Origin of the sequence: Arenimonas sp. (genome assembly GCF_044353605.1) — a bacterium.
Classification (GTDB): domain Bacteria; phylum Pseudomonadota; class Gammaproteobacteria; order Xanthomonadales; family Xanthomonadaceae; genus Arenimonas.
Genome location: NZ_JBILBO010000013.1, coordinates 1 through 44,188, shown reverse-complemented (window position 1 = coordinate 44,188; position 44,188 = coordinate 1). Strand labels below are relative to the sequence as shown.

The following is a 44,188-nucleotide window of genomic DNA, read 5'->3' as shown; positions in this document are numbered from 1 at the left end:
GTGCTGTCCGAATTCCGCGAGTATGGTGCTTCCCGACGTCTGCAGGAAGCGCAGAACGAGCTGTTGTCGACCATGGCCTGTCATGGTTCCGTGCGCGCCAACCGGCGTTTGAGCGTTCCGGAAATGAATGCCCTGCTGCGCGCCATGGAAGCCACCGAGCGCTCCGGCCAATGCAACCATGGCCGCCCGACCTGGGTGCAGTTGAGCCGATCCGAATTAGACCGTTTATTCCTGAGGGGACGATGATGCGTACATACACCATGGTGCTGACCGCGCTGTTGCTGGCCGGTTGCCAGCAGGGGCCGAGTCCGGAGCAATTAGCCAAGGAAAAAGCCGAAAAAATGAAACATTACAGCGAAATCATGAAGTGGCGCACGGAGCGCATTGGGCGTTTGACCAAGCCCGACGGATGGCTGTCACTGGTCGGGATGCATTGGCTACCGAAATCGGGCGTAACCCGGGTCGGTTCGGGCGAAGCCAATGGAACGCGGCTTACTGTCGGTCCGGACAAACTCGGCCTGATCACCATCGATGAAGGGAAACAGGTCTGGTTGCAGCCAGAAAACGGCGTCTCGCTAAGCATTGATGGTCAGCCGGCCGCGGGCCGGACCAAACTTTTGCCGGATTCTCAGGGTACGGCAACCGTGGTTGGATTCAACGACGGCAAGGCCAGTTTCATCGTCATCGAGCGGGGCGGCAAGCTCGCACTGCGCGTGCGCGATTCCGAGGCCGCAACCCGGACCAGATTCACCGGAATCGATTATTTCCCCGTGGATAAGACCTTCCGTTACACGGCAACCTTCACGCCGCATGATGCCGGACGGACCATCGACATCGTCAACATTCTTGGCATGGTCGAGCCGATGATGAATCCAGGCACGGTGACGTTCAGTGCCGGCGAACAGAAGTTCACCCTGGAAGCCATCGATGAGGGTGATCACCGCCTGTTCCTGGTCTTTGCGGACCGTACATCGGGCAAGGAAAGTTATGCCGCCGCCCGCTTCCTGTATGCCGAGTATCCGGGGCCCGATGGCAAAACGGTGGTTGACTTCAATAAGGCCTACAATCCCCCCTGTGCCTTTACGGCATTCTCGACCTGTCCGATGCCGCCACCGGAGAATCGGATGGATATAGCAGTTGTCGCGGGTGAGAAAAAGCCGCGAAAAATCACCCCATGAAAAAAATAACGCCTTGGCTCGCGCTGGCGTGTTTTGTTGCCGGTTGCGCATCGGGAACAGCGAGCACACCAGCGATCTGGAAGGTCAGCGATGCCGATAACAGTGTCTATCTGCTTGGATCTTTTCATGCCTTGAAGGCTGAAGATTATCCGCTATCTAAAAGCGTGATGAATGCCTATGCCGATGCCGAACGAATGGCCTTTGAGGTGGCGCCGCATGAACTGCAATCTCCCGACCTGGCGGCACGAATGCAGCAGGCGGCGCTGTTGCCGGGCGGACAGAATCTACAGGCGCTTCTGCCCGAAGCATCATGGCACCGACTGTCGGTCTGGAGCCAAGCCAACCCGTCATTTCCCATCGCCAGTCTGAACCGACTTGAACCTTGGTTTGTGGCGATTCTTGTGGTCAATACCCAGGCAAAGGCGCAAGGATTCGAGTCCGAACTTGGTGTGGACCGGCACTTCATGGCGGCGGCAAAACCAGTGGCTAAACCGGCCATTGGACTGGAAAAAGCCAGCCAGCAAATCGACCTGTTCGATGGCATGCCGCTTCAGGCGCAACAGCAGTTATTGCAGGAGGCCCTGGATGCTAATGCAGCGGACAATGCACGCGACCTGGAAAAGCTCCGTCGTTTGTGGAAATCCGGTGATGTCAACGGCCTACAACGCGAGACCGTCGCACGTATGCGTCGCGAGTATCCTGATCTTTACCAAAGCATAAACGTGGACCGTAACCATGCGTGGTTACCGCAGGTTCAAGCAATGCTAGATGATGAAGCAAGTGACGAAACTATGGTTGTGGTCGGCGCGCTGCATTTGCTGGGTGACGACGGTCTCGTCCAGCTTTTACGGAAAAAGGGCTATCGTGTCGAACGCCTGAAGTAAGTCAGCGTGCAACGATGTCGATACAATCGACCGGACATGGAGGAATGCACAGATTGCAACCGGTGCACCAGTCGGCCAGCACGGTATGCATGCGTTTCGAGGCTCCGATGATGGCATCGACCGGGCAGGCTTGGATGCACTTGGTGCAGCCGATGCATTCAGCCTCGCGGATGATCACCACGCTATCCGGTAAAGACGCGCCATGCTTTGGATTAAGTGGTTTGGCCTCCACCCCGAGCAGCAAAGCCAAGGCGCGGATACCGGCGTCGCCGCCAGGTGGGCACTGATTGATGTCGGCGCGACCCTCGGCAATGGCTTCGGCATACGGACGACAGCCGGCAAAATCGCATTGCCCGCACTGGGTCTGCGGAAGCAGATTATTGATGTCGTCGGCCGTCGGCCTGTTCGCCATGCTTATTTGACCGGATGTCCGGGTTGCGCGCCAGTGTCGGCATCGAGCAGGTACAGTCCATCATCACCGCCGGCCGAGAGGATCATGCCTTCGGATACCCCGAAGCGCATTTTGCGCGGCGCCAGATTGGCGATGAACACCACCTTGCGACCGATCAGTTTTTCCGGTTCGGCGTAGCTACCCCGAATTCCGGAAAAAATCTGACGTTGCCCGAGATCGCCGGCGTCCAACAGAAAGCGCAGCAGTTTGTCGGAGCCGTCAACGAAACTGCATTCCAGGACTTTACCGATGCGCAGGTCGAGTTTGGCGAAATCGTCGATGCCGATGGTGCCGGGTGTGGGTTCAGCGGCAGCTGGCTTTTTGGGTTCGGCAGCTTTAGCCGATTTGGCATCGGCTGCAGGTGCGGCGGTGGCGGTGTCTTTGGAGGCGTCAATCATGGTTTGGATGTTCTTCGGGTCGATGCGGGTGAACAAGGGACTATAGGCGGCAATGCGATGGCTCAGCAGCGGGGCCCTGAAGTCGGCCCAGGTGCTTATCGGGGCATTGAGGAAGGATTCCGCCTGTGCGGCAACCTGCGGCAGAATCGGTTTGAGTGCCACGGCCAGTACGCGGAACAGATTCAGTGCCTGCGTGCATACGCCATGCAATGCCGCGCTCTGGTCCAGATCCTTGGCAAGCACCCATGGTTTCTGTTCGTCGATATAACGGTTGGCGATATCGGACAAAGCCATGGTCTGGCGCAGGGCTTGGGCCGTTTCACCCGCCAGATAGCTCTCCCGGATGGCAATGAATTCGGTTTCGAACTGCGAATAGGTGGCGGTGTCGGGCAGGCTGTCCGCCAGCATGCCGTCAAAACGGGTGTTGATGAAACCGGCGCAGCGGCTGGCGATGTTGACGAACTTGCCGACGATGTCAGCATTGACCTTGGCCACGAAATCCTCAAGGTTGAGATCGAGATCGGCCACGCCGGAGCCGGATTTTCCGGCGAAGTAATAGCGCAACGCTTCCGGCTGCAATCCAGCTTCAAGATAGCTGCGTGCCATGACGAAAGTGCCGCGTGATTTCGACATCTTGGCGCCGTTGACGGTCAGGTAGCCGTTCACGTGTAATTTGGTCGGTGCGCGGAAGCCGGCGCCATGCAGCACCGCCGGCCAGAACAGGCCGTGGAAGTTGACGATGTCCTTTCCAAGAAAGTGGTGAAGTTCGGTTTGGTTTTCCGCGTTGCGCGTGGCATCCAGAAAGGCATCGAAGTCGAGGCCTTCACGCTCGCATAAGGCCTGAAAGCTCGACAGATAACCGATCGGTGCGTCCAGCCAGACATAGAAGTATTTTCCGGGCGCATCGGGAATCGGGAAGCCGAAGTAGGGCGCATCCCGCGAAATGTCCCAGTCACGCAGTCCACCGTCGGCATCCAGCCACTCGCGCAATTTGGTTTTGATTCCCTCGTGTGCAACGTCGCCCTGCAGCCAGTCGTTCAGGAACTGCGTGTAATCACCGAGTTTGAAGAAGTAGTGTTCGGATTCCTTCAAGACCGGCTTGGCGCCCGAGACCACCGAAACCGGATTGATCAACTCGGTCGGTGCGTAGGTGGCGCCGCAGTTCTCGCAGTTGTCGCCGTACTGGTCGGCCGTTTTGCAGTTCGGGCAGCTGCCCTTGATGTAGCGATCCGGCAGGAACATCTGTTTTTCCGGATCGAACATCTGGTTAATGGTACGCACCGCGATACTGTCGCGCGCCTTCAGTGCGGCATAAACGCGCTCGGTAAAGGCCCGGTTGTGTGGCGCGTTGGTCGAGTCGTAGTGGTCGAAGGCGACGCCGAAGGCCTTGAAGTCGGCCTCATGGCCGGCCTGGATGCCGGCGATGAACTGCTCCGGGCTCAGTCCGGCCTTTTCCGCGGCAAGCATGATCGGGGTACCGTGGGTGTCGTCAGCGCAGACGAAATGGGCGGTGCCGCCGGCCAAGCGGCGGGCGCGGACCCAGATGTCGGCCTGGATGTAGCCGACCAGATGCCCCAGATGCAGGGGGCCGTTGGCATAGGGAAGGGCAGTGGTAACGAGCGCGGGCGTGATAGACATAATTGAATTATAAGGCTTTGGCGTATCGCTGTGGCTTTCCAGTACAATATCGTTTTGCCCCGAAGCACCCCTGCATGTCCCTCACAGAAGCCGCCATCCGCGCCGAATTGGCTCATATTTCCGATCCCGACACCGGCCTGGACCTGATTGCGGGCAACCATGTGCAGGCCATCGGTGTGGACGGCAACAACGCAGCCATCGCCCTGCAGTGGCGTTACCCGGCGCGTTCCGCGCACCCGGCCATGATTGTCGCCATCGAATCCCGTTTGAAAACCATGCTCGGCGCCACCGCCGTAGCGGTCAGCATCGACACCCGCATTCCGGCACATAAGGTCCAAAACGATCTGTCGCCACTGCCGGGTGTGAAGAACATCATTGCTGTGGCTTCGGGCAAGGGCGGTGTCGGCAAGTCCACCACTGCCGTCAATCTGGCTCTGGCACTGGTCGCCGAAGGTGCGACCGTCGGCATACTGGATGCCGATATCCACGGCCCCTCGATTCCGATGATGCTCGGTATCACCGGCAAACCCGACAGTCTCGACGGCAAAACCGTCGAACCGAAAATCGCGCATGGCCTGCAGGCGATGTCGATCGGCCTGTTTCTGGGTGAAGACACCCCGACCATTTGGCGCGGCCCGATGACCACCCAGTACCTGCAGCAGTTATTGACCACCACCCGCTGGCAGAATCTGGACTATTTGATCATCGATCTGCCGCCGGGCACCGGCGATATCCAGCTGACTTTGGCGCAACGGGTGCCGGTTTCAGCGGCAATCATTGTCACCACGCCGCAAGATATCGCTTTAATAGATGCCAAGAAAGCATTGAAAATGTTCGAAAAAGTGGAAGTTCCCGTTCTTGGAATCATCGAAAACATGGCGACTCATATCTGCAGCAACTGCGGTCATGCCGAGGCTATCTTCGGCGAGGGCGGCGGGGCACGCATGGCCGAACAATACGGTGTGGAACTGCTCGGGCAGCTGCCCTTGGCGCGCCACATCCGTGAACAAATGGATTCCGGTCGGCCGACAGTCGCCGCCGATCCCGATTCGCCGGCGACCGCGGCTTACCGTGGCATCGCTCGCAAGGCCGCAGCCCGGCTTTCCCAGCAGGCCCGCAACAAAAACATTGGCATTCCCAACATCGTCATCCAAAATACCTGAACCCTTTCCGAGACCCGATATGAGCATCAAATCCGACCGCTGGATCCGCCGCATGGCCGAACAACAGGGCATGATTGAACCGTTCGAACCCGGCCAGGTCAAAACCGCCGCCGATGGCCATCGCATCGTGTCCTACGGCACCTCCAGCTACGGCTACGACGTGCGCTGCGCCCGCGAGTTCAAGATCTTCACCAACATCAACTCGACCATCGTCGATCCCAAGGCTTTCGATCCGACCAGCTTCGTCGACATCGAAGCCGATGTCTGCATCATTCCGCCGAACTCCTTCGCGCTCGCGCGTACGGTCGAGTTCTTCCGCATCCCGCGTGACACGCTGGTGGTGTGCCTCGGCAAAAGCACCTACGCGCGCTGCGGCATCATCGTGAATGTGACGCCGCTGGAACCGGAGTGGGAAGGCCATGTCACGCTCGAGTTCAGCAACACCACACCGCTGCCGGCGAAAATCTATGCCGGCGAGGGCGTCGCGCAGATGCTGTTCTTCCAATCCGACGAAGTCTGTGAGACCTCTTACAAAGACCGCGGCGGCAAATACCAGGGCCAGACCGGCGTTACGCTACCGAAGACCTGAGTTCTACCGAGCGTCAGAATGACGCGCCCGGTTACTGTGGGAACGCAATCTGAAATTGGCTATTCAAGCATGAATTACTTTGGCCCCTTTTCGTAAGTATTCCTCGATTATCAATTTATTTCAGCTTTCTTAATTTGCTCAGATATTCCATCGTAAGTAAGCATGCAGGCATTAATGATTTCAGGTCGGTTGTAATTTTTTTTGCATATCTTTTCTCTAGATTCGCGATGCTCGGTTCGGCAAGCATCCTCCATTGGTGTGCTACCAACATATACACCGTCAGCGTATCGTCCAAACTCTAGAGAGCATAACGTACTTCTATTTTTGACTGGTTCGATAGCTAAGGTGGTTGAAGCGCCTATCGCCAAGAGAAATCCGAATGAAGTTATCTTTCGCATATTTATTCTGTTCCTTCATCTGAGAGTTTATGTATCAAAAGTTTGGCTTGATAATTCAATTTAGACTTAGGCTGAAATCAGCGTCAATCAGAAAAATTCTTCAATAAAGCTGTATTCAGTAGGTCCAAAACATCCGCCGCCTCGGCGTCGTCATACGGCTGACGCTGACCCGAATTCCAGACCGGCGCTGGCCAAGCGGCATCGCCGTCATGGCGCAGGATCACATGGATGTGCAGCTGCGGCACCACATTGCCCAGAGCCGCGATGTTCAGCTTCTGACCGTGCGGAAACGCCTGCTGCAGTGCGCGGGCTGCGGCATTGATTTCGGCCTGCAACTGCAGTTGGTCCGGGGTGCTCAGATCGGGCCATTCGCGCACATTCGGCACCCGCGGCACCAGTATCAGCCAGGGAAAGCGCGAATCGTCCATCAGCCCGATCCGGCACAGCGGGGCGTCCAGCAGAAAGTGGGTGTCGGCCTCAAGGCGGCCGTCGAGTCGGAATTCAGGCTGATTCATCAATGGCTTGGTCGGGAAACGGTATAATCCAAGCCCCAGTATCCGGTGCCGGTTCCCGCATGTCAAAGTCCAACCCGAAAGTCGGTTTCGTCAGTCTCGGCTGCCCCAAGGCCTTGGTCGATTCCGAGCGCATTCTGACCCAACTGCGGGTGGAAGGCTACGACATCGTGCCGACCTACGACAAGGCCGACGTGGTGGTAGTCAACACCTGCGGCTTCATCGACTCGGCGGTCGAGGAATCGCTGGATGCCATCGGCGAGGCCATGGCCGAGAACGGCAAGGTCATCGTGACCGGCTGTCTGGGCAAGCGCCCGGAGCAGATCCGTGAGCAGTTTCCGGATGTGCTGTCGATTTCCGGTCCGCAGGATTACAGCACGGTGATGAGCGCGGTGCATGCCGCTTTGCCGCCCAAGCACGATCCGTTCATCGATCTGGTGCCGGACTACGGCATCAAGCTGACCCCGAAGCACTACGCCTATCTCAAGATTTCCGAAGGCTGCAACCACCGTTGCAGCTTCTGCATCATTCCGTCCATGCGCGGCGATCTGGTCTCGCGTCCGGTGGACGAGGTGTTGCGCGAAGCCGAGAAGCTGGTGCGTGGCGGCGTGCAGGAGCTGCTGGTCATTTCACAGGACACCAGCGCCTACGGCGTGGATCTGCGCTATGCCGAACGATCCTGGCGTGAAAAAACCTACCAGACCCGCATGAAGGACCTGTGTGCAGGCCTCTCGGAGCTTGGCGTGTGGTCGCGCCTGCATTACGTTTACCCGTACCCGCATGTGGACGACATCATTCCGCTGATGGCCGAAGGCAAGCTCTTGCCGTATCTGGACATCCCGTTCCAGCATGCCAGTCCGCGCATTCTGAAACTGATGAAACGTCCGGGCGCGGTCGATAAGAATCTCGAGCGCATCCAGAAATGGCGCGATATCTGCCCGGACCTGACCATCCGTAGCACCTTCATCGTCGGCTTTCCCGGCGAGACCGAGGACGATTTCGAGCAGTTGCTGAGTTTCATCGATCAGGCCGAGCTCGACCGGATCGGCGCCTTCGCCTATTCGCCGGTGGACGGCGCAGCCGCCAATGCCTTGCCGGATGCCGTTCCGGAAGAAATCAAGCAGGAGCGTCTGGCGCGTTTCATGGAGCTGCAGGCGGATATCAGTGCCGAGAAGCTGCAGCGCAAGGTCGGCAGCGTGCAGCAGGTGCTGGTCGATTCCCTGGATGGCGAGCTGGCCATCGCACGCTCGAAAGCCGATGCCCCCGAAATCGACGGTCTGGTGCAGATTCAGGACGGCGAGCGCATGGGTTTGAAACCCGGTCAATTCGTGGATGTCACCATCATGGGCGCCGACGAGCACGATCTGTTCGCGCTGGTCGATCCGGAAAACGCCGACTTCTAAGCCTCGTAGTCGATTGAAACCACGAGGTAGCGGGTCAGGCCCGTCGGCAGTTCGACCTCGAATTCCATATCCACGGCCTTGTTCAACGCCGCCCGTGCCAGTGGCGAGTCGATGCTGATCCAGTTCGATCGCGCATCGGTTTCATCCGGCCCGACGATCCGGTAACGGCGCACATCCCCGTCCTCGTTTTCCAATTCGAAATGGGCGCTGAAAAAAATGCGGTCACGCGGGGTTTTGTCCTGTTCGGGGACTTTCAGCACCTCGATGCGTTTGCTCAGATAGCGGACACGCCGGTCGATTTCACCCAGTTGTTTCTTGCGGTAGATGTATTCTGCGTTTTCAGAGCGATCCCCTTCGGCGGCGGCAGCAGACAATGCCCTGACCACTTCCGGGCGCCGGACCTGCCAGAGGTCCTGAAGCTCCGCGCGCAGGCGTTCACGGCCGTCTTGAGTGATCAGGGCGGTGCTGGCTTCGGAGGGTGGACGCCATCGGCTCATGGGGTATTCACGAAAAATTTATGGAGTCTGGGTCAGCTATGACAGATAATGCAGTTTGGATAGCATAAAGCATGTGCCAAGGAGATTTCATGCGGATCAGCCGATTGTTAGTCACCATCCTGTTTGCCGGGTTTTTTTCCGGCAGTGCGGATGCCGCCAAGCCGACCCGGGAGTCCCTGCTTTATACGCAGATCGATCAAACCCTGAAAACCTATCAGCAGGCCCGGGATCTTTACGAAACCGGTGATGACAGCCAGTTGGTGGTGATGAACAAGGCCATCGAAGACCTCGAGGATCAGGCCAATCAGTGCTTCAAGCTGAAGACCTGCTCGAAAACCAAGGTCATCAGTGCCTATGAGCAGCTGATTAAGCAATCGGATATGCCTTCTTCCGCAGCTTCTGGCGCTACCGCCTTGGCACCTCAGAACATACCGGCCTTGGGTACGACGATCAAACTGCTGGGATCTCGTAATCTCGAGCTGCTAACCAAATACAACGAGCCGATGCAGGCAGCCATCGCCAACTGGTTGACGGTAAATCGCGGGTTCTTCATGGACTCCTGGGAAAACTACCATTACATGCGCTATCTGATGGCGCCGGAGTACGAAAAGGCCGGCCTACCAGAAGCCTTGCTATTCGGCATGATGACCAAGGAGTCCGGCGGCAAGGTGCATTCGGTGTCCAGGGCCGGCGCAGCTGGCCCCCTGCAATTCATGCCGGCCACGGGCCGCAGGTTCAAGCTGGATTCGGGTCCGGGCTATGACATGCGTTACGATCCTCAGTTCGCGACGCGCGCCAATGCCCAGTATATGAATGAGCGTTTCGAAGAGCTCAACCGCAGTTTGGAAATGGCTATTGCCGGTTACAACGGCGGTGAAGGCCGGGCCCGGCGCATCTATGGCGAACGCGGCGGTGATTTCTGGCAGGAGAACGTGTATACCGAATGGCCGGCAGAAACCCGCGATTACGTGCCGGCTGTATTGGCAGCGGCTTGGTTGTTTCTGCACGGCCATGAATACGGTCTGACCTATCCGAAACTGGATTACTCACCTGGCAGTCTGACCCTGCAGCGTGCTACAACCATCAACGAACTCACCATCTGTCTGGGTAATCCGCATAATCAGTCCGGCTGGTTCCGTGTCCTGCGCAACCTCAATCCGCATTACGAGCCCGGCCAGTATATTGCGCAGGGCATCGTCCTGCGTGCCCCTAAGAAACTTGTTGCCAGTTATCAGGCCAACTGCGTTGGCGGGCCGCGTAGCGAGCAAGCAAAAATGCTGACCCAGGCCCGCAAGACCCCGGTTTTCTACCGGCCAGCGCCGGTCATCGTCGCCGAAACAACGGCCAACGACGATATGGATTCCGCGTCGGCGGTTTCGCAAAAGCACAACGGTAAATACATCGTCAAGCCGGGCGAAACTCTGATGATGATTACTCGAACATTCGACTGCGATCTCAGTCGCTTAATCAAGGTCAATGATCTTTCCCCACCGAACTACGTTATCCACCCTGGTCAGGAAATCATTCTGATAGGCTGCAAGAAATAAACAAAAAGCCGGCTTTGGCCGGCTTTTTGTTAATCCTGGATTTTGATTACAAAGCGTCCCATCCCGCTTTCGGTGCGAAGCGCGCACCGTACTTGTTCTCTAGTGATTTCAGTGTGGCCAAGGCCGGTTCCCTGCCGATGGCCTTGATGTGTTCGATCGGGCCACCGCGGAACGGAGCAAAACCGGTACCGAAAATGACACCGGCATCCAACAGCTCGGCATCGCTGACCACGCCTTGATGCAGGCAGGACACGGCTTCATTGAGTAGAGCGAATACCAGGCGGTCCTGCAGGTCGTCGGGTGCTTTGTAATCCTTAGCCAAGTCCGGTTTCACCGTTTTGCCATCGACCCACTTGTAAAGGCCTTCACCGTCTTTCTTGCCGCGTTTTCCTGGCGTCACCTGCAGCGTGTCCGGCAATGTCTGGCCGTGGAATTCGGCCATGATCTTGCCGACACTGGCGGCAACATCCAGGCCGACTGTGTCAACCAATTCGATGGGTCCCATCGGCATGCCGAAGTCCAGCGCGGCTTTGTCGATGGCGCGCCCCGGAATGCCTTCCGAGAATGCCAAGATGGCTTCCTGCATGTAGGGCGCCAGAATGCGGTTGACCAAAAAGCCAGGGGTTCCGGCGACCGGTACCGGTAGTTTGTCGATGCTGCGGCAGAACGCAGCCAAACGGCGTTCGGTTTCGGCGGCCATGCCAGCATGACGGACGATTTCCACCAGCGGCATCATCGCTACCGGATTGAAGTAGTGCAGACCGGCGAAACGTGCCGGGTGGCTTAACTTTGCGCCGAGCGTATCCAGCGCGATCGAGCTGGTGTTGGATACCAGAAGGGCGTTCGGCTTCATTTTCGGTTCCAGCGCCGCATACAGTGCCTGTTTCGCTTCCAGATTCTCGAAGATGGCTTCGATAACCAGGTCGGCCTTTCCTACGCCATCTCCAGCCACATCGGCCTGCAAACGCGCACGAGTCGCTGCACGCTTGGTTTCATCCTTCACCTTTTTCGCGAACAGGGTGTCGGCACGGTCGAGCGCGGGTTGGATGTACTGCATTTCGCGGTCTTGCAAGCTCACATCGAAGCCGCGCAGGGCGCACCAGGCGGCGATATCACCGCCCATCACACCGGCGCCAATCACATGCACATGGGCAATGCCATGCTCCTTCCCGCCAAGCGATTTCAGGCGCTCCATCAGGAAGAAGATACGGGTCAGGTTGCGCGCGGTCGGCCCCTGTGCCAGTTTGGCGACCGAATAACCTTCCTGTTTCAGCGCCGCGCGCACCGGCATGCCGCCGGATCGCCGCCAGGTGTCAATCAGGCTATAAGGTGCGGGGTAATGGGCCTTGCGGGCTTTGCGCGCCACTTGTTTGGTCAGTACGCCGGGCAGAATCTGCCGAGCCAGCCAGCTGTTGCTGAGCCACGCTGTCGCTTTCTGTTTGAACGGGCGATTGACGCCGTGTTCGATGAATTCGACGGCCTTGTTGACCATCAGGTCCGGCGCGGTCACTGCGTCGACCAGACCGATGGCGCGTGCCGCTTTGCCCGAAAGTGCGCGACCGGTCAGCATCATGTCGAAGGCCGCCGGGGCGCCAACCAAGCGGGGTAGGCGAACACTGCCACCCCAGCCCGGATAGATGCCGAGTTTCACTTCCGGCAAGCCGATGCGGGTACTGGCATCATTCGACGCCACGCGTGCGCTGCAGGCCAGGCTCAGCTCGGTCCCTCCGCCCATGCAGTGGCCGTGAATCAAGGCGACCGTGGGGCAGGGCAGTTCGGCGATGCGCTGGAAGATGTTCTGACCGTTGCTGATGGCATCGAGCACCGTCCCTTTGGCATCGAATTCGGCGAATTCGGCGATATCGGCACCAGCGATGAAACCGGCTTTTTTGGTGGAACGGATGATCAAGCCTTTCGGCGGCGCGAAGGCCATGCGCTCCAACAGGCCATCGAGCTCATTCAGCACGGCCTGACATAAGGTATTGACGCTGGTGTCTTTGCGTTCAAGACTGAGAATCAGGATGCCGTCGTTGCGTGCTTCAAGCTGCCAATGCTGCGGGGAAAGACCACTGAACTGATTCATACATTCGTTTGATTGAAATTGAAGTAAGCTTATCATCACCGTTTTGCGCATATTGGTCAATTATCGGGAACTTTTGCGGCCCGAAAGCGACAAACCCCGTAGCCATTGGCTGCAACGATACGGAGATCCCGGCCCGATGGGCGAACACGAAATCGATACCGAGCTGGTTCAGCGGGCCCAGAAAGGCGACAAGAGCGCCTTCGACCTGTTGGTCAGGAAATACCAGCACCGTATCGCGGCGGTGGTCAGCCGTTTCGTGCGCAATCCGGCGGAGTGCCAGGATGTGGTTCAGGACAGCTTCATCAAAGCCTACCGGTCACTGCCGGGTTTCCGCGGTGAAAGCCAGTTCTATACATGGATGTACCGGATTGCAGTCAATACCGCCAAGAACCATCTGGCCAGCCAGAAACGGCGCCCCGGTGCCGATGTGGAACTGGAGGATGCCGAGTTCATCGAGGGCGGCATCTATGTGCAGAACAACGATACTCCGGAGCATGAACTTTTGCGCGAAGAGCTTGCCCAAGTAGTCAGCAAGGCCTTGGCTCAGTTGCCGGAAGAAATCCGGCAGGCCATCACCCTGCGAGAGATGGAAGGTCTTTCCTATGAGGAAATCGCCGAAGTCATGAATTCACCGGTGGGAACCGTACGTTCCCGCATTTTTCGCGCGCGTGAGGCCATTGATGCCCGCCTGCGCCCCCTTTACGAGTCCCAAAGAGTCCGCCCATGAAACCGATCAGTGAAACCGATTTAGAACAACTCAGCGCCTATATCGACGGCGAACTGTCGGACAGCGAGCGCCGTTTCTTCCAAAAGCGTCTCGCCAATGATGCCGATCTGCGCGCTGCCTGCGAACGGGCCTGGATTGCTTCCTCGGTGCTGAAATCACAGCCGCTACAGCTCATGCCGGCAGGAAGTGCCGATGCAATCTGTGCGCAATGCCAGCCTGAAACATCTGGTGTGAAAACGCCTTGGCGTCTTGTGGCTTCATTCGCGGCACTGACGCTTGTCGCCGGCCTTGCTTACCAGCTTTTGCCGAGTCCCGATGCTCCGGCGGCCGCTGATCGTTCGGTAGCGCAACAAACCCCCGTCTCTCCGCCAGTTCAATCCATCGCTGAAACCACTCCGGCTGCGGTGCAGAAAGCGCCCGCAAAACAGGCCACCACGGTTGCTGTCAAGTCAGCCGCTCCGTCGCAACAGCTTGCTGCCGTCGATGACCCGACCCGATTCGAACTGAACGAAGCGACGCGTTCCAAATCCTGGCCGAAACGTGACCAGGCCATGGATGACTATCTGGTCCGTCATAATCAGATGACCGGAAGCAACACCGGTAACGATCTCATTTCCTATGCCCAAATGCTGTCGGCTCCGGAAGCCAATGCCGGCGAGGATGGTCAATGAGACCTCTGCAACTTCTGCTGGTCCTTCTGATTCTCGCGCCGTCCGGTGTGCGTGCCGAGGACAGCGGCTGGCTGGATTCCGGAAAAAAATGGGTCCAGCAGCTCTGGCGTGATGATTCCGAGGCTTGGCTCGGTCGCATCAACGGCGCGGTCGCCAACCATAATTACAAAGGTGTGCTGGTCCTTGTTCAGGGGGCTGAATTAAACACGTTGGCGGTTGAGCACCGCATGGACAATGGCGTGGAAAGTCTGCGCATGCGGACACTGTCGGGCTCGCCACGGGAATTGGTCAAAAAGGGCGGAAGAATCCAAAGCAACAGTCTTGGCGGTTCCGTTCAGTCATTTCCGGCGGCCGCCACCGGACAGATCACCTTCAGCCATTTTGCCAACGTCTCCGGTAATAAATCGTATAAAACACGCCTGGCCGAGAAAGCGCGTGTTGCCGGCCGGTCAACCCAGGTCATTGATATTGCTGCCGAGGACGCCTGGAGATACAGCTACCGTCTCTGGCTGGATACGGAAACCGGGTTGCCACTCAAGGTGGTTACGCTCGACGAGCGTGGCTATGCCATGGAACAGTTCGTTTTCACCCAGATCGAAATCACGCCCGCCTCCGGAAAATCCAAAGCAGCCAAGACACCGCAGGCCCGTGAAATGAAATCCCCGTTCAAAGAGGTCAAAGGCTTTCGTGTCATCGCAAGTGAAAGCCGTGCCGGCTCCACCCATTATCTGTTCAGCGATGGTTTGGCCAGTATTTCACTGTATGTGGAGCCATCCAAACAGAAGGAAAAAGCACAGATGCGGCGGGATGGTGTCAACGGGCTGATGCTTGGCGATGGCAGTACCCGCTATGTCGCCATGGGTAAAGTTCCGGTCGCCACCCTTGAAAAAATCCTGGCGCAGACCCAACGTTGAATCCGTTCCATCTTTCATCATCGAGGTAGCCATGAAAGCAATCACCCCCGTACCCCGTTTCCTGCTGGGTTTCTTCAGTTGTGCCGTGTTGGTGGCCTGTTGGCAACAGGCGCAGCAGCCGGTTCAGGCGCAAAGCCCTTCAGCAGCAAACACCGCCCCTCTGGCCGCGCTTCCGGATTTCAGCGCATTGGTCGAACGCACCACACCGGCCGTAGTCAGCATTGAAGCCAGCAGCGACCGCAGTGGTGACAAAGGTCAGCAATCGGCCAGCCCGGGCTCCGAAGAAGAACAGATGCAGGAATTTTTCCGTCGCTTTTTCGGGCAACCGATGCCGGGTCAGCCCGGCCCCCAGGGGCCGCGTGGCGGAACATCTTTCGGCTCGGGTTTTATCATTTCGTCTGATGGATATGTGCTGACCAATCATCATGTCATCGAAGGCATGAATAAGCTGGTGGTGCATCTGGCTGACCGCCGGCAGCTGCCTGCTAAATTGGTTGGGTCTGATCCATCGACCGATGTCGCCGTCCTCAAAATTGAGGCGAAAGGACTGCCTACGCTCGCTATTGGCGATTCTGATGCGGTCAAGCCCGGCCAGTGGGTGGTTGCCATCGGCTCGCCCTTCGGGTTCGATTATTCGGTGACTGCCGGCATCGTCAGCGCACTCGGCCGCCCCAGTGTCGATGGCAGCCAGCGTTATGTGCCCTTCATCCAGACCGACGTCGCCATCAATCGAGGCAATTCCGGCGGTCCTTTGCTCAATACGCGCGGCCAGGTGGTTGGCATCAACTCACAGATTTTCAGCAATTCAGGCGGTTACATGGGCGTCAGTTTTGCGATTCCGATTCGTACGGCGATGAATGCCGTTGAGCAGATCAAAGCCACCGGAAGCGTTCGCCGCGGACAGCTTGGCGTCCAGGTCCGTGATGTCCAGTCGGAAGAGTTGGCCGATCTCGGTTTGAAAGCGGCGGAAGGCGCCTTTGTGGCCAGCGTGCAGAATGGCAGCGCTGCGGCTAAAGCCGGCATCCAGCCTGGCGATGTCATCACCGCCTTTGATGGCGCGGCAATCATCAAATCTTCCGACCTGCCGCCGAGGGTCGGTGCCCTGCAACCGGGGGTAAAGTCGAAGGTGACCATCCTGCGCAATGGCCGCCAACAGGATATTCTGGTCGTGCTTTCGGTACTTGATGAATCCGCAGGGAACTCCCGGAACCCTATGGCTCCGAGTACAGCGCCTTCGAATCCGTCAAAACTCGGGTTTAGTGTCGAGGAGGTCAGCCCGGCAACACGAAGCCGTCTCGGCTTGCCCGCTGGCGGCGTCCAGATTGCCCGGGTCACACAGCCGATGCTGGCTCAGCTCGGCATCGCCAAAGGCGATGTCGTGCTTGAGGTCGGCCGGACGCCGGTCGCTACCGTAGCAGCCTTTGAAAAGGCGGTTTCGGCCTATAAATCCGGCGATCGTGTCCGGGTGCTCGTCCGCAATGCCGAAAGTACCGCTATCCACATGATCGGAATACCGTAAGAAATTGATTCTGGGGCGGAAAACCGCCTCAGAAGCGGTGGCTTATGCGATAATATTGGGCTAAGTTTTCCAAAAGCGACCCCATGCAGCATATCCGTAATTTCTCCATCATCGCGCACGTAGATCACGGCAAATCGACCTTGGCCGACCGCATCATTCAACTCTGCGGCGGTCTTGAGGCGCGCGAAATGGAAGCCCAGGTGCTTGACTCGAACCCCATCGAGCGTGAACGGGGTATCACCATCAAGGCGCAGTCGGTGTCCTTGCCGTACACCGCCGATGATGGCGTGACCTATCAGCTCAATTTCATTGATACCCCCGGCCACGTCGATTTCAGCTACGAGGTGTCGCGCTCGCTGGCGGCCTGCGAAGGCGCACTGCTGGTGGTGGATGCCGCTCAGGGCGTGGAAGCGCAATCGGTGGCGAACTGCTATACCGCCGTCGAACAGGGATTGGAAGTCGTACCGGTACTCAACAAGATCGACCTGCCAACTGCCGATGTCGACCGGGTCAAGGCCGAAATCGAAGCGGTCATCGGCATCGATGCCGAGGAGGCGGTCGCCATTTCGGCCAAGACCGGGCTGAATGTACGTGCTGTGCTCGAAGCCATCGTCGCCCGCATTCCGCCACCGAAATCGGTCGACACCGGCCATCTTCAGGCGCTGATCATCGATTCCTGGTTCGATAACTACCTCGGCGTGGTCTCTTTGGTGCGGGTGGTGCAGGGCGAAATCAAACCGGGCGATAAAATCCTGGTGATGTCGACCGGCCGCACCCATCAGGCCGATGCCGTGGGCGTGTTCACGCCCAAACGCAAGGTTCTGGGCAAGCTCTCGGCCGGCGAAGTCGGCTGGGTCAACGCCGCGATCAAGGATGTGCACGGCGCGCCGGTCGGCGATACCCTGACCTTGGCCGCCAATCCATCCACGCAGCCGCTTCCGGGCTTCCAGACCATGCAGTCGCGCGTGTTCGCCGGTCTGTTTCCGGTCGATGCCGAAGATTACCCGGCGCTGCGTGAAGCCCTGGATAAACTTAAGCTCAACGATGCCGCGATGAATTTCGAGCCGGAAAGCTCGGAAGCCATGGGTTTCGGGTTCCGCTGCGGATTTCTGGGCATGCTGCACATGGAGATCGTGCAGGAACGCCTGGAGCGCGAATACAACCTCAACCTCATTTCGACCGCGCCGACCGTGGTCTATGAAGTGCTGCAGACCGACGGCAAGGTGCTTTCCCTGGACAATCCAGCCAAACTGCCGGCGGTCAACAAGATCCAGGAAATCCGCGAGCCGATCATCCTCGCGCACATCCTCACGCCGCCCGATTACGTTGGCAACGTAATCACCCTGTGCGAGGAAAAGCGCGGCGCCCAGCAGGGTATCAACTACATGGGCAGCCAGGTGCAGATCACCTATGAGTTGCCGATGGCCGAAGTGGTGATGGATTTCTTCGACCGTCTGAAATCGGTGTCGCGCGGCTATGCCTCGCTCGATTACCATTTTCTGCGCTTCGAGCCGGGCCCGTTCGTGCGCGTCGACGTGCTGATCAACGGTGACCGCGTCGATGCCATGTCGATGATCCTGCACCGGGCGCATGCCGACCGCCGCGGCCGCGACCTGTGCGAAAAGATGCGCGAACTGATCCCGCGCCAGATGTTCGACGTCGCCATCCAGGCGGCGGTGGGTTCGCAGGTCATCGCGCGCTCGACGGTCAAGGCCATGCGCAAGAACGTGTTGGCCAAATGCTACGGCGGCGACGCCACCCGCAAAAAAAAGCTGATTGAAAAGCAGAAGGAAGGCAAGAAGCGGATGAAGCAGTTCGGCAGAGTCGAAATTCCGCAAGAAGCGTTCATGGCCGTACTGTCGGTCGACAACAAATAAGGATAGCCCGTGAAAATCGATTTCGCTCTGATACTCAGCGTACTGGCCCTGTTCACCGGCCTGATCTGGCTTGCCGACCGATTCGTTTTCGAAAAGCGCCGACTGGCCGCCGATGCCGATGCCACCGATCCGGTTCTGGTCGAATATGCCAAATCCCTGTTCCCGGTGATTTTTCTGGTATTGGCGCTGCGCTCCTTCATTGCCGAGCCATTCCGCATCCCGTCCGGTTCGATGATGCCCAATCTGTTGATTGGCGATTTCATTCTGGTCAATAAATTCAACTACGGCATCCGACTTCCGGTCATCAACAGGAAAATCGTAGACGTCGGCGCTCCCGAGCGCGGTGATGTGTTCGTTTTCCGCTATCCGGGTTCGAAGGAGCTGGGCAAGGATGATCCCGCGGCCGGTACCGATTACATCAAACGTGTCATCGGCCTGCCGGGTGACACTATCAGTGTCGAAGAAAACCGGGTTTCGGTGAACGGCATTCCGTTCGACTATGCCGAGTCCGGCGTGTATGTCGGCAAGGGCGTATCCAGCGAGATGACCGGCTCCCGCATCTATAGCGAGAGCATGCCCGGAAAGTCCCATGCCATGCTGGAAATGGATGGCATCCCGCTCGGTTACCGCAACAACGGCACCTGGGTCGTTCCCCAGGGGCACTATTTCGCGATGGGTGACAACCGCGACCGCAGTGCCGACAGCCGTGAATGGGGTTTCGTGCCGGAACAGAACGTAGTTGGAAAGGCGATGGTAATATGGTTAAACTGCTCTGGCTGGTTCTGCACCGACAGTTTCGAACCGTCACGTATCGGCACCAAAATTGACTAAGGGGATCATCATGAAACGCAATCAGAAAGGCATTACCCTGCTCAGCTTCCTGTTCGTTCTGGCGCTGGTCGGATTCTTCGGATTCCTGTTCATGCGTCTTTTCCCGGTCTATTCCGAATATTACAGTGCCGTCAATGACATCAAGGCGGTAACCCAGGCTTCCGGTGCCGACAAGCAGGCGCTGCCTCAACTCAAAGACAGCCTTTACCGCCGCTTCCAGATCAGTTACGTCGACAGTGTCAATCTGGATAAACACATCAAGCTACGTACTGAGAAGGAAGGCAAGAAGGTGCTGGATCTGAATTACGAGGTCCGCAAACCGCTGATGTACAACCTCGACTTCGTCGCCAAGTTCGAGCGCAGCTTTCCCGTGACCGGCCGGGCCGAGGCGGAGTGATGCTTTGCTGACAGGGTTCCGCGATCCGGAACTGCTGCGTCAGGCGCTGCGCCACCGCAGTGCCGGCAAGCCGAACAACGAGCGCCTCGAATTTCTCGGTGATGCCATACTTGGCCTGCTGGTGTCCGATGCCTTGTACCGGAAATTTCCCAAGGCCAGCGAAGGCGAGTTGACCCAGGCCCGCTCGCATCTGGTCCGTGAACCGACCTTGGCCGAAATTGCACGCGAACGGGATCTGGGTGCACAACTCGAGCTCGGCCCGGGCGAACTGAAATCAGGCGGGCATCGCCGCGATTCCATTCTTGCCGATGCCGTCGAGGCGGTTATCGCTGCTGTTTATCTGGATGCCGGTTTTGTTGCCGCGCAATCACTGGTGGACGACTGGTTCGGCACCCGCCTGCAGTTATCACTCGAGAAATCACCGGGAAAAGACCCGAAGACCAAGCTGCAGGAATGGCTCCAGTCCAAGCAGCATGCCTTGCCGGTGTATCGGCTGCTTCAAGCCGGAGGCACTGATCATGCCCGCAATTTCGATGTTGAATGCGTCCTCGAGAATCTCGCCATCATCACGGCCGGAAGCGGATCTTCGGTGAGGTCGGCTGAAGCCGATGCCGCCCGCAAAGCGCTCATACTTTTAGGCCTGAACAAATGACCGATCCACAAATCCCTGTCTACCGCGCCGGTTTCGTCGCCGTCATCGGCCGCCCGAATGTCGGTAAATCGACTCTGGTCAATGCACTGGTCGGCAGCAAGATCAGCATCGTGTCGTCGCGGCCCCAGACGACGCGCCATCGCATGTTGGGCATCGCCAGTTACCCGGAAGGTCAGCTCGTGCTGGTCGATACGCCGGGCATCCACGCCAAACAATCGCGAGCCATGAACCGGCACATGAACCGTGCAGCGCGTGGTGCGGTCAGCGATGTCCACGCCTCTATTCTGGTCATCGAGGCCGGGCGCTGGCACAGCGATGATGCGCTGGCCTATCAGGCACTGAAGGATTCGGATGTGCCGGTGTTGCTGGTCATCAATAAAATCGACAAGCTCAAGGACAAGGACGCGCTTCTGCCGTTCATCAAGGAAGTGACCGAAGGCCGCGAATTCACTTCGGTCCACCTGATTTCTGCGCTCAAAAGCAAAGGGACCGCGGATTTGGTCAGAAGTCTGCTGCAGCTGATGCCGGAATCCGAGCCGCTCTATGGCGAGGACGAAATCACCGACAAAAGCCAGCGCTTTCTGGCAGGCGAATTGGTACGTGAGCAATTGATGCAGCGTCTTGGCGATGAGCTTCCGTATTCAGCTACCGTTGAAATCGAAAAATTCGAGGAAGACGGCGGCCTGCTTCGCATCGGCGCGGTGATCTGGCTCGAGCGGGAAGGGCAGAAGGCCATCGTGATCGGCAAGGGCGGTCAGCAGCTGAAAGCCATCAGCACATCGGCCCGTCTGGGCATGGAAAAACTTTTCGGATCCAAGGTGTTTCTGGAAACCTGGTGCCGCGTCCGTGATGGTTGGTCCGATGACGAGGCCGCGTTGCGCCGGTTCGGTTATAACGACTGATGCGCATTGAATGGCAGCCCGCGCTCGTCCTGCATAAACGGGCGTACCGCGAGACCAGCCTGCAACTGGAATTGCTCACCCGTGATCATGGCATCATCGGTCTGGTGGCCAAAGGCGTAACCGGTGCCAAAAACCATGTGCTGCGGGCGCAATTGCAACCCATGCAGCACATCAAGGTCAGTTTTGTGCTCAAAGGCGAGCTCGGTACCCTGACCCAGTCCGAACCCTTACCGCCTGTACTTGCCATCGCCGGCGAGCGACTGATGGCTGGTCTTTATCTCAATGAGCTGGTCCTGAAACTCTGTCCGCGCCAGGACGCCGATAACGAGCTCTACCAAAGGCTGTTGGCTGCGCGTAACGAGCTGGCCGGCAATATGCCGCTTGCCTGGCTGGTTCGCCGCTTCGAACGCGATTTGATCCAGCAACTGGGTTACATGACCCCTTGGTCGGCCACCGCCAATGGCAGTGAGATCGAGCCGGACCGTCATTATCGGGCGCATCCCGAACTCGGTCTGATGCCGGCTAAAGCCGAAGATCCCGGAGTCCTGTCAGGTGCTGATCTTCTCGCTTTCAATGCCGACAACATGCCGACATCGGCTGCCTTGGGTGTATTAAGGCAATTATTGCACGGTGTTATCGCCTTGCATCTGGGAAAATCCCTGCCGCGATCCTGGCAGATGATCGGCGAACTCAGTCGCCCGATGCCTGGATGACTCTCAGCGTTTCCGCTACGCTGCTCTGGAAAGCGGCAAACGTTTCCATGGATGGCGTCTGATCGAGACGGTGACATGCCGCCAACAAGTGCTCCACACCCAGAAAACCGCAACTGGCCTTGAGTTTATGCAGGATATCGTGCATCGCGGCCATGTTTCCGGAAATGAAAGCTTCTTGGATGGCGAGTGCGGCATCAGGCAGTTCCCCGATAAACATTGAACGCATGCTGCGAAGCGCTGCGCTGCTTCCGCCCAGCGCTTTCAGTGCTTTGGACTGGTTCCAGAATTCCGGAACGGTGCCGCAGAGTCGGTGAATGGCGCCATGCAACTCGGCCAAAGACATCGGTTTGGCCAGAACATCGTGAATGCCGATTTGGGCAAGCTGTTCACGGATCGACGGGCTGATCTCCGCACTGATGGCCAGAACCGGTATGCCGGTCGGGAATTCTGCGGCCCGGACCAGCAATGTGCCGTCGGGAAGATTCAGGTCGGAAATGATCAGGGCCGGGGCAGTTTCCGCAATGGCTGCAAAAGCCGTGGTGAAGTCCGGACACGGGCTTAATCCGACATCCAGCACGGTGATAGCCTCGGTGAGATAGCTGCGGCTGATGTCGTCGTCTTCAATCAGGAGAATGGAGGGTTTCATCGGTTGTTTTTGCGGCAGTTTATGCCAAAGCACGCGGATATCTGCGAAAATAAGGCTTTAATACGGAAGTCCATTGTGGCACGAAGCGGACCTAAAGCAAAACGCGAGTTCGAGCTTGACATCGATAACCTCAGCCATGAAGGACGCGGGGTCGGCCGTCTCGACGGCAAGACCGTGTTCGTCGCCGGCGCCCTGGTTGGTGAGCGTGTAAAGGTCCAACAGACCACACGCAACCGCCATTTCGACGAGGCACGCACGCAGGAAGTGCTCAAGGCCTCTGCCGACCGGGTCGAGCCGCGGTGTCCGCATTTCGGCATCTGTTCCGGCTGCGTGCTGCAGCATCTGGTCAGCCATCGCCAGATCGAGGCCAAACAGCGGACACTGACCGACAACCTGCAACGGATCGGCCATGTCACACCGGAAGCCCTGTTGCCGGCTTTGACTGCCGATGCCTGGGCTTACCGCCGAAAAGGCCGCTTCTCCGTAAGGTATGTCGAGAAGAAGGGCGGGGTGCTGGTCGGGTTCCGTGAAACCGATCCGCGCTTCGTTGCGCAGCTGCATGAATGCCATACTGTGGTACCGGCGGTGTCGGTATTGATTGTGCCATTGACCGAACTGATCGGCGCCATGCAGGCCAAACGGGAAATCGCCCAGGTCGAGTTCATCCAGGGCGATGGCCCTGTGGCATTGGTATTCCGGAATCTGGTCACGCTCTGTGCCGAAGACTTGCAGCGCCTTGCCGATTTCGGCGTGGCGCATGATGCGCAGATCTTCCTTCAACCCGGCGGCGTGTATTCGGTATTTCCGATACGCGAGGATTACCCGGCGCTGGGTTTCGATCTGGCAGAATACGGCATCCGTTTCGAATTCAAACCCCTGGATTTCATTCAGGTCAATGCCTCACTCAATGCCGCCATGATTGCCCGAGCCATCACACTGCTGGAGCCGACGGCTACGGACGTCGTGCTCGACCTGTTCTGCGGGCTTGGCAATTTCACCCTTCCTTTGGCCAAATCAGCCGGAGAGGTGGTCGGTGTTGAAGGGGATCACGGCTTGGTTGCGCGTGCGCAGGAAAATGCCCGTCGGAACGGTATTGCCAATGCCGAATTTTTCGCCGCCGACCTGACTCAGGACATATCTGCCCAGCTTTGGAAAACCCAGCGCTTTACCAAGCTGCTGCTGGATCCGCCGCGGGCCGGCGCCATCGAGGTGTTGAAGCAGATGAATCTCGAGGGCATCCGTCGCATTGTGTATGTATCCTGCCATCCGGCCTCACTGGCGCGTGATGCCGCGTATCTTGTGCAGGAACGCGGCTACCGGCTGGTGCAGGCCGGTGCCATGGACATGTTTCCGCAGACCGCGCACGTCGAGGCCATTGCCGTGTTCGAGGCGGTCTGATGGCCATCGAGATCGAACGCAAGTTTCGCGTCATCGGCGATGCCTGGCGTGCGCTTGCGCATGACCGGCTGCGTATCGCACAGGCCTATTTGAACGACAGTGTCGCGCTCTCGGCAGGCCGTGAGCACTGCTCGGTCCGCGTACGGATCAGTGGCGAATCCGCCAACATCAACATCAAATCCCGGGAAGCCGGTGCGCGCCGTCAGGAGTTCGAGTATCCGATTCCGCTGGCCGATGCCGAAAGCCTGATGCGGCTTGCCTGCGAAGGCCGCATCGAGAAAGTGCGCCATCTGGTGCAGGTCGGCGCCCATCTCTGGGAAATCGATGAATTCGCGGGTGACAATGCCGGTCTGGTGGTTGCCGAAATCGAACTTCAGGATGAAAACGAATCTTTCGAATTGCCCGATTGGCTCGGTGCTGAAGTCACCCACAGCCTGCGATACTACAATATGGCACTGGCCTCCAGACCCTTTATCCATTGGACGGCCGAGGAAAAATCATGCTGATCATCGGAATTGAAGCACATGCATTGACCGCCATCGAGCGCGGGTATCTTCAGCATCCGGCCGTAGCGGGTGTCATTTTGTTTTCAAGGAATTTTGCCTCGAAGCAGCAGCTTTCCGATCTTTGCTCGGATATCCGCGCCAGTGCGCCACGCCGGCAGCTGATCTGCGTCGACCAGGAGGGTGGACGGGTTCAACGATTCCGCGAGGGTTTCGCAAAACTTCCCTGTCTTGAGCGCTTCGGCGAATTGGCACACACCGATAGTCCTTCCGCGCTCGCTCTGGCGCGAGAACATGCCTTCCTCATGGCCTCGGAAATCATCGCATCCGGTCTGGATCTGAGTTTCGCACCGGTCGCCGATCTGGGACGCGGCAATCTGGCCATAGGCAACCGTGCTTTCGCCGGTGATCCAGAAATCGTATCTATGTTTATCGAAAGCTATGTCGGTGGCATGCACGATGCCGGCATGGCGGCGACACTGAAGCATTTCCCGGGTCACGGGTCCGTTCTGGAAGACACGCATTTCGATCTGGCTGTGGACTCCCGGTCCTATACTGAAATCGCGGCGGTCGATCTGCCACCGTTCACAGCCGGCCTGCGCGCCGGTGCCGATGCCGTGATGATGGCACATGTGGTCTATCCGCAAGTGGCGCCCGATCCGGCGGGTTATTCGCCCCATTGGATTGGCCAGGTACTCAAAACGGATATGGGCTTCAATGGCGTTGTTTTCAGTGATGATATCGGCATGGCCGCGGCTGAGTCGGCCGGCGGCCTTGCCGCGCGCATCAAACAACATCTCGCAGCTGGCTGCGATGCCGTATTGGCCTGTCCGCCGGCATGCGTCGCCGATGCCGTCGCGGCCATGCCTGTCAAAGACTATCCGCTCGACCGGCTGGAGCGGCTGTATGCCGCGCAGACGTCCGCCTGGGATACACTGGCGCTCGATGGCCGTTACCGGTCCGCGCTGAAGGCCATGAATGATTTGGAGCAGGTGTAATGCGACATGATATTGCCGAAGTACTGGCACGTTCCGAGCTGCTTTACGACCGTGCCGAAATCGAACTGGCCATCGATCGGATGGCTGGTCGCATCCGAAAGGACCTGCATGGCCAATTTCCGGTCTTCCTGACATTGATGCACGGCGGACTTTTTTTCGCGGCACGGCTCGGTCTGGCCCTCAACATGGACGCCGAGTTCGATTACCTGCATGCCACGCGCTATCGTGGCGAAACCACCGGCTCCGGGCTGGCCTGGCTGCATCGTCCGACCGCAATCCTCGAGGGCCGCACGGTTCTTTTGGTCGACGACATCCTCGATGAGGGGCACACCCTCAAGGCCGTCCGTGACTGGTGCGAAGACCAGGGCGCGGTCCGCGTCATCATCGCCGCCATGGCGGTCAAGCAACATGATCGCTGCGTCCCCGGTCTGGAGGCCGACTATTCGGGCTTCATGGTGCCGGACCGTTATGTCTTCGGTTATGGCATGGACATCAACGAACACGGGCGTAATCTTCCCGGGATTTACGCACTGAAATGACCCAGACTATCGATCTAGCCGTCATTGGCGGTACCGGCGTTTACCGGATCCCCGGCCTGCAGTGGCAGCATACCCATACGCTAGAGACGCGCTTTGGCGAACCCTCTGGTCCTATCCGGATTGCGCGTATCGGATCAGCTCAGGTTGCTTTTCTGGCGCGCCACGGGGAAGGGCATGCCTTACCGCCCCATCAGATCAATTACCGCGCCAATCTTCAGGCCCTGCATGATCTAGGGGCCCGCCGCGTGCTGGCCATCAATACCGTCGGCGGCATCGGTCCGGATTATGGGCCGAAGGTGCTTGCAGTGCCTGACCAGATTATCGACTACACCTGGGGCCGCATCAGCACACTGTGCGAGGAGCCCGGAAGTCCGGTACTGCATGTCGATTTCGGCGATCCCTATACCGAGAGTCTGAGGGGGGCTGTCTTGACGGCCTGTGCCGATGCGGGCGTGCCCGTGGTTGCCGGTGGGTGTTATGGCGCCACCCAAGGGCCGCGCCTTGAAACCAAGGCGGAAATCGCGCGTCTGCGCAGGGACGGTTGTGATCTGGTCGGCATGACCGGAATGCCGGAGGCAGGCCTGGCCCGGGAGCTCGGTCTGAGCTATGCCAGTCTGTGTGTCGTGGCGAATTGGGCTGCAGGCTGTGATCCGGCCGATGCCGAAATCACCCTCGAAGAGGTTCTGGCCAATGTCGAATCGGTCAGTGGCCATCTGCTGCCGATTTTAGAGCATCTGCTGGAAGCCTAAAAAATACTTGGCAATTCAAAACGTTTTGTGCATACTTTGATTTACCAACGGTTCATGTTGGTGAATGTTCAATCCAAAATTTAAGGTGTGACAGTATGAGTGTCGGTACGGTGAAGTGGTTCAATGATGCAAAAGGTTTCGGTTTCATTGCGCCCGAGGACGGTAGCGAAGATATCTTCGTACATTTCTCGGCGATCAGCTCCGAAGGCTTCCGGTCCTTGAAAGAAGGCCAACGTGTCACGTTCGACGTGGTGCAAGGCCCGAAAGGAAAGCAGGCAGCCAACGTCGTCGGCGCCTGATTGTTGGCGGCGCAAGCCGCCAATCTTTCCATGTGGTATCTCGTCATTGCCAAAGATCATCCGGGTACTTTGGCGCAACGACTGGCCTCCCGGGCCGATCATCTCGCACGTCTAAACGACCTCAATAATCAGGGTCGTTTGAAAATAGCTGGGCCATTGCCAGCAATTGACGCTTCCGAACCCGGTGATGCCGGGTTTACCGGCAGCGCCTTGATTGTCGAATTTGAATCCATCGAGGACGTGCGGGCCTGGGTTTCGGCAGATCCGTATTTCACTGCCGGCGTCTATGCCAACGCCGATATTTTCCCCTTCAAGCCGGTCCTGCCGTGAGCGATGACCGTGTTTCCCGCATCCGGTCAGCTTTGGATGCGCTAGATCCCTCGAGCCTGGACATCCGCGACGACAGCCACAAGCACGCGGGACACGCTGGTGCCCGCGACGGCCGCGGCCATTTTTCCGTACGCATCGTTTCCGCCCGGTTTGAGGGTCTCTTGCCGCTCAAGCGGCACCGCCTGGTTTATGACGCGCTTGGGTCGCTCATGGAGACCGACATCCATGCCGTGGCCATCCAGGCCCGTACCCCTGCCGAAGCCGCGTTGCCGGTAGAAAAGCCGTAAAAAATCGCCTTTTCCTATCGCCCCTGAGGGTGACACGCGCTATACTGTTGGTAGTGCTCGGATATTGTCCATAAGTACATTTAAATCAAGTGCTTATAAATAAATTCGAGGAATGGATCCCCATCAGTCGCGCGCTTAAGATGCGCCGGCAACCGCCCCGATAAATCAGAAGAATACATGCGCCTTTCCACCATCAAACTGTCCGGCTTCAAATCTTTCGTCGACCCTACGGTGTTTCACCTGCCGACCAACATGACCGGCATTGTCGGTCCGAACGGTTGTGGCAAGTCCAACATCATCGACGCCATCCGCTGGGTCATGGGTGAAAGCTCGGCCTCACGTCTGCGCGGCGATGCGCTGACCGATGTCATTTTCTCCGGTTCTTCGACCCGCAAGCCGGTCAGCCAGGCCACGGTCGAACTCATTTTCGATAACAGCGAAGGCAAAATCGGTGGCGAATTCGCCCGCTTCACCGAGATTTCGGTCAAGCGCTCGGTCAGTCGCGACGGTCAATCCAACTACTATCTCAACGGCTCACGCTGCCGTCGTCGCGATATCACCGATTTATTCCTCGGCACCGGTTTGGGGCCGCGAAGCTATTCCATAATCGAGCAGGGCATGATCGGCCAGATCATCGAAGCCAAGCCGGAAGAGTTACGCGTGTATCTTGAAGAGGCCGCCGGCATTTCCAAGTACAAGGAGCGTCGCAAGGAAACCGAATCCCGGATCAAGAGTGCTCGGGAAAATCTCGATCGTCTTAATGATTTGCGTGAGGAAATCGACAAGCAGCTCGAGCACCTCAAGAAACAGGCACGGGCCGCGGAGCAGTATCAGCAATTGCAGGTCGAGCGTGCCGAGAAAGATGCCCAGCTCAAGGCCATGGATTACCGCCAACTCGGCAAAGAACTTTCCAAGCATCAGGATGCCCTGCGTGACGGCGAAATCCAACTGCAGAAACTGCTTTCCGAACAGCGTCATGCCGAAGCCCAGATCGAGCAGTGCCGCAGTCAGCAGACCGACGCCGCGGATGCGCTTTCCAAAGTACAGGCCGAAGGCTACCGCGTCAGCGGCGAGCTGGCCCGCATCGAGCAGCAGATCCAGCATCAGCGCGAACTCAAACAGCGTCTGGAGCAGGCCAGGTCGGAAGCCGATCAAGCCTTTGCCCAGATTGAACAGCATCTGCAGGATGACCAGGGCAAGGCGGCATTGATTGAATCTGAAATCGCGGAACATGCCCCGCGACTGGCCCTACTGCAGGAAGCGCAGGCCGCCAAGCAGTCCGCACTGCGAGTCACCGAACAGAATCTCCTTGACTGGCAGCAGAAGTGGGATGCCTGTCTGAAAGAGCAGGCCGAAGCCAGTCGCTGGGCTGAGGTCGAACGCACCAAAATCGAATATCTTGAAAAACAGAATCTCGAACTTGGTCGCCGTTCGGAAATTCTGCAGGCCGAGCGCGTCACCCTGAATCCGGACGCCATCAGTTCCGGTCTGCAGGGTATGACCGATGAGCATGGCAGTCTGCAGGCAAACCTTGATGCAATGGGACGGGAGTTGGAGTCGCGTAAGAGCGAACAGCTGGAATTGACCGAGTCCCAGCGTGTGAAGCAGGCCGAATTGTCCGATGTGCGCAAGCAGTTCGAGGCGGCGCGTGGCCGGCTGGCCTCGCTCGAGGCCCTGCAGCATGCGGCGCTTGGGCAGGAAGACAAACAGTCGAAAGCCTGGCTCGACGACCAGGGCCTGCTTCAGAACAGCCGGCTCGGTGAAATGCTTGAGGTTGAGCCGGGATGGGAATTCGCGGTTGAATCGGTGTTGGCTTCGCTGCTGGAGTCCGTCGCCGTCGACGATGCAGGCCGCTATCTGGACAATCTGAGCGCGGTCAATCAGGGCCATCTGGCCTTGATCGATCAGCAAGTCAGCAACCGTGATTTTCCTTCGGGAAGCCTGGCTGCATGCATCAAAGGTCCCGATGCCATCCGCATCCACCTCAGCCGTGTACATACCGCTGCAGATCTCGCTTCCGCCAAGGCCCTGCTGCCTCGCCTGGCCGAGCACGAGTCGGTCATCACACCCTCCGGTGAATGGCTGTCGAAAGGTTTCGTACGCATTCTACGCTCCGGCCATGCCCAACAAGGCGCATTGCAACGTGAATCCGAAATCAAGCATCTGCGGGTTGAAATCCAGCAGTTGGCGGAAACCGAAAAACATCTTGTTGCCGCGCTTGCAGAAATCAAAGACAAACTGCTTCTGGCGGAACATGCCCGAGAAGAAGCCCAGCGCAGCCTTTATCTGGCGCACCGCAGTGTTTCAGAGCTGTCGGGCCAGATTCAGGGCGCGCAGAGCAAGCTGCAGTCGGCACAGAGCCGTATCGCATCCATTGATGCCGAACTGCAGAAGTCCGCCACCACCTTGGACGAAGCACAGCAGCAGGTGCGCGAGTCCCGGCAGCGCCTGCAGCAGGCCACCGAGGCCATGGCGGCACTGGAAGATCGCCGTAGCCAACTTGATCAACAGCGCCGTGAATTGGCGCTGGCCCGCGACGATGCCCGGATCCAACAGCGTGAGAGTGCCGATGGCCTTCATCAATTGGAGCTGACGGTACAATCGCACAAGACCGCTATCGGAGGCTTGAACCAGTCAATCGAGCGTCTTATCCAGCAACGCGTGCAGCTGGTTTCAAGAACACAGGAAATCGCCGAACAACTCAAGCATGGCGATAATCCCATTGAACAACTTACTTCCGAACGTCAACGTGTACTGGATCTGCGGGTCATTTTCGATCGGGATCTTTCAGCCGCACGTTCGGCGCTGGATGGCGTGGAGCAGGAGCTGCGGCGATTTGAACAGCAACGTCAGAGCAGTGACAGCCAGGCTCTTGTCCAGCGAGAAAAAATTACTTCCGTGAAGCTTCTGGAGCAGGCCGTTCTTCTCCGCGCTGAACAATTGCAAGCCGCCATCGAACAGATCGGTACCACCGTCGAAACCGTACTTGAAGGACTGTCCGACCAGTTCGATTCCGATCAATGGGCCAAGAGCCTGCTCGATATCGACAACAAGATGCGCCGGTTGGAGCCGGTCAATCTGGCAGCCATTCAGGAGTTTGGTGAACAAAGCGAGCGCAAAAACTACCTGGATGCACAGAATGCCGACCTTACCCAGGCTCTGGAAACCCTGGAAGAAGCCATCCGTAAAATCGACCGGGAAACCCGCGGCCGCTTTAAGGAAACCTTTGATCGCGTCAACGCGGGCGTCCAAGATCTGTTTCCGCGCCTTTTCGGCGGCGGACATGCCTATCTTGAATTAACCGGTGAAGATCTTCTGGATACCGGTGTATCCATCATGGCACGGCCGCCCGGAAAGCGCGTCTCGAACATTACGCTACTGTCCGGTGGTGAAAAGGCGTTAACCGCTGTTTCACTGGTGTTTGCGATATTCAAACTCAATCCGTCACCTTTCTGCCTGCTCGACGAAGTCGATGCGCCGCTCGATGAAGCCAATGTCGGAAGATTCAGTACAATGGTGACCGAAATGAGCGAGTCGGTACAATTCCTGTTTGTTACCCACAATAAGGCCACCATGGAGTCCGCCAAACAGCTGTCCGGCGTGACCATGCGCGAACCCGGTGTCAGCCGCATGGTTTCGGTTGACCTTGCAGAGGCTACACGCCTGGCCGGTGTGGCCTAGAGGAGTCAGGTATGCTGTCGAATCTAAGTGATGCCGCAATACTCCGGATTGTCATCGGTACGGTATTTGTTTGCATCATCATCTATATTCTGCTCAGTAGCCGACGCCGCTCGCGATCTGCGTCCACTCCTGCGTTTCGCATCGATCCTGAAATGCGGAGTTCTCCGGATGAGCTTGCTGAACATGTCGGTGATGCCATGCAAACGGCAGATGAAATGGAGTTTCGCGAGCAGGCCAAGCTCCATTTCGAGTCCGAGCCGGTAGTCCGCCAAAACAGTCGAATCGGCATGCGAAGTAATGATGCTTACGAAAAGCTGGTGATGCTTTATCTCGCCGCGAAAAGCGGGCACAGTATTTCCGGCGCCGAACTGGTTCTGGCTACAGAGAAGGTCGGTCTCGTGTATGGCCACAACAGCATTTATCACCGTTTGGCAGAGGGATTGCATGCCAATGAGCCGATATTCAGCATGGCCAATGTAATCCAGCCCGGCTATTTCGATCTCGACCAGATCGACACATTGCAAACTCCCGGCGTGAGTTTTTTCATGACATTGCCTGGTCCGGTTACCGCCATACAGGCATGGGACAGCATGCTTCCGATTGCAGAGCGCATGGCTCAGCTGCTCGATGCCGTCCTTCTCGACTCCGATCGCAACGCATTAGGCCGGCAGCGCATTCTGCATATCAAGGAAGAGCTACGCGCATTCGACCGCGATAAAGAGCGCCAGATCATCAAACCCGGGCGCTGATATGGATCCTTTCCGGCAACGGATGCGGCAACTGCAAACGCAGCTCGAAGAGGCCAATTACCGCTACTACGTGCTTGATGACCCTGCAATTCCGGATGCCGATTGGGATCGCTTGCTGCGCGAGCTTCAGGATCTTGAGGATAAACATCCCGAGCTTGCTGATCCGAATTCCCCAACGCAGCGTGTCGGCAGCAGACCTTTATCGGGCTTTGGCGAAGTCGCACATTCCGTACCGATGCTCTCGCTCGCCAATGCGTTCAGCGACGATGAAATCGATGATTTTGTCAGTCGTATCACTAAAGAGACCGGTGATGCCAATCCGGTGTTTTCCGTCGAGCCGAAACTCGACGGCCTGGCCATCAGTCTGCGTTATGAGAATGGCTTGTTCGTGCGCGGAGCTACCCGGGGTGACGGCAGCACCGGTGAGGATGTTACTGCCAATCTGCGTACGGTGAAGTGTATACCGCTGAAGTTGCGAGGTGACGCGCCGGTGGTTCTGGAGGTGCGCGGGGAAGTGTATATGCCGAAGGCCGATTTCGATTCCTACAACGCACGCGCCCTGGCCGAGGGTGGCAAGACTCTGGCCAATCCGCGCAATGGTGCAGCCGGTTCGCTGCGCCAGCTCGATCCGCGCATTACAGCAACACGCCCGCTGGCTTTCTATGCCTATGCATTGGGTGAGGTCAGTGCCATGCCCGCCACCATCGAGACGCATTCGCAGTCGCTGGCGTGGATCAGGGCCTACGGGCTTCCGGTCTGCCCTGAAGCCGGCACCGCACGCGGAGCGGCGGGGGTTCTGGCCTTCTACCGCCGACTAGGCGATCGACGCGACATGCTGAGCTATGACATCGACGGCTCAGTCTACAAACTTGACCGATTCGACCAGCAGCGGGCCATGGGGTTTGTATCACGGGCGCCACGATGGGCAATTGCCCATAAGTATCCGGCGCAGGAACAACAGACTGTGATTGAAGCCATCGATGTCCAGGTTGGCCGAACCGGCGCGGTTACTCCGGTTGCGCGTCTGCTACCCGTACAGGTCGCCGGCGTCGTCGTCACCAACGCAACCCTGCATAATGCCGATCAGGTCGCACGACTGGATGTCCGTATCGGCGATACAGTTATTGTTCGTCGTGCGGGTGATGTCATTCCTGAAGTCGTGCGCGTCGTTGAAGACCGGCGTCCGGCCGGCACAGTACAGTGGTTCATGCCGGTCAAGTGCCCGATTTGCGGCTCGACCGTTGAGCGCGAGGAGGGCGAAGTTGTTTCCCGTTGCACTGGCGGCTTATATTGCCCCGCGCAACGCAAGCAGGCTCTGATTCATTTTTCCTCCCGACGGGCGATGGATATCGATGGCCTGGGTGAGCGTCTGATTGAGGATCTGGTTGATTTCGGCTATGTGAAGACCATCGCCGATCTGTATACATTGCGCCTCGATGATTTCCTGGAAATGAAGCGCAGAGTCGAGGAACGGGACGGTAACACTCCGGAATCGGTAAAAGCCGGCAAAGTCGCCAGCAAATGGGCCGAGAATTTGGTTCAGGCGATTGATGCCAGTCGTGTCAGCGTTCTGGAGCGTGCACTGTTCGCTCTAGGTATCCGTGATGTCGGCGAAAGTACGGCAAAAACCTTGGCGCGTCACTTCGGTGCGCTCAATCCGATTATGTCCGCCGATGAATCGCTATTACGCGAGGTGCCTGATATCGGTCCGGTTGTTGCCGCACGCATCGCGCATTTCTTTGCGCAGGCACATAACCGGGAAGTCATCGAAGCGTTACGTGCCAATGGCGTACATTGGCCCGAGGGCCCACCACAGCGCGCCCAGGATGGCCCTTTGGTCGGCAAGACCATGGTGTTGACCGGTGGACTGGCATCTATGTCACGCGATGCAGCAGGCATGAGACTCGAAGCGCTGGGTGGCAAGCTTTCGGGAAGCGTCTCCAAAAAGACCAGCATCGTCATCGCCGGTGATGCCGCCGGCAGTAAATTGAGCAAGGCCCGTGAGCTGGGTCTTGAAATCTGGGATGAAGCCATGCTGCTCTCATTCCTGACAGAGAATGAAGGCGGCAAGGATGGCTGATTGGCGTGCATCCGCTTCGCATGAGCATCTGCGTCAGCGGGCCGCAGTCTACCGATACATCCGTGAATTCTTCCATGCCCGGGGCGTGCTCGAGGTTGAAACGCCGGTGCTGTCACAGGCGGGCAATACAGACCCCAATATTCAATCATTCCAATTGAAATACAGTGGTCCTGCGGCAGGTGGTCATAAGCGTCGGTGGTTACGAACCTCGCCGGAGTTTCCCATGAAGCGCTTGCTCGCGGGGGGTATCGGCGATTGCTATGAAATCGGGAGAGTGTTTCGCGACGGTGAGTTCGGCCGGCGGCATAACCCCGAGTTCAGCATGCTTGAATGGTATCGCGTCGGATGGAATCATATTCGGCTGGCAGAAGAGGCGGTGACGCTTCTGCTGGGCCTATTTGTCGAGTCCGGTAAGCCGCTGCAAATCCGTAATACGACCTATCGGGAACTGTTCAAGGATGCCATCGGTATCGATCCGCTTTTGGCCGGTGATGCAGCATTGAACGACGCGGTCGCGTCCCGGATCAACATCTCACAAAATGGCCTCGCCCGGGATGACCTGCTCGACTTGTTGCTGACACATGTCATCGAGCCCACATTTCCGGAACGACAGATGACAGTGATCCATGACTTTCCTGCAACGCAATGCGCGTTGGCCAAATTGCGCCAGGATGATGTTCCGGTCGCGGAGCGCTTCGAAATCTACGTCGGAAGCTCCGAGCTGGCTAATGGCTATCATGAATTAAACGACCCCGTCGAACAGAGGCAACGATTCGAGACAGATCTGCTGCGCAGAGGCGTCAGTGGCGATGAAGTGCCGAGAGTGGATGATTATCTATTGCAATCGCTGGCATGTCTGCCCGACTGCGCCGGTATCGCCATGGGGCTTGATCGCCTGATGCTTTGCCTGCTTGGAAAGACCGAGATATCCGAGGTTATCGCTTTCGATTTCAGTCGCGCTTGATCCGGGTTGTGGCCGAATGAATCCTTCCGAGAACAGGAAGCGCCAGCTCGAAGGCTTCTTCGGTCCAGTGCCATAGGATGCTGGCCGGCAACTTCAAGTTTTTAGCCAAAGGAGCCGGCAACATGTCCGACCCCATCTTGCGGATGCGGCCGACGCTGTCGGCGTAACGTCCGATGGCCCAGGTGTGTGCGACAACGGCCACCATGTCGGGCGCCCACTGTGCCAGCGGTGCAGCCTTGAGCAACCAGCCTGCTAAACGGTCACCGAGGCTTTGTTTGATTTTTCGTTCCAATTGCCTGAAATCAACGAGCTGCCCGGCGCTGCTTTCGGCGACGGCGATGATGGCGGAGCTTTCCCAGCTGGCCGGTTTCAGACCATGTTGTTTGTAGATGTCCTTGATCAACTGCTTCTGGATGTGCAGCGGACTGTTTTTCTCCAGCGATTGCATTACCGGTTTGGCCAGAAAGGATTTGGCCAGAGGAAATCGGCCGATGATGCTATGGGCGATGGCAAAGGCACAGGCCCGGACACACGCGGTATGCAGCATGACTTCAATCTTACCGCTGGGACGGAGCATCGATGTGGCCATGTGGACCTGCGGCATTATTGCTAAAATGACTGTTGAAAAGGAAGATACCATGAATTTCGAACAAGTCGACCGCGTGCGGCCATTGGTCTGGCAGAACAACCATCTCTTGGTACTTGACCAACGGGAATTGCCGCATCGCCAGAGCCATCTGGTCTGCCGGACCTCTTCGGAGGTCGCCGAGGCGATTCATGTTCTTGCCGTCCGCGGCGCTCCTGCCATCGGCATCGCCGGTGCATTTGGCGTGGTGTTGGCGGCTCATGCCGTCCAGGCCGATACCGGTGCAGAAGCCCTGCAGCGGATTGATTTGGAATTGACGGCTTTGGAACAGGCCCGCCCAACCGCCGTGAATCTTCGCTGGGCCGTACAGCGTATGCGATCTCTTCTCCAAGCTATGGGCTCCGACTGGCGTGAGGGAGTCCTGTCGGCCGCGCAAGCCATCCAAAGCGAGGATCTGGCCGCCAACTACCGCATGGGGCGCTTCGGTGCTGATTGTCTTTCGGAAGGCGCACGGGTAATGACTCACTGCAATACCGGCTCACTGGCTACCGCAGGCTTCGGCACAGCGCTTGGCGTAATCCGGGCCGGTATCGCCATCGGGCGTATCGCGAAGATCTACGCGAGTGAAACCCGGCCCTGGCTGCAGGGTTCGCGACTGACCATTTGGGAGCTCTTGCAGGACGGGATTCCGGCGACGCTGATCATTGATTCGGCCTCGGCCTACCTGATGCAGCAGGGACTGATCGATGCCGTGATTGTCGGTGCCGACCGCATCTGCGCCAATGGCGATGTCGCCAATAAGATCGGAACCTATGCCCATGCGCTCGCCGCCAAGGCCCATGGCGTCAAGGTCATGGTGGTCGCTCCGAGTTCGACCATCGACATGGCCACCGCCTCTGGAACCCATATCGCCATTGAACAGCGTCCAGGCACGGAATTGACCCATATTGGAGGCGCCGAAATCGGCGCCAGAGCCGCCGCGGTCTACAATCCGGTATTCGATATCACCCCGGCTACCTGCATCGATTTCCTGGTCACTGAAAGAGGGGTCATTACCCACCCGGACGCCTCCAAAATGGCGGCAATTTTCGGCCCGCTGTCAAGCCCGTAAATCCTTGTTTTATAAGTACGAAAAAGCGCGAAAAGTGCACCGGTTTCTGCTACAATTCTAGCTATGTTTTTTCGGCTCCAGAAGGGGTCGGGAATGGCATCAAAATCCCTAGAATTCCGAGTGCCTGAATGTCAGATTTAGCCAAAGAAGTTATACCGGTAAACCTCGAAGACGAAATGCGCCGCAGTTATCTTGATTACGCCATGAGCGTAATCGTCGGTCGCGCCCTGCCGGATGTGCGAGACGGGCTGAAGCCGGTGCACCGCCGCGTACTGTATGCCATGCATGAGCTCGGTGCCCACTCGAACAAGCCCTACTACAAATCGGCCCGTATCGTCGGTGATGTCATCGGTAAATACCATCCGCACGGCGATCAATCCGTTTATGACACGCTGGTCCGGATGGCGCAGCCGTTCTCGTTGCGGTATCTCCTGGTGGACGGGCAGGGTAACTTCGGCTCGGTTGACGGCGACTCCGCCGCGGCCATGCGTTATACCGAAGCGCGCATGGCACGCATCACCCATGAGTTGTTGGCCGACATCGACAAGGAAACCGTCGACTTCCAGCCCAACTATGATGAGAAGGAGCTTGAGCCCACGGTCATGCCGACCAAGGTGCCGAATCTGCTGATCAACGGTTCCGAGGGTATTGCGGTCGGCATGGCGACCAAAATTCCGCCGCACAATCTCGGCGAAATCATCAATGGCACCATCGCGCTGATCGATGATCCGGATATCGGTATCGGCGAATTGATTGCACACATCCCCGGCCCTGATTTCCCGACCGCTGCCATCATCAACGGCGCCGCCGGCATCCATGCCGCTTACCATACCGGTCGTGGCCGCGTGGTCATGCGCGCAAAAACCGAAATTGAGATGCAGGATAATGGTCGCGAAGCCATCATCGTTACCGAGCTGCCTTATCAGGTCAACAAAGCCCGTCTGATTGAAAAAATCGCCGAGCTGGTCAAGGAGAAGCGCGTCGAGGGCATTTCCGAGTTGCGCGATGAGTCCGACAAGGACGGCATGCGCATTTACATTGAAATCAAGCGCGACCAGTCCGCGGAAATCGTACTCAACCATCTGTTCAACGAAACCCCGCTGCAGCAGAGCTTCGGCATCAACATGGTGGCACTGGTCGATGGCCGCCCGCAGCTGCTGAACCTGAAGCAGATCCTTGAAGCGTTTGTGCGTCATCGCCGTGAGGTGGTGACCCGTCGTACCATCTTCGAGCTGCGTAAAGCCCGTGCTCGTGCCCACATCCTCGAAGGTCTGACTGTTGCCTTGGCCAACATCGACGAAATGATCGAGTTGATCAAGACCTCGCAGAACCCGCAGGAGGCCAAGGACAGGATGATGGCCAAGCGCTGGCAGCCGGGCTTGGTCAAGTCCCTGCTGGATGCTGCCGGTGCCCATGCATCGCGTCCGGAGGAGCTCGGCGACGGCTTCGGCCTGCTGGCCGATGGTTACCAGCTGACAGAGGTACAGGCCAAGGAAATCCTTGAAATGCGCCTGAACCGCCTTACCGGACTGGAGCAGGACAAACTGACCGAGGAATACAAGGAGCTTCTTGCCGAAATCCGTGATCTCATCGAAATCCTGGAAGTTCCGGAACGCCTGCTCACTGTGATTCGCGGCGAGCTTCTCAAGATCAAGGACGATTTCGGCGATGACCGCCGTACCGAGATTCGTGCCAGCGAGGAAGATTTGGCTGATCTGGATCTGATTGCTTCCGAAGATGTTGTCGTCACGCTTTCCCATTCGGGCTATGCCAAGCGCCAAATGCCTTCGACCTACCGCGCGCAGAAGCGCGGCGGCAAGGGGCGTGCGGCGGCTTCAGTGAAGGATGAAGACTTCATCGAGCGCCTGTGGGTAGTCAATACCCATGACACGCTGCTCACCTTCACGTCCGAAGGCCGCGTGTTCTGGCTCAAGGTCTACCAGTTGCCGGATTCCGGTCCGAATTCGCGGGGCCGTCCGATCATCAACTGGATTCCGTTGCAGCCAGGTGAGAAGGTGCAGGCGGTACTTCCGGTCCGTGAGTTCTCCGATGACCGCTACGTTTTCTTCGCCACACGCAACGGTACCGTCAAGAAAACACCACTGTCGGAATACTCACGTCCGCGTGCCAATGGCATCTGGGCCATCAATCTCGACGAAGGCGATGGCCTGGTCGATGTGCAGATGACTGACGGCAGCAAGGACATCATGTTGTTCGGTTCGCACGGCAAGGCCGTGCGCTTCGACGAATCGGAGGTGCGTTCGATGGGCCGCACCGCAACCGGCGTCCGTGGCATGCGACTGCCTGATGACGGCGCGTTCGTGGTCAGTATGGTGGTGGTCGAGGGTGATGGCGATATCCTGACCGCCAGTGAGAATGGGTTCGGCAAGCGTACCGAAGTTTCAGCTTATCCGAAAAAAGGCCGCGGTACCCAGGGCGTCATCGCCATCCAGAGTTCCGACCGCAACGGCCGACTGGTCGGCGCCATCCAGCTGACCGAACTGCAGGAAATCCTGCTGATTTCGGATCAGGGCACGATGGTGCGCACCCGCGCCTCGGAAGTCTCGCAGGTCGGCCGGAACGCACAGGGCGTGACCCTGATGCGCGTCGCCGATGATGAGAAGCTGATGGCCATCGAGAGTCTGGATGTCATCGAAGATGATGCGGATCCCGAAGCCGGACCCGAAGCCGCCGAATAAGCGGGAATGCGATGAACGAAAAGCGGCGGGAGTTCCCGCCGTTTTTTGTCTTTAAGTGAATCGATTACTTGTAAAGTTTGGCTTTTCCGTCTTTCAGACGCACCATGCTGCCGACTTTGATGCTGTTCAGGGTTTCCTGATGCGCATGTTTGATTTCCCCGTCGCGCATCCGGATGGTGATTTTGTATTCCTTGTTGCCTTCGGCGATTTTCTTGCCGGCATAGGCGCCGCCGGCGACACCGGCAACAGTGGCGACAGTCTTGCCTGTGCCGCCGCCGACCTGGTTGCCGAGCAGGCCACCGGCAACAGCGCCGATGACGGCGCCGCCGGTTCCGGATTTGGCGTCACTGACTTTCTCGATGTTTGTGACGACGCCGCATTTGGCGCAGTCGTCCGGCCAGTTAACGTTGCTATTGGTCATTTTATCGGTCTGCGCACTAGCCATTCCGGCCAAAGCCAGCATTGCAGCAGCGAAAAGAAAGCGGATGGGGTTATTCATCCTGCTTCTCCAGATAGTCAAAGTTGAGCCAACACATGTTCGGCTGAGGACACAGAGAATTCGCCCGGTGCTTCAACAAACAGATGGGTAACGATACCGTTGTCGGCAATCAATGCGAAGCGCTTGGCGCGTAGGCCCATGCCAAATGGGGTGGCGTCCAGTTCCAGGCCGAGCGCCTTGGTGAATGCGCCATTGCCGTCGGCCAGCATAGCGATGCTTTCGGGTGCGGATTGGCTTTTTGCCCAGGCGCCCATTACGAAGGCATCATTCACGGACAGACAGGCAAGCGCATAACCTTTGTTGGCGAATGCATCGGCATGCTCGATGAAGCCCGGCAGATGTTTCGCCGAACAAGTCGGCGTGAAAGCGCCGGGCACGGCAAACATGACGATTTTTTTTCCGGCGAAGAATTCGGAGGTTTCGATGGCCTGGATGCCGTCTTTGAGGGTGTTGATGGTGATATTGGGAATGGTGTTTCCGATTGCGATTGCCATGTTCAGCCTGTAGGGATTGCGGTAATGGAATGATAAACTCTTTCTGTCAGCTTTTCGTGAATCGTAGCAAAGGCCACGAAATGCTCCTATGCATGGAGCCAATTTATGGAATTCAAAGATTACTACAAGGCGCTCGGTGTCGAGCCCACCGCCAGTGAAGCGGAAATCAAGACCGCCTACCGGCGGCTGGCACGCAAATACCATCCGGATGTCAGCAAGGAAGCCGGTGCCGAGGAGCGCTTCAAGGCGGTCAATGAAGCTTACGAGGTGCTCAAGGATAAGGAAAAACGCACGCAGTACGATCAGCTCAAGGCCAGTGGCTACCGCCCAGGTGAAGAATTCCGGCCACCTCCGGGTTTCGGCGGCGGCGGATTCCAGTTTGATTTCAATGAGATGGGTGGCAATGCCGGGTTCAGCGACTTCTTCGAATCCTTGTTCGGCGGTACGCGGCGTGCGCAACCCCAGCCGGCGGTTGGCAGCCGCGTCCGCTTGGCGATACCGTTGGAGCGTGCTTTTGCCGGAGGCAAACAGAAAATCCGCATCGGTGATCGCACGCTTGAAATCGCCATTCCGGCCGGAATACGCCCCGGACAGACCATCCGTCTTTCCGGACAGGGCGAGCGTGGCGGCGACCTGATGATCGAAATCAGCTATCACGAGCATCCGGAGTTTGAGTTGGATGGGCAGAACGTACTGTATACCCTGAGCCTGATGCCCTGGCAGGCGGCCTTGGGCGCGACCGTATCGGTTCCAACGCTGGGTGGTAAGGTTGGACTCAAAGTGCCGCCGGAAACGGACAGCGGCAAGCGTTTACGCCTGAAAGGGCGGGGCATGCCGGGCAAGGCTGGCAATGGCGATCAATTGGTCGAAATAGAAATTACGGCTCCAGCGCCGCAAACCGCAGAACAGGAAGCGCTCTATAAGCGTATGTCGGAACTGTTTCCGGCAGATTAAGCCAGACCGCCGGGCAGGACCTGTTTGATGATTTCAATCAGCTCGTTTTCATTGAAGGGTTTGGTCAGATACGCCTTCGCGCCCTGACGCATGCCCCATACCTTATCGGTTTCCTGGTCCTTTGTGGTAACCAGGACGATCGGAATATGTGCGGTGGTCTCGTCACGGGTCAGTGCCCGTGTCGCCTGGAAGCCATTCAGATTCGGCATCACCACATCCATCAAAACGAGATCCGGTTTCTCATTCCTGCACAGTTCAACTCCGATCACGCCGTCTTCGGCGGTCAGCGCTTCATGCCCGAGTTTTTCCACGATGCGTTTCATACCCAGAAGCTGGGAGGGGGAGTCGTCGACGACCAGGATGCGAGCCATAAAAATTTCCCTGAATGGATGTGTTTAGTTAAAGCCAAAACTTGGATTTTAGCAAGCCTCACCGTCGGTTCGGACGATAACCCGACCGAAGGATTGCCCGGAAAGCATCTGTGCGAAGACCTCCGGTAACCCAGCAAGCCTGATTTCGCGCACCGGCAACGCTGCCATGGCCTCGATTGTAAAATGCCGGGAAAGGAGCTGCCAGACGCGTTCGCGGATGTCGCGCTCGGTTCCGGCCGAGGCAATGCCGAGCAGTGAAACTCCCCGGATGATGAAGGGCATGACTGTAGCAGGAAGATCCTGCCCTGAGACTAGACCACAACTGGCGACATTGCCGTAGGCGACAGTCTGCGCAAGCAGTGCCGCCAATGTCCGTCCTCCAACGTTGTCCAAGGCGCCACCGAACCGGGCCTTGTCCATCGCTTTATCAGTGAGCACTGATTCACGGGTCAATACGACATCTGCACCAATCTTCCGCAGTAGCTCGGCATGTTCGGGTTTTCCGGAAACGGCATGGACGCGATAACCCGCCCGATGAAACAGGGCAGTAGCCAGCATGCCAACACCACCGGTGGCACCGGTGACGGCAATGGGGCCCAAATCAGGATGCTGCCGGTTTTCCTGCATGCGCAAGAGTGCCAGTCCAGCCGTGAATCCGGCGGTGCCGAGTACCATGGCCTCACGGGCGCTCCATCCATCAGGAATTCGGATGACATGGCGATGGTCGATTCGGACCTCGCTGCTGTAGCCACCATCCATGGTTTCCGAGAGCCCTGAGCCGGTGACCAGAACGGTATCGCCGGGTTTCAATTGCGGGTCGGCCGATTCGATGATCTGTCCGGCGCAATCGATTCCTCCGTTAAGCGGGTAGTGACGCAGAATCTTGCCTTGTCCCGTTCCGGCTAGCGCATCTTTGTAATTGACGCTGGAGAATTGAACTGCAATGCGGGTATCGCCGGGAGTCAGTTCATTATTAGAGAGTGATTCGATGGTGGCGCGATAGCCGTCATCATCATTATGGATTCGGTAAGCAAGGATTGGATTCATCTCGTGGTTCCTCGGGCATGAAAAAACCCGCATTGCTGCAGGTTTTTTCCTAGATCATCGAATCAGTCAGTTGACCTTATGAATGGCGCGCTTATCCACCGCCATGGCAGCGTCGTGGATGGCTTCCGAAAGGGTCGGGTGGGCATGGCAGATGCGTGCCAGATCCTCGGCCGAGCCATGGAACTCCATGGTCAGAACGCCTTCATGCACCAGCTCGGAAACACCGACGCCGACCAGATGCATACCCAACACGCGATCGGTCTCGGCGTGGGCGATGACTTTCACAAAGCCCGCCGGCTCGCCCATGGCCACGGCGCGGCCGACAGCGGCAAACGGGAAACTACCCGTCTTGTATTCCACACCTTCGGCCTTGAGCTGTTGTTCGGTTTTTCCGACCCACGCGATTTCCGGTTCGGTGTAGATGACCCAAGGAATGGTGTCGAAGTTGACATGGCCGGGTAGGCCGGCAATCAGTTCAGCAACGGCGATACCTTCTTCAAAACCTTTGTGCGCCAGCATCGGACCCCGGACGCAGTCGCCGACCGCCCAGACACCGTCAACACCGGTACGGCAGTGGTCGTCGACTTCGATTTGACCGCGTTCATTGAGTTTGACCCCGGTACCTTCAGCAAGCAGGCCTATGCTGGCGGCTTTGCGTCCGACCGCGACCAGCAGCTTATCGACGACCAGGTTTTGATCGTCCTTGCCGTCGTTATAGGTCAGATGTACTTCGCCATTCTTGATCTCGGCCTTGCTGACTTTGGCGCCGAGTTTGATGTCGAGGCCCTGTTTCTTGAATTCCTTGAGTGCGGTACGTGCGACTTCGGCGTCTGCCGAACCGAGAAAGTCCGGCAATGCTTCGAGAATGGTCACTTCGGCACCGAGACGTTTCCAGACACTGCCCAGTTCCAGGCCGATGACGCCGGCGCCGATCACACCGAGGCGTTTGGGCACGGCTGTGAAATCGAGTGCACCGACGTTATCGACGATGTGTTTGCCGTCGAATTTTGCGAACGGAAGTTCGATCGAATCCGAACCGGCGGCAATGACGATATGCTTGCCGGTCAGTTCGACGGTCGAGCCGTTGTGCTGCTTGACGGTGACGCGCTTACCGGGCTGCAACTGGCCAAAACCGTAGAAAGCCGTGATTTTGTTGGCTTTGAACAGGGCAGCGATGCCGCCGGTGAACTGCTTAACAATCTTGTCCTTGCGGCCGACCATGGTGGCAACGTCGATTTTGGCGTTGTCGGCACTGATGCC

The 44,188-nt window shown here is 57.8% G+C and carries 43 protein-coding genes and 1 pseudogene; 32 read left to right on the top strand and 12 right to left on the bottom strand.

The annotated features are described in order from the left end of the window. From mutL to ACIQ1A_RS08085, 3 genes and pseudogenes are all read left to right on the top strand, one after another. Positions 1–246, top strand: a pseudogene (gene mutL / locus ACIQ1A_RS08095) (DNA mismatch repair protein MutL); the annotation flags it as partial. Further along, entirely contained in the window at positions 243–1,178 is a 936-nt protein-coding gene (locus ACIQ1A_RS08090) for a DUF1684 domain-containing protein (protein ID WP_395770557.1), read from the top strand. The pseudogene mutL and the gene ACIQ1A_RS08090, both read left to right, overlap by 4 nt. Further along, positions 1,175–2,062 (top strand): TraB/GumN family protein, encoded by an 888-nt coding sequence (locus ACIQ1A_RS08085; RefSeq protein ID WP_395770556.1) that lies wholly within the window; start codon positions 1,175–1,177, stop codon positions 2,060–2,062. The genes ACIQ1A_RS08090 and ACIQ1A_RS08085 overlap by 4 nt, the downstream gene beginning before the upstream one ends. 1 nt (position 2,063) lies before the next feature. Here the strand turns inward: ACIQ1A_RS08085 and ACIQ1A_RS08080 are convergent, their stop codons facing one another. Then, positions 2,064–2,474: an RnfABCDGE type electron transport complex subunit B gene (locus ACIQ1A_RS08080; RefSeq protein WP_395770555.1), complete on the bottom strand. Its 411-nt coding sequence runs from the start codon at positions 2,472–2,474 to the stop codon at positions 2,064–2,066. 2 nt (positions 2,475–2,476) lie between these two features. Further along, the gene (metG, locus tag ACIQ1A_RS08075) at positions 2,477–4,549 is read right to left on the bottom strand and encodes a methionine--tRNA ligase (RefSeq protein WP_395770554.1); all 2,073 of its coding nucleotides are present in this window, start codon (positions 4,547–4,549) and stop codon (positions 2,477–2,479) included. Positions 4,550–4,623: 74 nt separating this feature from the next. Between metG and apbC the strand changes: the two genes are divergently transcribed. Together apbC and dcd are read left to right on the top strand one after the other, a co-directional pair. After that, on the top strand, positions 4,624–5,712 hold the full coding sequence (gene apbC, locus ACIQ1A_RS08070) for an iron-sulfur cluster carrier protein ApbC (RefSeq protein ID WP_395770553.1): 1,089 nt from the start codon (positions 4,624–4,626) through the stop codon (positions 5,710–5,712). A 19-nt stretch (positions 5,713–5,731) separates the two neighbouring features. After that, complete coding sequence (gene dcd, locus ACIQ1A_RS08065) at positions 5,732–6,301, top strand: dCTP deaminase (protein WP_395770552.1); 570 nt, start codon at positions 5,732–5,734, stop codon at positions 6,299–6,301. Between the two features lie 481 nt (positions 6,302–6,782). Here dcd and ACIQ1A_RS08060 read toward each other — a convergent pair whose 3' ends face one another. After that, positions 6,783–7,214: an HIT domain-containing protein gene (locus tag ACIQ1A_RS08060; RefSeq protein WP_395770551.1), complete on the bottom strand. Its 432-nt coding sequence runs from the start codon at positions 7,212–7,214 to the stop codon at positions 6,783–6,785. Positions 7,215–7,273: 59 nt separating this feature from the next. On the opposite strand from ACIQ1A_RS08060, the gene rimO reads away from it, so the two are divergent. After that, entirely contained in the window at positions 7,274–8,614 is a 1,341-nt protein-coding gene (gene rimO, locus ACIQ1A_RS08055; protein WP_395770550.1) for a 30S ribosomal protein S12 methylthiotransferase RimO, read from the top strand. Here the strand turns inward: rimO and greB are convergent. Continuing rightward, on the bottom strand, positions 8,611–9,111 hold the full coding sequence (gene greB, locus ACIQ1A_RS08050; protein ID WP_395770549.1) for a transcription elongation factor GreB: 501 nt from the start codon (positions 9,109–9,111) through the stop codon (positions 8,611–8,613). The two genes, rimO and greB, sit on opposite strands and share 4 nt — an antisense overlap. Before the next feature lie 89 nt (positions 9,112–9,200). On the opposite strand from greB, the gene ACIQ1A_RS08045 reads away from it, so the two are divergent. Next, positions 9,201–10,658: a transglycosylase SLT domain-containing protein gene (locus tag ACIQ1A_RS08045; RefSeq protein ID WP_395770548.1), complete on the top strand. Its 1,458-nt coding sequence runs from the start codon at positions 9,201–9,203 to the stop codon at positions 10,656–10,658. A 46-nt stretch (positions 10,659–10,704) separates the two neighbouring features. Here ACIQ1A_RS08045 and ACIQ1A_RS08040 read toward each other — a convergent pair whose 3' ends face one another. Then, positions 10,705–12,741 (bottom strand): 3-hydroxyacyl-CoA dehydrogenase NAD-binding domain-containing protein, encoded by a 2,037-nt coding sequence (locus ACIQ1A_RS08040; RefSeq protein WP_395770547.1) that lies wholly within the window; start codon positions 12,739–12,741, stop codon positions 10,705–10,707. Positions 12,742–12,877: 136 nt separating this feature from the next. On the opposite strand from ACIQ1A_RS08040, the gene rpoE reads away from it, so the two are divergent. The 10 genes from rpoE (at position 12,878) to recO (ending at position 21,944) form a co-directional block, all read left to right on the top strand. Beyond that, positions 12,878–13,468 carry an RNA polymerase sigma factor RpoE gene (gene rpoE / locus ACIQ1A_RS08035; RefSeq protein ID WP_395770546.1) on the top strand — a complete coding sequence of 197 codons (591 nt, stop codon included), beginning with the start codon at positions 12,878–12,880 and terminating at the stop codon, positions 13,466–13,468. Next, the gene (locus ACIQ1A_RS08030) at positions 13,465–14,139 is read left to right on the top strand and encodes a sigma-E factor negative regulatory protein (RefSeq protein ID WP_395770545.1); all 675 of its coding nucleotides are present in this window, start codon (positions 13,465–13,467) and stop codon (positions 14,137–14,139) included. The genes rpoE and ACIQ1A_RS08030 overlap by 4 nt, the downstream gene beginning before the upstream one ends. Then, entirely contained in the window at positions 14,136–15,053 is a 918-nt protein-coding gene (locus ACIQ1A_RS08025; protein WP_395770544.1) for a MucB/RseB C-terminal domain-containing protein, read from the top strand. Before ACIQ1A_RS08030 ends, ACIQ1A_RS08025 begins: the two co-directional genes overlap by 4 nt. Positions 15,054–15,084: 31 nt before the next feature. Continuing rightward, the gene (locus tag ACIQ1A_RS08020; protein ID WP_395770543.1) at positions 15,085–16,572 is read left to right on the top strand and encodes a DegQ family serine endoprotease; all 1,488 of its coding nucleotides are present in this window, start codon (positions 15,085–15,087) and stop codon (positions 16,570–16,572) included. Between the two features lie 83 nt (positions 16,573–16,655). Continuing rightward, positions 16,656–18,449: a translation elongation factor 4 gene (lepA, locus tag ACIQ1A_RS08015; RefSeq protein WP_395770542.1), complete on the top strand. Its 1,794-nt coding sequence runs from the start codon at positions 16,656–16,658 to the stop codon at positions 18,447–18,449. 15 nt (positions 18,450–18,464) lie between these two features. Next, on the top strand, positions 18,465–19,280 hold the full coding sequence (lepB, locus tag ACIQ1A_RS08010) for a signal peptidase I (protein ID WP_395770559.1): 816 nt from the start codon (positions 18,465–18,467) through the stop codon (positions 19,278–19,280). A gap of 10 nt (positions 19,281–19,290) precedes the next feature. Beyond that, positions 19,291–19,677, top strand: coding sequence for a DUF4845 domain-containing protein (locus ACIQ1A_RS08005; RefSeq protein WP_395770541.1), 387 nt, complete (start codon positions 19,291–19,293; stop codon positions 19,675–19,677). Between the two features lie 4 nt (positions 19,678–19,681). Further along, positions 19,682–20,329: a ribonuclease III gene (rnc, locus tag ACIQ1A_RS08000; protein WP_395770540.1), complete on the top strand. Its 648-nt coding sequence runs from the start codon at positions 19,682–19,684 to the stop codon at positions 20,327–20,329. Then, positions 20,326–21,231, top strand: a complete 906-nt coding sequence (gene era / locus ACIQ1A_RS07995) for a GTPase Era (RefSeq protein ID WP_395770539.1) — start codon at positions 20,326–20,328, stop codon at positions 21,229–21,231. The genes rnc and era overlap by 4 nt, the downstream gene beginning before the upstream one ends. After that, positions 21,231–21,944 (top strand): DNA repair protein RecO, encoded by a 714-nt coding sequence (gene recO, locus ACIQ1A_RS07990; protein ID WP_395770538.1) that lies wholly within the window; start codon positions 21,231–21,233, stop codon positions 21,942–21,944. Before era ends, recO begins: the two co-directional genes overlap by 1 nt. On the opposite strand, the gene ACIQ1A_RS07985 is transcribed toward recO, so the two are convergent. Then, a complete protein-coding gene (locus ACIQ1A_RS07985) occupies positions 21,922–22,590 on the bottom strand; it encodes a response regulator (RefSeq protein WP_395770537.1) in 669 nt (222 codons plus the stop codon). The two genes, recO and ACIQ1A_RS07985, sit on opposite strands and share 23 nt — an antisense overlap. A gap of 75 nt (positions 22,591–22,665) precedes the next feature. Here ACIQ1A_RS07985 and rlmD point away from each other — a divergent pair, with 75 nt between their 5' ends. The 12 genes from rlmD to epmA all read left to right on the top strand — a co-directional run bounded on the left by rlmD (position 22,666) and on the right by epmA (position 35,167). Further along, complete coding sequence (gene rlmD, locus ACIQ1A_RS07980; RefSeq protein WP_395770536.1) at positions 22,666–23,988, top strand: 23S rRNA (uracil(1939)-C(5))-methyltransferase RlmD; 1,323 nt, start codon at positions 22,666–22,668, stop codon at positions 23,986–23,988. After that, entirely contained in the window at positions 23,988–24,494 is a 507-nt protein-coding gene (locus tag ACIQ1A_RS07975) for a CYTH domain-containing protein (RefSeq protein ID WP_395770535.1), read from the top strand. The genes rlmD and ACIQ1A_RS07975 overlap by 1 nt, the downstream gene beginning before the upstream one ends. Next, positions 24,488–25,489 carry a beta-N-acetylhexosaminidase gene (nagZ, locus tag ACIQ1A_RS07970; protein ID WP_395770534.1) on the top strand — a complete coding sequence of 334 codons (1,002 nt, stop codon included), beginning with the start codon at positions 24,488–24,490 and terminating at the stop codon, positions 25,487–25,489. Before ACIQ1A_RS07975 ends, nagZ begins: the two co-directional genes overlap by 7 nt. Further along, positions 25,489–26,028, top strand: coding sequence for a hypoxanthine-guanine phosphoribosyltransferase (locus tag ACIQ1A_RS07965; protein WP_395770533.1), 540 nt, complete (start codon positions 25,489–25,491; stop codon positions 26,026–26,028). The genes nagZ and ACIQ1A_RS07965 overlap by 1 nt, the downstream gene beginning before the upstream one ends. Next, positions 26,025–26,777, top strand: a complete 753-nt coding sequence (locus ACIQ1A_RS07960; RefSeq protein ID WP_395770532.1) for an S-methyl-5'-thioinosine phosphorylase — start codon at positions 26,025–26,027, stop codon at positions 26,775–26,777. Before ACIQ1A_RS07965 ends, ACIQ1A_RS07960 begins: the two co-directional genes overlap by 4 nt. 95 nt (positions 26,778–26,872) lie before the next feature. Further along, positions 26,873–27,076: a cold-shock protein gene (locus tag ACIQ1A_RS07955; protein ID WP_297798745.1), complete on the top strand. Its 204-nt coding sequence runs from the start codon at positions 26,873–26,875 to the stop codon at positions 27,074–27,076. Between the two features lie 30 nt (positions 27,077–27,106). Beyond that, complete coding sequence (locus ACIQ1A_RS07950) at positions 27,107–27,406, top strand: YciI family protein (RefSeq protein WP_395770558.1); 300 nt, start codon at positions 27,107–27,109, stop codon at positions 27,404–27,406. Continuing rightward, positions 27,403–27,693 (top strand): BolA family protein, encoded by a 291-nt coding sequence (locus tag ACIQ1A_RS07945; RefSeq protein WP_395770531.1) that lies wholly within the window; start codon positions 27,403–27,405, stop codon positions 27,691–27,693. Before ACIQ1A_RS07950 ends, ACIQ1A_RS07945 begins: the two co-directional genes overlap by 4 nt. Positions 27,694–27,870: 177 nt before the next feature. After that, positions 27,871–31,374, top strand: coding sequence for a chromosome segregation protein SMC (smc, locus tag ACIQ1A_RS07940; RefSeq protein ID WP_395770530.1), 3,504 nt, complete (start codon positions 27,871–27,873; stop codon positions 31,372–31,374). Positions 31,375–31,385: 11 nt separating this feature from the next. After that, positions 31,386–32,123 carry a cell division protein ZipA gene (gene zipA, locus ACIQ1A_RS07935; RefSeq protein WP_395770529.1) on the top strand — a complete coding sequence of 246 codons (738 nt, stop codon included), beginning with the start codon at positions 31,386–31,388 and terminating at the stop codon, positions 32,121–32,123. A 1-nt stretch (position 32,124) separates the two neighbouring features. Continuing rightward, entirely contained in the window at positions 32,125–34,203 is a 2,079-nt protein-coding gene (ligA, locus tag ACIQ1A_RS07930; protein WP_395770528.1) for an NAD-dependent DNA ligase LigA, read from the top strand. After that, positions 34,196–35,167 (top strand): EF-P lysine aminoacylase EpmA, encoded by a 972-nt coding sequence (gene epmA, locus ACIQ1A_RS07925; protein WP_395770527.1) that lies wholly within the window; start codon positions 34,196–34,198, stop codon positions 35,165–35,167. The genes ligA and epmA overlap by 8 nt, the downstream gene beginning before the upstream one ends. Here epmA and ACIQ1A_RS07920 read toward each other — a convergent pair. After that, a complete protein-coding gene (locus ACIQ1A_RS07920) occupies positions 35,154–35,744 on the bottom strand; it encodes a hypothetical protein (RefSeq protein ID WP_395770526.1) in 591 nt (196 codons plus the stop codon). The genes epmA and ACIQ1A_RS07920 overlap by 14 nt on opposite strands. A gap of 61 nt (positions 35,745–35,805) precedes the next feature. Here ACIQ1A_RS07920 and mtnA point away from each other — a divergent pair, with 61 nt between their 5' ends. Further along, a complete protein-coding gene (gene mtnA, locus ACIQ1A_RS07915; protein WP_395770525.1) occupies positions 35,806–36,864 on the top strand; it encodes an S-methyl-5-thioribose-1-phosphate isomerase in 1,059 nt (352 codons plus the stop codon). A gap of 128 nt (positions 36,865–36,992) precedes the next feature. After that, positions 36,993–39,563 carry a DNA gyrase subunit A gene (gyrA, locus tag ACIQ1A_RS07910; RefSeq protein ID WP_395770524.1) on the top strand — a complete coding sequence of 857 codons (2,571 nt, stop codon included), beginning with the start codon at positions 36,993–36,995 and terminating at the stop codon, positions 39,561–39,563. Positions 39,564–39,627: 64 nt separating this feature from the next. Here the strand turns inward: gyrA and ACIQ1A_RS07905 are convergent, their stop codons facing one another. Together ACIQ1A_RS07905 and ACIQ1A_RS07900 are read right to left on the bottom strand one after the other, a co-directional pair. After that, the gene (locus tag ACIQ1A_RS07905) at positions 39,628–40,062 is read right to left on the bottom strand and encodes a glycine zipper 2TM domain-containing protein (RefSeq protein WP_395770523.1); all 435 of its coding nucleotides are present in this window, start codon (positions 40,060–40,062) and stop codon (positions 39,628–39,630) included. Between the two features lie 17 nt (positions 40,063–40,079). After that, entirely contained in the window at positions 40,080–40,556 is a 477-nt protein-coding gene (locus ACIQ1A_RS07900; RefSeq protein WP_395770522.1) for a peroxiredoxin, read from the bottom strand. Positions 40,557–40,661: 105 nt separating this feature from the next. Between ACIQ1A_RS07900 and ACIQ1A_RS07895 the strand changes: the two genes are divergently transcribed. Continuing rightward, the gene (locus ACIQ1A_RS07895) at positions 40,662–41,510 is read left to right on the top strand and encodes a DnaJ C-terminal domain-containing protein (protein ID WP_395770521.1); all 849 of its coding nucleotides are present in this window, start codon (positions 40,662–40,664) and stop codon (positions 41,508–41,510) included. Here the strand turns inward: ACIQ1A_RS07895 and pilH are convergent. The 3 genes from pilH to lpdA form a co-directional block, all read right to left on the bottom strand. Next, positions 41,507–41,881 carry a twitching motility response regulator PilH gene (gene pilH, locus ACIQ1A_RS07890; RefSeq protein ID WP_395770520.1) on the bottom strand — a complete coding sequence of 125 codons (375 nt, stop codon included), beginning with the start codon at positions 41,879–41,881 and terminating at the stop codon, positions 41,507–41,509. The genes ACIQ1A_RS07895 and pilH overlap by 4 nt on opposite strands. A gap of 48 nt (positions 41,882–41,929) precedes the next feature. After that, entirely contained in the window at positions 41,930–42,928 is a 999-nt protein-coding gene (locus tag ACIQ1A_RS07885; RefSeq protein WP_395770519.1) for a YhdH/YhfP family quinone oxidoreductase, read from the bottom strand. A 66-nt stretch (positions 42,929–42,994) separates the two neighbouring features. Beyond that, on the bottom strand, positions 42,995–44,188 hold a 1,194-nt coding region (lpdA, locus tag ACIQ1A_RS07880; protein WP_395770518.1), incomplete at its 5' end, for a dihydrolipoyl dehydrogenase.

Excerpts from the sequence above, each read along its gene's own strand:
- ACIQ1A_RS08090 (WP_395770557.1), top strand. The coding sequence starts at position 243 with ATGATGCGTACATACACCATGGTGCTGACCGCGCTGTTGCTGGCCGGT.
- ACIQ1A_RS08085 (WP_395770556.1), top strand. The coding sequence starts at position 1,175 with ATGAAAAAAATAACGCCTTGGCTCGCGCTGGCGTGTTTTGTTGCCGGT.
- ACIQ1A_RS08080 (WP_395770555.1), bottom strand. The coding sequence starts at position 2,474 with ATGGCGAACAGGCCGACGGCCGACGACATCAATAATCTGCTTCCGCAG.
- metG (WP_395770554.1), bottom strand. The coding sequence starts at position 4,549 with ATGTCTATCACGCCCGCGCTCGTTACCACTGCCCTTCCCTATGCCAAC.
- apbC (WP_395770553.1), top strand. The coding sequence starts at position 4,624 with ATGTCCCTCACAGAAGCCGCCATCCGCGCCGAATTGGCTCATATTTCC.
- dcd (WP_395770552.1), top strand. The coding sequence starts at position 5,732 with ATGAGCATCAAATCCGACCGCTGGATCCGCCGCATGGCCGAACAACAG.
- ACIQ1A_RS08060 (WP_395770551.1), bottom strand. The coding sequence starts at position 7,214 with ATGAATCAGCCTGAATTCCGACTCGACGGCCGCCTTGAGGCCGACACC.
- rimO (WP_395770550.1), top strand. The coding sequence starts at position 7,274 with ATGTCAAAGTCCAACCCGAAAGTCGGTTTCGTCAGTCTCGGCTGCCCC.
- greB (WP_395770549.1), bottom strand. The coding sequence starts at position 9,111 with ATGAGCCGATGGCGTCCACCCTCCGAAGCCAGCACCGCCCTGATCACT.
- ACIQ1A_RS08045 (WP_395770548.1), top strand. The coding sequence starts at position 9,201 with ATGCGGATCAGCCGATTGTTAGTCACCATCCTGTTTGCCGGGTTTTTT.
- ACIQ1A_RS08040 (WP_395770547.1), bottom strand. The coding sequence starts at position 12,741 with ATGAATCAGTTCAGTGGTCTTTCCCCGCAGCATTGGCAGCTTGAAGCA.
- rpoE (WP_395770546.1), top strand. The coding sequence starts at position 12,878 with ATGGGCGAACACGAAATCGATACCGAGCTGGTTCAGCGGGCCCAGAAA.
- ACIQ1A_RS08030 (WP_395770545.1), top strand. The coding sequence starts at position 13,465 with ATGAAACCGATCAGTGAAACCGATTTAGAACAACTCAGCGCCTATATC.
- ACIQ1A_RS08025 (WP_395770544.1), top strand. The coding sequence starts at position 14,136 with ATGAGACCTCTGCAACTTCTGCTGGTCCTTCTGATTCTCGCGCCGTCC.
- ACIQ1A_RS08020 (WP_395770543.1), top strand. The coding sequence starts at position 15,085 with ATGAAAGCAATCACCCCCGTACCCCGTTTCCTGCTGGGTTTCTTCAGT.
- lepA (WP_395770542.1), top strand. The coding sequence starts at position 16,656 with ATGCAGCATATCCGTAATTTCTCCATCATCGCGCACGTAGATCACGGC.
- ACIQ1A_RS08005 (WP_395770541.1), top strand. The coding sequence starts at position 19,291 with ATGAAACGCAATCAGAAAGGCATTACCCTGCTCAGCTTCCTGTTCGTT.
- era (WP_395770539.1), top strand. The coding sequence starts at position 20,326 with ATGACCGATCCACAAATCCCTGTCTACCGCGCCGGTTTCGTCGCCGTC.
- recO (WP_395770538.1), top strand. The coding sequence starts at position 21,231 with ATGCGCATTGAATGGCAGCCCGCGCTCGTCCTGCATAAACGGGCGTAC.
- ACIQ1A_RS07985 (WP_395770537.1), bottom strand. The coding sequence starts at position 22,590 with ATGAAACCCTCCATTCTCCTGATTGAAGACGACGACATCAGCCGCAGC.
- ACIQ1A_RS07975 (WP_395770535.1), top strand. The coding sequence starts at position 23,988 with ATGGCCATCGAGATCGAACGCAAGTTTCGCGTCATCGGCGATGCCTGG.
- nagZ (WP_395770534.1), top strand. The coding sequence starts at position 24,488 with ATGCTGATCATCGGAATTGAAGCACATGCATTGACCGCCATCGAGCGC.
- ACIQ1A_RS07965 (WP_395770533.1), top strand. The coding sequence starts at position 25,489 with ATGCGACATGATATTGCCGAAGTACTGGCACGTTCCGAGCTGCTTTAC.
- ACIQ1A_RS07960 (WP_395770532.1), top strand. The coding sequence starts at position 26,025 with ATGACCCAGACTATCGATCTAGCCGTCATTGGCGGTACCGGCGTTTAC.
- ACIQ1A_RS07955 (WP_297798745.1), top strand. The coding sequence starts at position 26,873 with ATGAGTGTCGGTACGGTGAAGTGGTTCAATGATGCAAAAGGTTTCGGT.
- ACIQ1A_RS07950 (WP_395770558.1), top strand. The coding sequence starts at position 27,107 with ATGTGGTATCTCGTCATTGCCAAAGATCATCCGGGTACTTTGGCGCAA.
- smc (WP_395770530.1), top strand. The coding sequence starts at position 27,871 with ATGCGCCTTTCCACCATCAAACTGTCCGGCTTCAAATCTTTCGTCGAC.
- zipA (WP_395770529.1), top strand. The coding sequence starts at position 31,386 with ATGCTGTCGAATCTAAGTGATGCCGCAATACTCCGGATTGTCATCGGT.
- ligA (WP_395770528.1), top strand. The coding sequence starts at position 32,125 with ATGGATCCTTTCCGGCAACGGATGCGGCAACTGCAAACGCAGCTCGAA.
- epmA (WP_395770527.1), top strand. The coding sequence starts at position 34,196 with ATGGCTGATTGGCGTGCATCCGCTTCGCATGAGCATCTGCGTCAGCGG.
- ACIQ1A_RS07920 (WP_395770526.1), bottom strand. The coding sequence starts at position 35,744 with ATGCTCCGTCCCAGCGGTAAGATTGAAGTCATGCTGCATACCGCGTGT.
- mtnA (WP_395770525.1), top strand. The coding sequence starts at position 35,806 with ATGAATTTCGAACAAGTCGACCGCGTGCGGCCATTGGTCTGGCAGAAC.
- gyrA (WP_395770524.1), top strand. The coding sequence starts at position 36,993 with ATGTCAGATTTAGCCAAAGAAGTTATACCGGTAAACCTCGAAGACGAA.
- ACIQ1A_RS07905 (WP_395770523.1), bottom strand. The coding sequence starts at position 40,062 with ATGAATAACCCCATCCGCTTTCTTTTCGCTGCTGCAATGCTGGCTTTG.
- ACIQ1A_RS07900 (WP_395770522.1), bottom strand. The coding sequence starts at position 40,556 with ATGGCAATCGCAATCGGAAACACCATTCCCAATATCACCATCAACACC.
- ACIQ1A_RS07895 (WP_395770521.1), top strand. The coding sequence starts at position 40,662 with ATGGAATTCAAAGATTACTACAAGGCGCTCGGTGTCGAGCCCACCGCC.
- pilH (WP_395770520.1), bottom strand. The coding sequence starts at position 41,881 with ATGGCTCGCATCCTGGTCGTCGACGACTCCCCCTCCCAGCTTCTGGGT.
- ACIQ1A_RS07885 (WP_395770519.1), bottom strand. The coding sequence starts at position 42,928 with ATGAATCCAATCCTTGCTTACCGAATCCATAATGATGATGACGGCTAT.